Raw genomic sequence first — 43,432 nt, 5'->3', positions numbered from 1 at the left:
ATTGAATTGAATTGAATTGAAAAACCCAAGCGCTTGCTTGGGTTTTTGTATGTGTAAACCCTTAAACCTTTAGTTTTAAACAGTTTGTACGTACAAATTCTGATGGTAACTCGGTAATAACCGCTGCTCTTTGTTTATGGCAAAAGTAAGTATAAACCTCATGCTCAAAGTCATCATTTATAGCGCGTCCAATTTGGTACAGTGCTGAAGTAAAGTTACTGTCTACTCTAAAATGATCTTTAACTACGTAATCTTTACTTAAGTACCAGTAGAGCTCAATTCCCTCGTTTTTAGCATATTGATTAAGTACATCTTTAAGGGTTGTGCCATTTTCAAAGCGCCTAGGTTCAACCTCTCCAGTCCAAGTGGTCGGCATTGGATCTACTGTTCGCGCACGTTCAGCCAATACTCTATCCAAGGTTTGTTCTGGTGTTTTAAGTTTTAAAACAAATTGATCTCGTTCTTTATTACTTTTTACTTGGTTACGAATGGAGGAGTAAAAGCGTGATAATCCTTCGGCGGCTGCATTTTTAGATTTTTTAATATCAAATACAGAACCATCACCCACTAAGAAGTATACGGCGAGTGCTATTAGCACGGCTGCAAATGATAAATGTCTAATCCAAAACCACATGATTATTACCCACCTTATTTGTTCCTATTATTGTTATACCATTACTTTTTATAAAAAGAAGGGGTATTTTTATCCGGTCGAGTTTTAAAGCGACGGTGTAGCCACATGTATTGCTCTGGAGCGGCATTAACAGATTGTTCCATGCGTTGATTTACACGTGTTACATCAGCCTTATCATCACCACTTGGGAAGTTTTCAAGCTCAGGTACTACCTCTAAATGATACTTACCATTTTCGTCGCGACGCGAGATTAAGCTCATAGTTTCGCAGTTTTTACTGCCAGCAAACATAAGAGTACCTGTTGTCGTTGCAGTGTCAGGGACGGCGTAAAATGGCACAAATTCACAGCGGTTACGGCCGTAATCTTGGTCAGGTAAGTAATAGCATACTTTTTTGTTTTTTAATGATTTTAGTAAGCCTTTTACATCTTTTCGGCCAATTAGGTATTCGTTAGAACGAAGGCGGCCATTCGTTGTAAAGTATTCCATTAGAGCGTTGTTATGAGGGCGGTAAAAGCCTAAACCTTGGCATTTTAATCCCATTACACGACTCGCCATTTCAAGATGCAGAATATGAGGTACAAGTAATAAAACACCTTTACCAGATGCTTGAACGCGCTCAAAGTGCTCCAAACCTTTGATTGAGCCATATACACTTTTTACTCGCCACTGCGGCCACCACCAAGCCATGCCGGTTTCAACCATTGCAATGCCGGTGTTTTCCATATTTTTGAGCACAAGTTTTTTTTGATCTGCTTCGCTCATATCAGGAAAACACAGCTTAATATTTACTTCTGCAATATGGCGACGGCGCTTCATAAATTTATGGACTAAGCGGCCAAGTTGCTTACCCATTGCCAGCTGTAGCTTTTGTGGTAGCCAAGAAATTAAGTATAAAAATAAAACGCCAACCCACGTTAGCCAGTATCGAGGGCCTAAAAAAGATGCTTTAAAAGGAGATGAGGTGACCACAAAAATCTCTCTGAGAATAAAAACGATAGTTTAACGCTAAGCGCTATAAAATACAAAAAGCCAGCTACATGCTGGCTTTGAATAAATTTATATTATGTTTAGCTGTAAAGTTAAGCTGATTTTAAACCTTGGTTTATAGCAACTAAATCTTCACTTGTTAATGTACCCGCTGCTTGTTTTAAGCGAAGGGTAGATAACACATAACGGTAACGCACATCAGCAAGGTTACGTTTTGCATCGTATAAATTTTGCGTACTCACGAGTACGTCAACAATGGTACGAGTACCTACTTCAAAACCGGCTTCAGTTGCTTTAAGGGCACTTTGAGCTGAAACAACCGCTTGCTCTAGCGCTTTATAAGTCGCAATATCTGAAACAACTTGATTATAAGATGTAATTACTGTGCGAGTGACTGCGCGGTAATTTGTTTCATAATCTTGGCTCGCTGATACGTAAAACGCACGGGCTTGGTTTGTTGCAGCAACTGTTGCACCACCTGAATACAAAGGCACGCTAAAATTAAGCCCAACAGAGCTTGAGTCTGAACGTGGTTGATCATCAAAATTAGCGCCATTTATTTGAGTGTCTGTAAGAGAGTCACCATAATTTGCACTTAGAGTTAGTTTTGGATAATGACCTGCTTTTGCTAATTCAATTTGATCTTTTGCAATATCAACCGTTACTTTAGAAACTTGTAAGTTGATATTTTTATCTTCAGCTACTTTAACAAAGTCGCTTGAGCGCTTAGTTGGTTTAGTTGTTGAGAAAGTATCTGTATTTAAAAAATCTAATTTTTCGTGGTATTTACCGGTTATCTCACGAAGTTGCTCGCGTGCTGTTTCTACAGCATTACTGGCAATAATTTCTTGGGCTACTGAGTTATCAAACTGAGCTTGTGCTTCGTGTACGTCTGTAATAGCTGTTAAACCTACTGCATAACGTTGTTTTGTTTGCTCAAGTTGACGTGCTATGGCACGTTTTTCAGCTTCGACAAATTCAAGGTTATCACTGGCACTTAATACATTAAAATAACCTTCAGCAACGCGTACAATTAAGTTTTGTTTAGCTGCATCATATAGGCCGCTTGCTTGTAGAGCTTGCTTATCGGCAATATCTAAAGTGTTCCAAGCACCTAGATCAAATAATGTTTGGCTTAAACTTACACCACGAGAGAATTGGTCTGTGTCACTTTCAACTTTAACTTGGTTAGATAAGTCGCCAACGCTTTGGTACGACGTTGCATCGCTTTTCGTATAACCCATAGTTAAACCAATTTGAGGTAATAGTGCACTCATCGCCAAATCGCTTTGATAAGACTGCGCATCGGCTTGGGCTTTTGCTTTTAAAACAGTAGGATCGTTAGCTGTTGCTATTTCAAAAACTTGTAGTAAATCTTCAGCTTTCACTGCTGTTGCACCTAGTGCGCATGATAAACTAACTAGCGCCGCAAGAATGTTCTTTTTCATGTGGGGTTCGGTCCTTAGACAATTTTTGTACTAAAAGCATGTTAACCTGTTTTACTGCATAACAAAAAAAATAATTAGTAAAACAGTATGTTCAAGTGTAACAGAATATATTAACGCATTTTAAAGCTTTAGATAAGTAGGAGGTAGGTACGTGGTTGATAAAAAGCTCGTTCAATTTACACATAAAGATGTAAATTTAAAGCCAATAAAAAACCTTTATAAAGGTTTTTTTCAGGTTGATTTATACCAGTTTGAACATGCTCTTTTTGCGGGTGGAAAATCAGAGCTAATTAGCCGAGAAATATTAGAACGTGGCGATGCAATTGCAGTACTGCCTTACGACCCAATATCAGATACTGTTCTTTTGATTGAGCAAATACGTATTGGCGCTATTAAAAGTAAGCATTCGCCGTGGCTACTAGAATGTATAGCCGGAATGACAGACGGCAGTACGGATTACGAATCTGTTGTAAAAAAAGAAGCGTATGAAGAAGCAGGGCTTGAATTAACCGAGCTTGAATTTATGCTTTCATACCTATCAAGCCCAGGTGGAACAACTGAGCGCTTACACTTATATTTAGCACGTGCTGATTTAAGCCAAGTGAAATCAGGTGTATATGGTCTTGAAACTGAAGGCGAGGATATAAAAACTCATATTTTATCGGTTGATGATGCGCTAATGCGCCTCAATAACGGTGAAATGGATAATGCGGCAACGGTTATTTGTATGCAGTGGCTTGCGCTAAATCGCGAAAAAATGGCAAGCAAATGGGCATAAACTCTTACTAATATTATGGCGGAACTTTGACAGCACAATTAGCAACAAATCGATATATTCAAAACCTCCCAAAGTATTTAACACTTTGTGAGCATAACTATGTGCGACTATTAAAGTTGTTACCGAGCGAGCGCAATATAGGAAGCATTCGTGAAGTAAAACTTGGCAACAGTGAATTTGCTACAAAAATTGATGGCAGCGCAAAATACACTATGGATATTTCAATTAAGCAGCTAACAGGAATGGTTAAAGGGATAGCGCCGCTGTATTTAACGGCTCGCTTGTATCATGATGCGAAAGTAGCTGAAATTATTCATCATGATTATCATCAACGGATAAAGCCATCGTACGGATACCCCAATCCTAAAATGCATCAAAAAGATGAAAAGTATCAACTTAATGCTTTTTTATACGACTGGTTAGTGGCCTGTGTAGAGCACGGGCAAGCAACATTAAATTGGGATGTAAATAATGGCTTGGTTTGATGATACATATACATTTGATAAATCATCTTTGTGCATTGCGCATATTACCGACAGCCATTTATTTGCAGATAAAAATGGTGAATATTTTAATGTAAATACTGCAGCTCATTTTGAACAAGCTTTGGCACACATAGCTGAGCAGCCAGTAGATTGCGTAATTTTTGGTGGTGATTTAACACAAGACCATAGTTTCGAATCGTACTTATTATTTACTGAACTTATAAATGCCAGTGACATCACTTGCCCTGTATTTTGGGTACCAGGTAATCATGATGAACTAGTAATGCTTAATCGCATAAGTGGCGGAAAAATAAATTCGGCTAAACATATTATTGCTAACGGGGTTGAGCTGCTTCTTATTAATTCTAAAGGGCCCACGCCCGCAGGATGGGTTACTGGCACGCATTTAGATGAAATAACTGATACTTTAGTCAACTCGAATAATAGTAAAGTTATCTTTTGCCATCATAATCCGCTGCCAATAAATGGCTATCTTGATAAGCACTTATTAGAAAATGGTCCACAGCTTTTAAATATTTTAGTTAATAGTAATAATGTATCTGCGCTTTTTCATGGTCATGTACACAACGATTATGAACAAAACTTTAGAGGCTTGCCTATATATGCAAGTCCTGCCAGTTCAGTCCAGTTTGTAAAATACACTCCAAAGTGGGAGCAAAAAAATGCAGGGCCTGCTTACAGAATGCTAAATATAAAGAGTAAAAAAGATAAAGTCGAAGTAAAAACGGAAGTGGTATGGCTAAGCGCGTAATTTATATTCATGGCTTTAATAGTTCACAAAAATCATATAAAGCTGTGCGCTTTGGTGAGCTTATGGCAAACTATGACGTTGATTATTGTGTACCGAACTTAAACCACGAGCCCCTACAAGCTATAATTGAGCTTGAACAATTACTAACGCCAGATACCGTTTTATTAGGTAGCTCGTTAGGTGGTTTTTTTGCCACGTATTTATCGCAGCGTTATCAAATTCCTGCAGTGGTCATTAATCCCGCGGTCGCACCTTATAATTTATTACAGTCGTTACTTGGGCCTAATTATAATCCGTATCAAGATTATCATTACGATTTAAATAACAGTCATATTGAGGCGCTGAAATTACTCGCTGTAGATAAATTAGCACATCCTGAGTTACTGTATTTATTACAGCAAACAGGCGATGAAGTGTTGAACTTTCAACACGCAGTAAAATATTATTCGCAATGCAAGCAATTGATAGAGTTTGGTGGCGATCATAGCTACGTTGAATTTGAACGCACCTTTGCAAGTATTGTAGATTTTCTTAAAATCACGTAAAACTAGTTAGCCTGAACTGAGGTTAGTTACTATATTAACGCTTTAGCGCATATAACAATAAAACTAGTAAACGTATTAGAGCCTTAGCGGATATAAAGACAAAAACTATGAGTGATCAAAATTATAACGCCGAAGCCATTGAAGTACTTAATGGATTAGATCCGGTAAAACGACGCCCAGGGATGTACACCGATACCGTACGCCCAAACCATTTAGGTCAAGAGGTTATCGATAACAGTGTCGATGAAGCTATGGCGGGTCATGCTACTCGTATTGACGTAATACTCCACGAAGATAACTCGCTCGAAGTGAGCGATGACGGACGTGGTATGCCTATTGATATTCACCCTGAGGAAGGTATCCCAGGGGTTGAACTAATCTTCACTAAGTTACACGCCGGTGGTAAGTTTTCTAATAAAAACTACCAATTTTCGGGTGGTTTACACGGTGTAGGTATTTCTGTAGTAAATGCGTTATCTACCCGTGTAGAAGTAACCGTAAGGCGCGACGCTCAACAATACAGAATGGCATTTGAAAATGGCGATAAAGTAGAAGATTTGAGCGTAATTGGTACTGTTGGTAAGCGCAATACAGGTACCACCGTTCGTTTTTGGGCTGATGTTAGCTACTTTGATTCACCAAACTACTCAATTACCAAGCTTAATCATTTATTAAAAGCCAAAGCGGTCTTATGCCCAGGACTGCGTATTAAGTTTGTTAATAAGCAAACAAAAGAAACCAAAGAATGGTTTTACGAAACTGGCTTAAAAGATTACCTAATTGAAGCCGTTAAAGGGTTTGAAACATTACCGCAAGACCCATTTGTTGGTGAATTTAAAAGCTCAATTGAAGGCGCTGATTGGGCTGTTGTATGGCTACCTGAAGGTGGCGAATCAATAGCGGAAAGCTACGTAAATTTAATTCCTACCGCGCAAGGTGGTACACATGTAAATGGTCTGCGCCAAGGCTTACTTGAAGCAATGCGAGAGTTTTGTGAGTTTAGAAATTTACTACCTCGTGGCGTAAAGCTAGCACCGGATGATATTTGGGAGCGTTGTAGTTACGTATTGTCGGTTAAAATGCAAGATCCACAATTTGCAGGGCAAACCAAAGAAAAACTTTCATCACGTTCATGTGCCGCATTTGTATCGGGTGTTGTAAAAGATTCGTTTAGTTTATGGCTAAATGAACATACCGATACCGCAGAATTATTAGCTGAGTTATGTATTTCAAACGCGCAAAGCCGTTTGCGTGCAGCTAAAAAGGTCGTACGTAAACGAGTTACTGCAGGGCCTGCATTACCAGGTAAATTGACCGATTGTAGTGCTGCCGATAATGACCGGACCGAGCTGTTTTTAGTGGAAGGTGATTCTGCTGGTGGTTCTGCTAAACAAGCGCGAGACCGTGAATTTCAGGCAATTATGCCGCTACGTGGTAAAATTTTAAATACCTGGGAAGTAGAGTCGGGGCAAATACTAGCATCACAAGAAGTACATGATATTTCAGTGGCACTGGGTATTGACCCAGAATCAACAGATATGTCGGGACTGCGTTACAATAAGATTTGTATACTGGCCGATGCTGACTCGGATGGATTACACATTGCAACATTGTTATGTGCACTGTTTGTTCGTCATTTTCCAGAGTTAGTAAAAACAGGGCATGTGTATGTTGCAATGCCGCCATTATTTAGAATAGATATTGGCAAAGAAGTTTATTACGCCCTAGATGAAGAAGAGAAAACCGCTATTTTGGCGCGCATAGAAGCCGAGAAAAAACGCGGAAAAGTAAACGTACAACGATTCAAAGGTCTGGGTGAAATGAATCCGTTACAGCTTCGTGAAACCACTATGGATCCTAATACACGACGCTTAGTGCAGCTTACGCTTGATGAAGAAGTAGAAACCATGGAAATGATGGATATGCTACTTGCTAAAAAACGATCGCCTGATCGTCGTCAATGGTTAGAAGATCATGGCAATAAGGCGCTCGTTTAATTGCTTGTGCCTAACACTAGGAGAGACGAATGAAAAAGTTACTAGGAAGTTTGCTGTTACTTGGGCTGACTAGCGCTCCTGCAATGGCTAAAAATATACTTGATAAGCTCACCGTAGCACCGGGGTTTGAAATTAGTTTATTTGCAAATGATGTAGAAAATGCACGTCAAATAGCCGTTTCAAAAAAAGGTATTGTGTATGTTGGCTCTCGTAAAGCGGGCAACGTATATGCGCTTATTGATCACAATAGCGACGGCGTAGCAGATAAAAAAATTGTTGTGGCTAAAGGCTTAAACATGCCCTCTGGCATAGCAATTAAAGATGGCGATTTATATGTAGGCGAAGTGCATCGTATTATTCGCTTTAAAAATATTGATACCCAATTAAAAGATCCAAAGTTTGATGTGGTTTATAACAAACTACCGAGTGAGCGTCATCATGGCTGGAAATTTTTACGTTTTGCACCAACGGGAGAATTAATCATTCCAGTGGGTGTGCCGTGTAATATTTGTGCTGAGGATGAGCGTTTTGGTCGTATTTTTGCACTTAATGTAGAAACAAAACAAATAAAAACAATAGCTAAAGGCGTTAGAAACACAGTGGGTTTTGATTTTCATCCTGCTACTCAAGCTTTATGGTTTAGTGATAATGGTCGCGACATGATGGGCGATGATATTCCACCTGATGAGTTAAACCGTGCAACACAAGAAGGAGAGCATTTTGGTTTTCCGTATGTTCATGCCGGTGCAATTATTGACCCTGAGTTTGGTGAAGGTAAAAACATTGCCGATTACACATCGCCAGCACTTGCACTTCCAGCGCATGTAGCGCCATTAGGTATTCATTTTTATAACGGTAAGCAATTTCCAGCAAGTTATAAGCAACAATTATTTGTTGCTGAACATGGCTCATGGAACCGTTCTAAAAAGTCAGGTTATAAAGTAGGCCTAGCAACAATCGAAGTAGGTCGCGTAACTAAATATACGCCATTTATTACTGGCTTTATGAAAGACGAAACAACATTTGGACGCCCTGTTGCATTTGCAGAATTAGGTGACGGCAGTCTGTTAGTAAGCGATGATTACGCCAATGTAATCTACCGTGTAAGCTATAAGAAAAACTAGGTAAGCTTTAATGAGTGATACAGATACCTTGCTAATGCAAGGAATTGAGCAACAAACAATGGGGCGTTTTACCGAAGACGCCTATTTAAATTATTCCATGTACGTAATCATGGATCGTGCCCTACCGCATGTAGGTGATGGCTTAAAACCAGTACAGCGTCGTATTATTTATGCGATGAGCGAACTGGGTTTGTCAGCTAACGCTAAGTACAAAAAATCAGCCCGTACAGTGGGTGATGTACTCGGTAAGTACCATCCACACGGCGACAGTGCCTGTTACGAAGCTATGGTATTAATGGCGCAACCGTTTTCTTATCGCTACCCTTTGGTAGATGGACAAGGAAACTGGGGTGCAGCAGATGACCCTAAATCGTTTGCGGCAATGCGTTATACCGAAGCGCGTTTGTCTAAGTTTTCAGAAGTACTGCTTAAAGAGCTTGGCCAAGGCACCGTTGATTGGACGCCAAACTTTGATGGCACCATGGATGAACCTGTTGTACTGCCTTCTCGTTTACCACATATTTTACTCAATGGTATAACGGGTATCGCCGTAGGTATGGCAACAGATATTCCGCCACATAACGTACGTGAAGTGGCTAGCGCATGTTGTTTATTACTTGATAAACCAAAAACAGAGCTTGAAGAATTACTTGAGCTTGTACATGCACCAGATTACCCAACAGATGCTGAAATAATTACCCCAAAAGCCGATATTCATAAAATATATAAAACCGGTCGTGGGTCTATCAAAATGCGTGCGGTTTACACCGAAGAGCATGGCGATATTGTTATTACAGCGCTGCCGCATCAATGTTCAGGTGGTAAAGTACTTGAGCAAATTGCAGCGCAAATGAACGCTAAAAAATTACCTATGATTGCTGATTTACGTGACGAGTCAGATCACGAAAATCCAACGCGCATTGTAATTATTCCGCGCTCAAACCGCATTAAAGCTGAGCCATTAATGGCGCACTTATTTGCCACCACCGATCTTGAAAAAAATTACCGCGTAAACTTAAACATGCTAGGCCTAGATGGTCGCCCGCAAGTTAAAGATTTACGCTGTATTTTAAGTGAGTGGCTAACATTCAGACGCGAAACAGTGCGTCGTCGTTTGCAGTACCGTTTAGATAAAGTATTAGCGCGTTTGCATATTTTAGAAGGTTTATTAGCCGCCTTTTTAAATATTGATGAAGTGATTGAAATCATCCGCAGTGAAGACAAACCAAAGCCTGTATTAATGGAGCGCTTTGATTTAACTGATACGCAAGCAGAAGCTATATTAGAATTAAAACTTCGTCATTTAGCAAAACTTGAAGAGTTTAAAATTCGCGGTGAGCAAGATGAACTAGCCAAAGAGCGTGATAAATTAGCGCAAATTTTGGGCTCAGAACGTCGTATGTCGACACTGCTTAAAAAAGAAATTCAAGAAGCCGCTGAAATGTACGGTGACGATCGTCGCTCGCCAGTGATTGAGCGTTCAGAAGCGAAAGCACTTAACGAAAAAGATTTAATTCCATCAGAGTCAGTCACTGTTGTGCTATCAGATAAAGGCTGGGCACGCGTTGGTAAAGGCCATGATTTAGATGTACAAGGCTTAAATTACCGTTCAGGTGATGGCTTTAGGGCCTCGGCTCGGGGTAAGAGCAATCAACCTGCTGTATTTTTAGATTCAGCAGGGCGGGCATTTGCAACCGATGCGCACAGTCTGCCTTCGGCGCGTAGCCAAGGTGAACCAATGACAGGTCGTTTTAACTTAACACCAGGTGCTAATTTTGAGCACGTGGTAATGAGTGAAGACGAGCAAGTATTGCTTATGGCGTCAGATGCAGGTTACGGCTTTATTACCGACTTTAAAGACTTAGTGAGTAAAAATAAAAATGGTAAAGCGCTGGTAAGTGTCCCTAAGGGTGGAATATTACTTTCTCCTATTAGGGTGAACGATGTTGCTAGTGATTACTGTATGGCTATTTCTAACGAAGGTCGCATGCTTTTATTCCCGCTACGTGACTTACCAAAACTTAGCAAAGGTAAAGGGAATAAGATTATTTCTATTCCTGGAGCTAAAGTACAAGCCCGTGAAGAGTTTGTAAAAGTGCTTGCTGTTGTGCCACAAGGAAGCAGTGTTACGCTTCATGCTGGTAAGCGTAAACTAACGCTTAAACCATCTGATTTAGAGCATTATCATGGTGAGCGAGGGCGCAGGGGTAATAAACTACCGCGCGGCTTACAGCGTGTTGACGAAGCCGTTGTTGAGCTAACCCCACAAGATGATGAACCAATAGAAGCCATTAACGAAGAGTAACCAATTACTTTTTTGTATAAATAAAAACGGTCTGCATTTGCAGGCCGTTTTTGTTTTAAAGTAAAGAGCTTGCATACTTCAGCGTACACTTGTGCGCTATTGACTCGTCTGTGTCACAAATTAACGCTATAATAATCATAATTGATCTTTGGAGAAACTCATTTGCTAGCTGTTATACGCGTTTTTATTATGCTGATGTTTATATTATTCAGTTGTATTTTTGGTTTATTACTTTCGATTGTAAGACCATTTCATCCCAATAATGTACATATTATAGCGGGCTGGTTTGGCTCAATGGCTAAAATGATTGGCGTTAAATTAGTTTTAACACGTCATGAAGATGCAATTGATGCAGGCCCTGCAGTTTATGTTGCTAATCATCAAAATAGCTACGACTTATTTACAGTGCCTGCAATGGTGCCTAAAAACTGCGTAAGTTTGGGGAAAAAGAGCTTAAAGTGGATCCCATTTTTCGGTCAGCTTTATTGGTTGTCGGGTAATATATTAATAGACAGATCGAATCGCTCCAAAGCAGCGGGAACTATCTCCAAAGCAGCCGAAAAAATTAAAAATAATGGCTTATCTGTATGGATGTTTCCAGAAGGCACACGAAGCTATGGAAGAGGGTTGCTACCGTTCAAAACAGGTGCTTTTCACACCGCAATGAGCGCAGATGTACCCATAATTCCGGTATGTATGAATACAACACATAAAACCATTAAGCTAAATCGTTGGGATAATGGTACAATTTACATCGAAATGTTAGCGCCTATACCGCTTGATAAAGAAATTAGCGCGCGTGAGCATGCTAAAAGCGTGCATAGCATTATGGCTGCTAAAATAACTGAATTAGATGCTCAAGTGAGAGAAAAATAATGGAAAACTGGCGTGAAATAAGTGAAGACATCGTAAGTTCACTACTTGAAGATGGATCAGATCCTGAAATACTTTATGAAGTAGAACACCATTTTGTGTGTGAAGACTTCCCTAAACTAGAGCAAGCTGCATTGGCTGCTTTTAAGTTAGGCTACGATGTTGAAGAGCCAGCAGAGCTTGAGCTTGAAGATGGCAGTAAAATTTGGAGCTTTGACATTGTAGTTGAAGCTGAGCTAGACGTAGACGTTATTATGGAAGACGTTGATAAGCTAGCGCAACTAGCCGTTGAGTGCGATGTTGAATACGACGGTTGGGGCACTTACTTTCAAGAGTAATTAATTACCCAGCATTAGAAAAATAGTAAAGGCGAGCATTTAACAATGCTCGCCTTTTTTTAGTTTTACTCCCTGTTTAAGCTTTAAATACACTCATTAGCCTCTATATAAATCAAAATGTACATTACCAATTTAAATCTGGTTATTACCAATTTGAAATTAGTCTTTAATTTATCTCTATTTTTATTTTTTATTCATGCTAAATTAATATTGTCCATAATTATTGGTAAGCAGTGTTATTTATTTTTTAGTACTTATGTCTGAAATTAAAATTTATTTTTAAAAATTAATTCGTCACTTAATGAATTCTAATATACTGATTAAGTTGAAAATTAAATTTGTTTTTAAGTGGTAATAAAGATAAAAGTAATACTTATTTGCTGTACCACACTGTGCTGACATATTGGTAACAATAAATATAACCTTTACTCCGCCTTCGGGTATATTTTTTGGTAATGTTAATTGGTAAGTTTAATTTGCCATTTAAATTACCATTACTATTCATACACAATTAAAAACCTGTATAGCGGTAAGATCTAAGTGTTAGTGAATTTCACTAACCTAAGTAGTTAGGTTGTTTTTATGTTCAGGTTTAAAGGAATAAAGATAATGATTAACCACAAGAAATTGTTTATTTGCACTGCAATTACTGCAACCTCAGCGTTATCTCATGCTGCAACTATTAATAACCCTGGCTTTGAAAGCGGTTTTAGTAGTTGGAACGAAACTGAGCCAGCGGCTATTTCATCTGATGCATATAGCGGATCTAAATCGTTAAAAATTCAGGGAAGTCCTGCACGTGTTTATCAATTAGTAAATATTCAGCCAAACACTGAATATACTTTAAGTGCTTATGTACTTGGTAAAGGGCAGATTGGGGTTAACGACTTAAACGGTTTATTTAAAAACAAAACCTTTGATGTATCGTCTTGGACTAAGGTAACTAAAACGTTTACTTCAGCGAATACCAATTCACTGCAAGTATTTGCTAAGCATTACAATAGCTCAAGTGATGTACGCTTTGATAATTTTACATTAGTTGAGGGCAGTAATAATGGCGGTGGCACTGATGATGGAGCAGGATCTGGAGACGGTACAACGATTCCAAGCAGCATTACAAGTGGTAGTGTTTTTGATTTAGAAGGGGATAGCCCTAACCCGTTAGTGAACGATAGTACGTTAGTATTTGTACCTTTGGAGGCACAGCATATTACGCCTAACGGGAATGGCTGGCGTCATGAGTACAAGGTAAAAGAAAGCTTGCGTGTTGCCATGACACAGTCTTACGAAGTATTTGAAGCAACTGTAAAAGTTGAAATGTCTGATGGCGGTAAAACAATTATTTCACAGCACCACGCCAGCGATACTGGGACTATTTCTAAAGTGTATGTTTCAGATACTGATGAATCAGGTTTTAACGACAGCGTAGCGGGTAATGGCATTTTTGATGTGTATGTTCGTTTGCGTAATACCAGTGGCAATGAAGAAAAATTTGCGCTAGGTACTATCACAAGCGGTGAGTCATTTAACTTGCGAGTGGTAAATAATTACGGCGATGTAGATGTAAGTGCACTAGGTAATTCGTTTGGTATTCCTGTAGAAGATGATTCTGAATCTTACTTTAAGTTTGGTAACTACTTACAGTCTCAAGATCCAAATACTCTAGATAAATGCGGTGAAGCAGGTAACTCTAATTCATTCAAAAATTGCTTTGAAGATTTAGGCATTACCCAATCAAAAGTAACAATGACTAATGTTACTTATACCCGTCAAACAAACTAAGTAGCCACTTAATTATGGCCACTCAATTGAGTGGCCATATTAAATATGCGTTTTAATTTACAGCCATTTTTTATTTTTAAAATACACACCAATACCGCCAGTAAGCACAATTAAAAATATGACAAAAGCACTAAACGCATAAGGGCTCTCTGTACCAGGAATGCCTCCTACGTTTACACCTAAAAGCCCCGTTAAAAAGCCCAGTGGTAAAAAAAGTGCTGCCACTACAGACATAACATACATTCGCTGGTTTAACTGCTCAGAAACTTGGTTAGTGATTGTTTGCTGAATAATTTGCGCACGCTCAATCGAACTATCTAGCTCTTCAAGGTAACGAATTAATAGGTTGGTGGTTTCATTAAGTTTTGCTTTATCGTCATCTAATAACCATAGGTAGTGGTTATTTACCATTGAACTAAGGGCTTCTTTTTGCGGTTTTAAATAACGTTTTAAGGCAATAGTTTGGCGTCGCAACTGTGATAAACCTTGGTTGTCAAACTTTTTACTTGGTTCATCTATTTCTTCTTCAAACTCGTCGAGTGTTTCATCTAGTGAGTCAATAACGCTTTGCATACGTGAGGTTAATTTTTGTGTAATAGAGCACACTAATTCAGAAATATTGCATGGGCCTTTATTTTCATTTAAACAGGCGAGCGTATCTTGCACCGATAATAAACGGCGCTTACGGGTAGTAATAAGAATGTCTTCGCTAATAAATAAACGAATTGAAACCATGTCTTCGGGGCTTTGTGCTGGATTTAAATTTACACCACGTAAAAATAACATGTGCCCGTTAGTTGTAGCCGTAATACGTGGGCGTGTTTCGTCAGCAATTAAAGACTCTAGTTCGTAATCGTTTAAATGAGGCTGTGCCTTGAGCCATTCAACTGCCTCACTTTGGCTATAATCCATGTGCACCCAAAGTTTACCTTGGCTTGGTTGCCAGCTATTTAGCTCATTAGTGCTTCCAATAGGACGAGCGCCGCCTTGTCCATCAAGTACAAGTGCATGTAGTAAACCATTAATCATAATTAGTTCTCATAATAGTGTATTTTTAATACTGTTAACTATAGTGTATCTACTTAGTTGCTTACAGGCTTACCTTTACTTTTAATAAGTTAAGCTTAAATAGCAAAATATATGCAGAGCCTCTGTGTTGAGCAAAGTGGCATTAAAGTACGGCTTAGCAAGGCGTGCATTGTGTGACCAGTTGCTTAAAAAGATCAATTTAATTTACTAATCGACTAGATAAATTTATTTCGTTGGTGTTTTTTGGTCTGTAGCGTATAAGTCACTTTTTTATTAAGGGCACATTTATGACAGCAAAGATCACAGTTGGTTGGCGTGAGTGGTTAAGTTTACCTGAGCTTGGTATTAACGAGATAAAAGCAAAAATTGATACTGGCGCTCGCACTTCATGTATTCATGCAATTAACATTGAAGAATACGAAGTTGACTCAGAAAAATGGGTTAAATTTACGGCCCAACCACTGCAAGATGATGAACAAACGCAAGTCACTTGCAATGCAAAAGTTAAAAAAATGAAGTATGTAACCAGCTCAAGTGGGCAAAAAGAGCTACGCTACTTTATAGAAACTACATTACATGCAGGCGAGCATAGCTGGCCTATCGAGCTTACTTTAACAAGCCGTGCAACAATGAAGTTTAGAATGTTATTAGGGCGTACAGCCATGGAAAATCGTATAGTCGTTGACCCGGCTTTATCTCAACTATTAGGTCGTAAGGTTTAACTATGAAAATCGGTATTTTATCTCGTAACAGAAAGCTATATTCAACACGTCGCTTAATTGAGGCAGCAGAAGCACGCGGCCACGAAGTTAAAGTGATTGATGCATTGCGTTGTTATATGAATATCAACTCTGAGCAACCAGAAATTCACTATCGCGGTGAAAACTTAAAAGAATTTGACGCAATTGTCCCGCGTATTGGTGCATCGGTTACATTTTATGGCTGTTCGGTACTTCGTCAGTTTGAAATGATGGGTGTTTATCCTGTAAACGAATCAGTCGCTATTTCTCGTTCGCGCGATAAATTACGTTCACTTCAGTTACTTTCGCGCAAAGGCGTTGGTATGCCAGTAACAGGTTTTGCCAGCAAACCCGATGACGTAAAAGACTTACTAGAAATGGTAGGCGGTGCACCTGTTGTAATTAAATTACTTGAAGGCACACAAGGCATTGGTGTTGTACTTGCTGAAACACGCAAAGCAGCTGAAAGTGTTATTGAAGCGTTTATGGGCTTAAAAGCCAATATTATGGTTCAAGAATATATTAAAGAAGCGGGTGGTGCAGACATACGTTGTTTTGTACTAGGCGACAAAGTAATCGCAGCAATGAAGCGCCAAGCACAAGAAGGTGAGTTCCGCTCTAACCTTCACCGTGGTGGTAGCGCTACATTAGTTCGCATTACTCCAGAGGAACGTAAAACGGCAGTAGCAGCGGCTAAATCAATGGGCTTAAATGTAGCGGGAGTTGATTTACTTCGCTCATCTCGTGGGCCACTTGTGATGGAAGTTAACTCATCACCGGGTTTAGAGGGCATTGAAATAGCAACAGGCAAAGATATTGCAGGTATGGTAATTGATTTCATCGAAAAAAATGCCTCAAGTAAAGGAACAGCAACACGTGGCAAAGGTTAAAATTAACCGTCCTTTTTCCTTATTAGGAGAAAATGTAGGCGTAGGCGAGCGTAAAACGCTTGCCTTAGAAGCAGCTAAGCTTTACACCCATTCACCACTTAATATTCCTATTGAAGTGGTTAACGGTGTAATGGAAGGCCCTGTGCTTATGGTGTGTGCGGCTATTCATGGTGATGAGCTAAATGGCGTAGAAGTTGTGCGTCAGTTACTTGCTAAAATAGATCCAAGCCAACTGCGCGGAACAATAATCGCTGTGCCTATTGTGAATGTGTTTGGCTTTATTCACAAATCGCGTTATTTACCAGATAGACGCGATATGAATCGCAGCTTCCCAGGTTCTGAACGTGGTTCATTAGCTGGGCGTATGGCTTATATGTTTTTTAATCAAGTGGCAGTACATTGTACTCATATTATTGATTTGCATACTGGCGCTATTCATCGTACTAATTTACCGCAAATTCGCGCTAATCTAGAAGATGAAGCAACCGCTGAAATGGCTAAAGCATTTGGTACGCCGGCGGTTATAAATGCATCCCTTCGTAATGGTTCATTACGCAGTGAAGCCGCAAACTTAGGTATACCTGTTATTACTTATGAAGCAGGCGAAGCGCTACGCTTTGACCCTATCGCTATTGCGGCAGGTGTGCAGGGCGTTGATTATGTTATGCGCCATTTAAAAATGGTCCGTGGCAAGCGCCCTAAAAAGTTACCAGATCCTATTATTGCAGGTTCTACTAGTTGGATACGTGCAGAGGTTGATGGCATTGTGCGTGCACAAGTATCACTAGGGGAGCATGTAACTAAAGGGCAAGTGCTTGCATATATAAGTAGTCCTCTAGGGGATTCTGAGCTTGAGCTTTTAGCGCCTAAAGGCGGTATTGTTATTGGTCAGCAAACGATGCCATTGGTAAATGAAGGTGATGCGGTATTCCACCTTGCTTACTTTGCAAACGACAATAGTTTAGTAGAACAGCAACTAGAGAACTTTATTGATGAGATAAATGATTTAGATGACGAGCTTAAAACAGCTGAGCTAAATAACTAATAGCTAAACTAAATTCTGTTTAGCTAAGCATTAAAAAACCGCAGTAGGTATTTTGCCTACTGCGGTTTTTTATGAATATGATTTTTTAAACTATGTTTTTTTAGGACCAATAATACGCTTTATAACAGGGGTTTTCGTTGGCTTTGGTTCTTTATTTAAAACCATGACAGGACGGGTCACAAATAAATTGTTAGGGTAAATTACACGGTGCCCATCAACATGTTCAAGTACTACATTCATTAAGCCCATTTCAACAATGCGCCCTTCAACATGATTCGCACCATCAATAATTCGTACCCAATAACCAACGCGGCAATCGTTTTGAATAAACATCAGTAAAAATGCGGTGAGGTTACTCAATAATGACCAAGCGGCAAAAAGTGCTACCCCTAACATGGCAAATAAAGAAGAGCCTAAAACCAATAAACCACGCAGCTCTATACCCCAAAATACTAAAACCAAACACAGTACTACAAAGGCGAGTATAATTTTTAGTAAAAGCTCTGCACGGTATTTTCGGTGCAAATCTACTTTGCCTTTAATCGCTTTTTCGAGTAGTTTTTTGGTTATTTTTAATAGAAGAGGGAAAACCAAAATAGCGATTATAGTTACAACCAACTTATATTGTGATGCAAACAATTCTAAAACTTCTATTATTTCCACATTAGGTCCTGAACTTTCATAACAATTTAATGCAATTGGTATTAGTTTAACGTGTTTGTATTATTTAAAAAGTGTTTTTAACGCTTACTAGCCACTGGACTGAGTCTACATCGTCGTAGCTATCAACAGGGGCGGCAATATCAATGTGGATCATGGTTCCTGAGTTTGCGCGACTCGGTGCCAAACGCAGACCAACGCCTACATTTTTCAATACATGTGCATTTTCACCGTTATCTTCATCGTTAAACCATGCTCTGCCTACATCTACAAAAGCTGCGCCACCCACTTTAAATAGTTGTAGTAAATCGTACTCCCAGTAATAGCGCTTTTCTAGATTTACTAAAAAGCTGCGATCGCCATGTTGATAATCCATCGGGTAACCACGCAGGCCTGTTTCGCCACCTAAAGTAAGCTGTTGATCAGCAGTCAGGTTTTTGGCGTATTGCACGCGGGCTTTAACATACCAAGATTGGTCTTCACTGGTATTTAAATAATATTGTACTTGGCTGGTGGCCATAAAGTTTTCGAGTTTTTTCTGTTCTTTATTCCAATAGCCATCAATATCAGCACTAAAACGCCATAAGGTATTATCGTTAGTAAAGTGGGCTTTTTTAAAGTTAAAAGAATACACCGCGCGGCTGTCGTCATTACTTAAGGACTCATCTGAATAGCCAATTAAGCTTTTAATATTCCAACCTAAATTTAAATCCTCAGTGCGAGATATACTGTCAAAATTGCGTACTTTTATGTAGTTATCTTCAAACCAATGGCCGCTTATAAAGGGATAACTTAAGCTTCTGTCATCGGCAAGTGGTGCAAATGTAGTGTCTATAGCTTCAAAGGTATGTTGCTCATCGGTATAGCCTAACGTTAGTCGCTGGGTCCAATTATTATTAAGCGCTTTAGAGTGTCCTATAAATACACGGTTTAAATCGGTAGTTTGATCAAATTCGCTAAACTCTTCGCCGCGTTTATATAGTGACTCTTCGCTCTGCTCAGAATAGCTTAAAATACCGTAACTAAAGGGGGTGTCAATTGCGTAAAATGGATAGGTTAGCTCAAGCAAATGGCGCTTGCCGTCGCTGTTATCGGCGTATTCTAAACGGCCTCGGTAGCGAGTAGATAAAATATTCGGATCGTCGTAAACAAATAAGTAACCGCTGCGATCGCTGTCAGTGGTGCGCGAAAAAGAAAGGCGCTTACCCCACCCAAGCAGGTTAGATTCTCTAAAGCCTATACTCGATTTGTTTTCTCCACCGCTTCGACTAAAGTTCACTTCAGGTAAAAGTGTCCATAAATCACGGGTAACCACTTCTACATTAACGTCGCCGTCGCAGTTTTCGGTAGCACTAATTTGTGCATCATATAAGTAGCTTTCTTTACGAAGTAAACGCTCAGATTCTGCGAGCTTTTTAGCGTCGTACTTGTCACTTGGGGAGAATAATAAAAGGTTATTAATGACATCGGGCTCTGTTTGAATGTGAGCGCGATTAGCAAAACGGAATAAAGCATTATTTTCCTCTTCAAGCTCAGTATTAAATACATTAAGTTGCTTGAGCTTTATTGAGGCTATTTTAGCGTTACTATTACTGTGCGTGAGGGTTGTTTTGTCTTGAACTTCTCGGCGTAGGTTTTTATTTGTGCTTAAATCTGTCTGTTCTACAAGGCAGTTATCAGTTTTCATTGAAGATTGTTGTGCGAACGTTTTAGGCACATAAAAGCTTAAAACCGTTAAACTAATACAACATTGTGCTATCCATTTCTTGCTCACCATTAAACCTCTTACTGCTACGTAGCAAATGACTATCGTAATATCAGCTTACATCATTGTTATTATAATGTAAGTAAAAGGTATGGATTTTGAAATTAATTAATTGTTACCCATATTCACTTTTGTTAATAGCCAGCTGGTTTGCAGCGACCTATGCGCTAGGCATTAAAAGCTAGCTTAAATAAAATGCTAAAGCGGCGAGTAAGTGTTCAGCTTCATGACCTTCGGCATTAATCCAGATGCTTTGGCTGTAATGCTCATAGTTTAAATTAAAGGTTTGATGATTATAGGTAAAGCGAACTTGATGGCGATCAGCGCCTGCAGAATATTCGTTGAGTGTTACTTCGTCTGAGTGTAAAAATAATGTACTCCACAGCTCAAAGTCTTCATCGTTTGGTAGCTCAATGGGATTAATCAAAATACATTTGTGTGTATGGTCATATTCTATTTGGGTCATAATGCTCTTAATTAGTAGCTAGGTAATGTCGAATTGCCGTTAAAAATTCGCCGCCGTATTTATTTAACTTAGTAAAACCAACACCTGAGACCTTTAAAAACTCACTGTCGTTTGTTGGCATAAGCTGCGCCATTTCGGCTAACGTTTTATCATTAAATACTACGTAAGGTGGCACATCGTCGGCATCAGCAAGTTCTTTACGAAGTGCGCGCAGGCGAGCAAAGAGTTTTTTGTCGTAATTAAATTGCGCTAACTTATCTTGATAAACGTGTTTGGCTTGCAGGCGTGGCTCGGCTAATTGCAGTGCGTATTCACCTTTTAAAATTACACGCGCGGCTTCTGTTAATCTAAGTGACGCACCTTGTGTTATATCTTGGCTAAGTAAGCCTTGATGAATAAGTTGGCGTAAAATACTGAGCCAAAACTCACTGCTTTTATCTTTACCTATGCCGTAGGTACTTAACTCATGATGATTATTATCGCGGATGCGGCTCGTGTTTGCACCGCGAAGTAATTCAACAATATAACCAAGTCCAAAACGTTGTCCCGCTCTGTACACACACGAAAGTGCTTGCTGGGCGACTAACGTACCATCAAAGCTTTTTGGCGGATTTAAGCAAATATCGCAGTTGCCACAAGGTTCGCGTTGATATTCACTAAAGTAGTTAAGTAATATTTGACGACGACATGTTTGCGCTTCGGCAAAGCTTGCCATTGCGTTAAAGCGTTGTTCTTCTACGCGGCGGCGTTGCTCGTCGTCTATGTCTTCAAAAAAGCGCCTTACGCGACCAATATCTGCTGGGTCAAAATACATTATAGCTTCTGCGGCAAGTCCATCTCGCCCAGCTCGACCTGTTTCTTGATAGTACGACTCTATACTTTTTGGAATATCGTAATGCAGCACAAAACGCACATTAGGCTTGTTTATGCCCATGCCAAAAGCAACGGTTGCGACCACTATTTGTATATCGTCACGGGCAAACCCGGTTTGTACAAATTGACGTTGCTCGTTACTCATACCAGCATGATAAGCGGCAGCGTTTAGTCCTGCATCTGCAAGCTTTTCAGCAATGTCGTCTACGCGTTTACGGCTGGTGCAATAAATAATACCGCTTTGGCTTTTTTGCTCCTTTAGGTAGCGAAGCAATTGCACCATAGGTTTAAATTTTTCTTCTATGGTGTAACGAATATTGGGGCGATCAAAGCTGCCAGTATGAATATAAGGCTGTTGTAGTTTTAATTGCTCAACTATATCAAACCGTGTGGCTTTATCGGCGGTGGCGGTTAATGCCATCATTGGGACATGTGCAAAACGTTGCTTTAATTCGTTTAAGCGAAAGTAATGAGGTCTAAAGTCATGACCCCAATGCGACACACAGTGCGCTTCGTCAATGGCAAATAAACTCACATTTAAATGCGATAAACGCTCTAAAAATTCGTGTTGTAATACTTTTTCAGGCGCCACATATAAGAGCTTAATTTGCCCCTGATGAAGCTGTTGATACACCAATTGCTGTTCTTCTCGTGCTAAGCTGTTATTAACGTAAGCGGCTTTTACCCCAAGAGCTTGCAGTTGCGTTACCTGATCTTGCATTAGCGATATAAGCGGAGATATAACAATAGTTACGCCTTCGAGTACTAAAGCAGGGATTTGGTAGCACACCGATTTTCCGCCGCCAGTAGGAAGTAATACAAGCGAATCTTGGCCGTTAATAGCGGCATCAATAACTGCTTTTTGACCGTCGCGAAATTCACTGTAGCCAAACACTTGTTTGAGGACAGTTTCGGGTTTACGCACAAGGGTGCTAGAAGGTGGAGTTGATGTATTCATTGGCGGGTATTTTAGTGGTTTTTTAGTGAGATGTCTTTAGCTGAGTTACTTGATAAATTATTTAAGTGGAGTCTCGTAGTTTTACACTATGTATGTTTTACTCATCTTACCTGTTTTGACATAGAGAATAATAATGAATAAAGAAATGTTAATTGAACAAGTAGGTGCGTTATTTGTGAATGGCATGCCGTTTAACCAGTTTTTAAAAATATCGGTTGAGTCGTTAAGCCCTGAACAGGCCAAAATTACGTTCCCGTGGCAGGATGTACTCATTGGTAATCCTGCGCAAAAAATACTCCATGGTGGTGTTATTTCAGCCGTACTTGATAATGTAGGCGGTATGCTCGCTGCAGCAAGTGTAATTGATAAACTCACCGATTTAGATATTACAAGCGTGCAAACAAAATTAGCCACGCTTGGGACTATCGACTTACGTACTGATTATTTGCGCCCTGGTAAAGGAGAGAGCTTTACTGCCAGCGCAACACTTATTCGTTCAGGTAATAAAGTATGTGTATGCAGAATGGAATTACATAACGAACAGTCTGTTCAAATTGCTTTTGGAACCGGCACGTATTTAGTTGGATAAAACGCGTATGGCAAGTAAACTAGCGGCCTTTTAAATCACTAAGTGTGTATTATGTCGATTGATACTGAGCAGCGTAAAGGTGCTATTTTTGCTTGTCTTGCTTTTTTAATGTGGGGCCTTGCGCCAATATACTTTAAGTTGATTCAGCATGTTTCTGCTTTTGAAATTTTAATGCATCGGGTTATTTGGTCGGTTGTGTTTTTAGTATTGGTAGTAAGTGTTTTACGGTATTGGGGTAAAATTAAACGCATTATCGTTCAACCTAAGCTTTTGCTTATGCTTGTTATCACCTCTGCACTGCTTGGGTTTAATTGGGGTTTATTTATATGGGCTATAAATAATAACCACATGCTTGATGCAAGCTTGGGCTATTACATAAATCCTCTTTTAAATGTATTACTGGGTATGCTTTTTTTAGGCGAACGCCTGCGTAAGTTCCAAGGCGTAGCAGTAGCCCTTGCCTTTAGCGGTGTAGTGCTGCAGCTAATTAGTTTTGGCTCGTTTCCGGTAGTTGCCTTTTCACTGGCTATATCATTTGCACTTTATGGTTTATTACGTAAAAAGTTACCGGTTGAAGCCTTGCCTGGCATTTTACTCGAAGCACTTATATTACTGCCTGTCGCACTTATTTATTGGTGGTTAATGGTGCCTACAGCAACATCAAGCCTGCCAGCTAATGATTGGCATACTAATGTACTACTGATTAGTGCAGGTATTGTAACTACATTACCACTGCTGTGTTTTACCGGTGCAGCTAAGCGTTTGCAATATACTACACTTGGCTTTTTTCAATACATTGGGCCAAGCTTAATGTTTATACTAGCTGTGGTGTTTTATGGTGAAGTGTTTGATGCAGAGCGTGTAGTAACATTTGCATGTATTTGGAGTGCACTGGCTATTTTTAGTTGGGACTCTTACCATCAATCACGCAAACGTAAAAAAGCGGCTATTACAGCCGCAGAAGTATAATTAACTAATAAAATGGTTAACTAACTATTTTATTACGACCAGATTCTTTAGCGTCGTAAAGCTTTAAGTCGGCCTGTTTTAAAAGTTCATCAATTTGATAAACAGGCCCGTTTGCAAAGCCAATAGAAATGGTGAATTTTATTTTAGCTTTACTAAACTCTTGGCTATTCATTTCTATAAAATACCTAAAGCCTTCAAGGCGTTTAAGGGCTTCTTGTTTATCTGCATCTATAAAATAAACTGCAAACTCTTCACCACCTAAGCGCGCTACTAAGTGCTTTTTAAAGTATTTACTGAAGCAAATAGAGAGCCCTTTTAATACTTCGTCGCCAACATCGTGTCCGTATGTATCGTTAATTGATTTAAAGTGATCAATATCAAGCATAGCTAAAGCACCGTCACCTTTAGTATGTTTTATTTGCTTTAATGATTTTTCAGCTTCTTCAAAAAAGTAACGACGATTTGGTAAATTAGTTAAATAATCCGTGTTGGCTTGTCGTCTTATGGTGGCTATAAGGTCTAACATATCGACGTTTTGACTAAGCCTGCAGTAAAACTCTTCGCTATTAAAAGGTTTGTGCAAATAATCGTTTGCGCCATTTTTTAAAAATAAACTAGAAAGCCCTACAGAGTCAGAACCCGAGATACCAATAATAGCTTTTTCATCATTGCTATATAAGCGGCGAATCTCGCTACATAGTTCATCGCCATTCATATTGGGCATTTCATTATCAGTAATAATAACTGAAATATCAGGTGAAGCTTCAAGCAGGTTTAACGCTTCTTGTCCGTCTTGCGCTTCAATAATTTGATACTTATGGCGCACTAACAAACTACAAATGTATCGTCGGGTCGATTTAGAGTCGTCAACAACGAGTACTTTTACATTTTCGTTGCGAGGCAGGCGCTGTAACTGTTTTTCGAGGTACTGATAAGCTTGTTTATTTTCTTTAATGATGTAATCGATGATTGGGTATTTTTCTACAGTGTCGCGAGTTTTTTTATCAATATTGCCCGTCATTACAATAGTTGGAATGTCTGCATTAATAGTACAAGGTATTGCCTCACCTAATGGGGCATCAGGTAATATGAAGTCAACTACAGCGCAAAAATAGCTATTTTTACTTATAAGCTCTTTTGTTTGCGCTAATGACTCAGCTATATCAACTTCATAACCAGCCTTAAGCGCGATGTGCTTTTGCACTCGCGCCATGGCAGGTGTATCTTCAACTATTAGTATTTTTCGCGTCACGGAACAACCCTATATATATTTTGCAAAAATATTTGCTTATACAAGTTGTAACTGTTAAAACGCAAAAAAGCAAATAACTTAAATACTTACAGATTATCCGCTTCTGAATAATACTCTTGGCTAATCGGCGCCGGGCTCGACATTTTTGAACGGCCAAATAAAGTATGAAACTTAGTTTTGCAGGTCGTTAGTTTTAAGTATTTTACCCAAGCTCGTTCGATTGGGTTGGTAGGTTCTTGTGAGCCAGTTACGACTGCTACAAACTGTTCTTGGTGTTCGTTTTGCGGCTCAATTGTTTTACTGTATAAGCCTTTTAAAACAACTCCGTGTTGTTCAAGTATGCTGGCTTCTAATAAGGTGAAGTTTCCGCTGCGGCTAAAGCCTCGTGGAAAGTTTTGATCATCATAAAATTGACGTTGGCTAACAAATGCTTGGCGTAGTAATGAAATGTTATTGCTCATAGCTTTATCCTCATACCTTAGTAATTAGCTGAAGTATGATGCAAGTTTGGCAATTTATTAAACAAATTATTTTTATCGTGAGGATAAAAAATTGGATATCGATTTATTAAAAACATTCGTTGAGGTAGTGCGTACGCGTCACTTTGGTAAAGCGGCCGAAAACCTTTATATTACGCAGTCTGCAGTGAGCTTTAGAATTCGCCAATTAGAGCAAGGGCTTGGTGTTAATTTGTTTATTCGCCAGCGTAATAACATTCAACTTACAGCACCTGGCGAGCGCTTATTACCCCATGCACAAATGATTATTACGGGCATGCAACGCGCCAAAGTGGATGTTGCGCTTGCCGATAATATGCATAAGCAAATTAGCTTAGCAGGAACGCCTAATATTTGGGATGCTTTTTTACAGTTTGGTATAACAAATATTGTATCGGCGATGCCGGGCGTGTCATTAGTCGCAGAAGTTAAAGCTCAACAAGAAAGCACTCGGCTGTTATTAGAACGCACGCTTGATTTGGCAATATTGTTTGATCCACCAAAAGTAGACGAGCTAGTGGTAGAGCGAATCTGTGAGTTGCCAATCATTCCCGTAAGCGGATACGACACTGCAACGAACGAAAACTTTTTTGATAATCAGTATGTATATGTTGATTGGGGAACTACTTTCTCACTTTGGCATGCGCGTCAGTTTACCGGTAAAACACCGCCTTATTTTAGAACCAGCACAGGACGTATTGCACTTGATTTAATACTGCAATGTGGCGGCAGTGCATTTATACCTCAAGTATTGGTAGAAGGGCATTTAGAAAAAGGTGAACTGTTTCATGTTAAAGATGTAGAAAATACCTCGCGAGACGTGTTTATAGCGTATCACAGAGACAACGAGCAAAAAGAGTTAATAGAAACCTTAGTTAATTTACTATCGCAAATGACCCCAAGCTTGTCATTAAAGAAAAGTAAGTAAGTTCGGCCGTTTATTAGGCTTTCATGTTATTTTGATTTCAAATTTAATGCATTTTTATTAATAAAAAAAGACATTAATATTTCCGTTGTAATATTACTGTCATTTAGCGGTGACAAAATGCAGCAGTTTTAAAAATTAGTCTTTTGTGATTATCCAAGGAAATAACATGAAATTTGTAAAATCGAGCTTATGCTTAGCACTATTAAGTGGTTTATCTTTCAATGCACTTGCCGATGTAGACATTTACGGTAAAGCGAATGTAACAGTGCAATCATCTGATGACGGCGAAGGATCTTTTACTGAGATAAAAAGTAATGCATCTCGTCTTGGTGTTAAAGGTTCTGAAAAAATAAATGATAGTTTAGAAGCGGTATATAAGTTTGAGTTTCAAGTTGATGTGTCTGATGCTGATTCAAAAGGCGATAACGACGACAATATTTCTGCGCGTAACCAATACGTTGGTTTAAAAGGTGCGTTTGGCCAAGTGGTTATTGGTCGTAACGATACTGCGCTTAAACAATCTCAAGGTAAGTTAGACTTGTTTAACGACCTTGAAGGCGATATTAAAAATGTATTTAAAGGTGAAAACCGTTTAGGGAATACTGTTAGTTATTCATCAAACTCATACGAAGGTTTTAAAGTACTTGCTACTTTTGTAGCTGAAGATGATGTAGACGCTGATAACGGTTACTCAATGGCGGTTACTTACGGCGACGTGGCACTTAAAAAGAGCGCAGTATACGCCTCTATCGCAGCCGATAGTGAAGTAAATGGCTACGATGTAGTACGTGCATCAATCCAAGGTAAAGTTGAAAAATTTAAGTTAGGTGCAATGTACCAAACACAAGAAAAAGTTGACGGCAGCGCAGAAGCGGATGGTTACCTATTAAATGCAGCTTACAGCATGGGTAACAACACATTTAAAGTGCAATACCAAGACATGGATTTTGACGACAGCGACGATAAGTCAGCAATATCAGTTGGTCTTGATCACAAATTAAATAAAAACATTAAAGTATTTGGCTTTTACTCAAGCTTCGATATGGACAACAACGTTGACCAAGACTACGTAGGCTTAGGTATGGAATACAAGTTTTAACTATTCGCTAAATTAGTTTAAACACTCCCTTTTTAACCGCGCTCTTTTGAGTGCGGTTTTTTTGCTTTAAATTATTTACTTAGCCGCCCATAATAGAGCTTCATTTGGAATGAGGTGCGAGTCCTCAACTATTCCCGTAACTGTAATTAGTACAACGCTTTAAGTCAGATACAAATGAGCAATACCAATCAGCATAAATATTTGAACAATTTAACGAATTAAATTTATCGCTTAATAGGTTCTATATCTAAATAGATTGGTATAATTTTTTAACGAGCGGGTTTACTCATTTTTTATTAATACACTAGTTATTGTTAGCTGTATTGTTAGTGAGTTCACGCCTACCAAGGACTCACTGTTGCACACTAAATCAGCGCTAAACACGCCTTTACTTAACGTTAAAAATGTTTCGTGGGGGATTGCCAATAAAAGCATTTTAAATGATATTAATTTGCAAATATCGCCAGGTAAATTTGTTGGTTTAATTGGCCCAAATGGGGCGGGTAAGTCGAGTTTGCTGCGTTGTTTATACCGTTTTAACCGGCCAACATCAGGGCAAATTACTTTTAATAATCACGATATTTGGCAACTTAAAAGTGAAAATTATGCAAAGCAAGTCGCTGTGGTACTTCAAGAAACCCCGTCGCAATTTAACTTAAGCGTATTTGATGTTATTGCGCTTGGGCTAACGCCTCATAAATCGGTATTTAGCTCAATAACTAACATTGATAAACAAACAATTATTCAAGCTATCAATACCGTAGGGTTGGCAGATCATAGCGATCAAAGCTTTGAATCGCTCTCAGGCGGTGAAAAGCAACGTGCCTTGATAGCCCGCGCCATAGTCCAGCAACCTCAACTGTTAATAATGGACGAACCAACTAGCCATTTAGATGTTAAATACCAAATACAGGTAATGGAACTTGCTAAATCGTTGGGTGTAACGGTGTTTGCATCGTTTCATGATTTAAACCTAGCCTCTGCAATGTGCGATGAACTAGTGGTTATTAAAAAAGGTGAAATTACACATACAGGCACGCCAAGTGAGGTATTAACCGAAAACATGCTAGGCGACGTTTTTGGTGTTTGCGCCCAAGTAAATAACCACCCGCAAATATCGAAGTCGGGAAATAGCATCCCTCATATCACTTACTTTTATGGTTACGAATAATATGAGCGCAGTTAATACTCGCCAATCACTTGCGCTATTTATCAGTGCTGCAGCTGCTTTATTTAGCTTATTTGCAGCACTTAGTTTTGGCGCAGCAGAGACCTCACTTCAAGACGTACTTAATAGTTTTTTGCTCTCAAATGATGCGTCTTTTAATACGCGTATTATTTTTGAACTAAGAATGCCACGCACATTACTCGCCTTTTTAGCAGGCTCTGGCTTAGCAATTGCGGGGCTTATTTTACAAACGGTAACGCGTAACCCTTTAGCCGATCCTTACTTATTTGGTATATCGTCGGGTGCCTCATTTGGCGTGGTGTTACTTATGGCATTAGCAGGTATTAGCGCAGGTTTTATGTTATCGGCAGCAGCATTGCTGGGTAGCTTACTCGCCATGAGTTTATTAATACTTATTGCAGGTAGGCAGCAAAGTGCACAGGTAGAATCAATGTTATTAGCTGGTGTTGCTCTGTCGTTTTTATTTAGTGCATTTACCAGCTTGTTGCTTTATTGGAGCGACCCTCAGGCGGTAGCCGCTATTTTATTTTGGACACTGGGCAGCTTTTCGCGTGCGCAGTGGGCTACGCTTTGGTTGCCTTTATTGGTAATTACATTGTGTACGTTTGTAATGCTGAGCTTTAGAAGGCAGCTAAATGCTATGTTACTGGGCGATGAAAGCGCAATTACATTAGGTGTTAGAGTCCAGCGCTTTAGAATACTTATGCTGGTTTTAAGCTCATTAATTACCGCTGTGCTGGTGGCTATGTGTGGTGGTATTGGGTTTGTCGGATTAATGGTGCCGCATATTGTGCGCTTTTTTATATCCCAAGGCACCATCGCTGGCTTACTGGTAACCAGCTTGGTGGGCGGTACATTTATGGTGTGGGTTGATGTACTTTCGCGCTCATTGCTGAAAAACCAAGAACTGCCTGTAGGTGTTATTACTGCAGCTATTGGTAGCGTGTTCTTTCTAAGTTTATTGTTTTTTAGAAAGCGAAGGGTGTAATTCCATGAAAACCTTAATGGTGCAAGGCACTACATCAGATGCTGGTAAAAGCACTTTAGTTGCTGCCCTTTGCAGGGTGTTTGCTAAGCGAGGGGTAAAGGTTGCGCCTTTTAAACCACAAAATATGGCACTTAATAGCGCAGTAACAAAAGATGGCGGCGAAATTGGTCGTGCGCAAGCTTTGCAAGCAATAGCAGCTAAAGTAGAGCCCGAAATAGACTTTAATCCTATATTACTTAAGCCTAATAGCGACACGGGCGCACAAGTGATTATTCACGGAAAAGCCATTAGTAATATGGAAGCTGGCAAATATCATGACTATAAAAAAGTAGCGATGGATGCAGTAATTACCTCACATAACCGCTTAGCTAAACGCTTTGAATTACTCCTTGTTGAAGGAGCGGGGAGCCCTGCTGAAATAAACCTGCGTGAAAACGATATTGCCAATATGGGTTACGCCGAAGAGGTAGATTGCCCTGTCATTATTATTGCCGATATTGATAAAGGTGGTGTGTTTGCACATTTGGTAGGTACGCTTGCGTTGTTAAGCGAGTCAGAACAGGCGCGCGTAAAAGGCTTTGTTATAAACCGCTTTAGAGGCGATATAGGTTTGCTGCAAGGCGGGCTTGATTGGCTTGAAGAATACACAAACAAACCCGTACTTGGCGTATTACCTTATTTGCACGATCTTGCGCTTGATGCCGAAGACGCCGTCGCAATTGATAATAATGTAACCAACGCCACAATTAATATTGCAGTGCTACTTGTTCCCCACATTAGTAACCACACCGATTTTGATGCACTGCGTTTGCATCCAAACATTAATATAAATTATGTGCGCCATACGCAAACGATCCCAGACGTTGATCTGATAATTCTCCCAGGCAGTAAAAACGTGCTGGGCGATTTAACCTTTTTGAAAAATGAAGGCTGGGACACTCAAATTAAACGCCACTTACGCTATGGTGGTAAAGTACTTGGCATTTGTGGCGGCATGCAAATGCTGGGCAATACGCTCAACGATCCCGAGGGTATTGAGTCATCATTAAAGCAAGTAAATGGGCTTGCTCTGTGCGATTTTGAAACCACGCTAACAACACAAAAAGTATTAACTAAAATAACCGCTACACTGCTTTTAAATAACCAATCAACACCCTGTAGTGGTTACGAAATACATGCAGGGATTAGCCAAGGTGCAGCGCTTAATAAGCCATTTTTAACCTTTGATAAAAGCCACCCACATGGTTTTATGTTCGATGGCTTTATTAGCGATGATAACGCCATTGCGGGCACTTATTTACATGGCTTATTTGATGAAGCCGATGCTACATCGCAAATTTTAAAATGGGTAAAACCAAGCGCCTCAATTAACCCAATTAGTATTGCCACTCATCGCGAGCAGCAGTTAGAACGATTAGCAACCATGTGCGAAACGCATTTAAACATACAGCAAATTATCTCGATTTATGAAGGACACAATAATGACTGAACAAAACAACGATAAGCACAAGCAGCGCCAACAAAAAGTAAAAGCACAAGTGGATGCACGTGTTGCTGCAGCACAAGACGTAAAAGGTATTTTTCAGGTAATTACCGGCAATGGTAAAGGTAAATCAACCTCGGGTTTTGGCGTTGTAGCACGCTGCGTAGGGCATGGTAAAAAAGCAGCCGTTTGCCAATATATTAAAGGTACATGGGAATGTGGCGAGCGTAATTTATTACAAGGTGCAGGCGTTGAGTTTGTTGTAATGAACACCGGTTTTACCTGGGATACGCAAAATAAAGAAGCCGATACCGCAGCCGCCCAAGCAACATGGCAAGAGTCAAAACGTATGCTTGCAGATAGCAGTATTGATTTAGTATTACTAGATGAGCTTACGTATATGGTGACATACGGCTACGTTGATTTAGATGAAGTAGTAACAGCCCTTAATAACCGCCCACCAATGCAGTCAGTTATTATTACAGGGCGTGCAGCGCATCGTACTTTAACCGACCTTGCCGACACAGTAAGTGAAGTGCGTAATGTAAAACACGCATTCGACTCAGGCATAAAAGCGCTAGAAGGCTTTGATTACTAATGTTTAAAGCGTTTTTTATTGGGGTGCTGCTTTTTAGTGTATCGGGCAGTGCACTTGCAGAGCAGGCTAATGATTCTAAAAAACTGCGAATAATCGCGCTTGCACCACATATAGTCGAAAACCTATTTGCCATCGGGGCGGGCGATAATATTGTGGGCACGGTTGATTACGCCGACTACCCAAGTGAAGCCCAAAGTATTGAGCGCATAGGGGGTTATTACGGCATCTCGCTTGAAAAAGTATTGGCGCTTAAACCCGACTTAGTTATTGCGTGGAAAAGCGGAAACCAAAGCGAAGATTTAGCCCAAATAGAGCGTTTAGGTATAAAAGTGTATTTGAGTAATCCCACCACAATCGCTGGTGTAGCCGACGAGTTACTTACTTTTGGTGAATTTACAGGGAATATTGAGCAAAGCCAACAAGCGGCAAATGCATTTACACAAAAACTAAACGCGATTGTTAAAAGCCAGCAAGATAAAAAAAATATTACCGGATTTTATCAGTTATGGGCTGAGCCCATGATGACAGTAAGTAAAAATACGTGGATAAGCCAACTGATTGAAACATGCCATGTAAGTAATGTATTTGCACAGAGCGTTACAGATTACCCGCAAATTAGTATCGAAAATGTCATTGTTACTAAGCCACAAGTTATTATTATCCCTGATGAAAAATCAAAAACACCACAGCCGGTTGTTAATTGGCAAAAGTGGCCAGAAGTACCAGCAGTTAAAAATGATCAATTTATTAGCGTAAATGCCGATTTATTACATCGTTTTACCCCGCGCATGCTAGATGGACTCGCGGATATGTGTGATAAAATAGACGCATCACGTAAACAGATTAAGAGTACACAATGAGCAATTGGGCTACATTTTTAGAAAGTGAATTACAACAAACTTACATGCAGCAAACGTTAGAGTATGTGGCTAATCGTCGCAATGAAGGTGTTGCTGTTTACCCGCCTGAAGCTCAAGTTTTTAGTGCTTTTGATGCCACAGCACTTAATGACATCCGCGTTGTAATTTTAGGACAAGACCCATACCACGGAGAAGGACAAGCGCATGGCTTGTGTTTTTCGGTGTTGCCTGATGTAAAAAAGCTGCCGCCGTCGCTTAAAAATATGTACAAAGAGTTAGCTGTCGACATCAGCGGGTTTATTATTCCTGAGCATGGTTACCTGCAAAGCTGGGCAGATCAGGGCGTGTTTTTACTCAATACAGTATTGACCGTTGAGCAAGGGCAAGCGCATTCACATAAGCATTTAGGGTGGGAGCAATTTACCGATAATGTAATTGCCCATATTAATAAGCACTGCGAAGGTGTGGTATTTATTTTATGGGGTGCACATGCACAAAAAAAAGGTAAAGGCATAGATAGCGCTCGCCATCATGTTTTAAAGGGGCCGCACCCATCGCCACTTTCAGCGCATAGAGGCTTTTTTGGTTGTAAGCATTTCTCACAAACGAATGAGTTATTGCAAGCCCAAAAAGATAAGCCAATTAACTGGCAAATCTAATTTATTCCAAAGAACTCAAATTGTTTAAACCATTAAAAAAGGCTTCCATATATCGGAAGCCTTTTTGTTTAGTTGGGGCGTATTGAATTAAAAGTCGAGCTCTTCAATTGCAATACTGTCTGTAAAGTAGTCTAGTTCTTGTAGTTCTTTACGTAGGCGCTGTTTGTCTTTTATTGCTTCTATTTCACGCCATTTTCTTTTTTTATTTTTCTGAGAGGTTTTCCTTGTTGTATCTGGTCCTTCTAATATCTCTAATATATCGTTTAGGCTATCCATGAACTTCTCCTATTGATTTTATTGACCTCAAGAATACCTATACCACAGGCCTAGTTAAAATAGAATAAAAAAGTGACAGTTATGTTGCATAAGTGTGATTAATTGATGAAGGTTTATACGAGGATTATATGAAGTCGATATGAAGATTATATACAGAGGTAGCGTATTTTAGGTATAAAAAAACGCCGCTATTGCGACGTTTTTAAAACACGATTATAGCAAATTACATTGCTTTAAAGCGCGCCTCTAGTTGTTCTTGTGCATCAGCAAAAGAGCGAATGCCTTCAGCTAGTTTTTCAGTAGCCATAGCATCTTGGTTATGTAACCAACGGAACTGTGCTTCTGTAAGTGGCTCTGGTTTTGGCTCTTTAGGAATATCTGTTTCTAGCAAGTATTCCTGTGCGCCTTCAAGGTTACCTAAATCTTCTAAAAGATTAGGGCTAATTGTTAGCTTGTCGCAACCAGTAAGAGCAATAATTTCGCCTGTATTACGGAAACTTGCACCCATCACAACTGTTTTGTAGTCATGGCGTTTGTAAAATTCAAAAATGCTGCGTACAGACTGAACACCTGGATCTTGTAGCGGATCGGTTGGTTTTTCCATACCGTTAGCAACGTGCCAATCTAAAATACGCCCTACAAATGGCGAAATTAGAAATACGTTTGCATCGGCACATGCGCGAGCTTGGGCATCGCTAAATAATAAAGTAAGGTTACATTTAGTACCTTCTTTTTCTAGTTGCTCAGCGGCTTTAATACCTTCCCACGTAGACGCTACTTTGATTAAAATTTTATCTTTGCTTACACCTTCTTTTTCGTAAAGGCTAAGTAGAGTATGTGCTTTATCAATAGTCGCTTGCGTATTAAACGAAAGGCGTGCATCTACTTCAGTAGAAATATAACCAGGTACAATCTCACTAATTTCTTTACCAAGTAACACAGCAAAGTAATCACATGCTAGTTCAAGTTGTTTAGCTGGCTCTTGCTCGGTTTCTTTTGCATAGCTCCAAGCTTTATCTAGGTAAGGCTTATATGCTTCAATCTCGCTCGCTTTTAATAAAAGCGACGGGTTTGTAGTTGCATCTTCTGGTTGATGCTTTTTAATAGCTTCAATATCACCAGTGTCGGCTACGATAGATGAATGTTGTTTTAGCCTTTGTAGAGCTGAAGTCATTTGCTTTCCTCATTCCAAGCAAGTTAAAAGAAAAATCTAATCACTCTTAATATATACAATCCATACTGCAACAGTGTGACAATGCTTGATAGGTCTTATGTCCTTATCAATAGAAAAACGGCAATGCATGGGTCATTAAGAGAGGATTTATTTAAACAAAACGTGCTTTTCGTTTCATTTAATGTTGAAATTGACACTAAATAAATTACAAGTCAATAGCTAACTATGATCACTGTTATTTCACCTGCAAAAAATCTTGATTACGAAACGCCACCCGCAACAGACAAGTTCACTCAGCCTGAATTACTAGAGCACAGCGAAGAGCTCATGAAAGTATGCCGTGAACTAACACCAGCGCAAATTGGCAGTTTAATGAAAATTAGCGATAAGCTATCTGGGCTTAACGCAGCACGCTTTAGTGAGTGGGCACAGCCGTTTACACAAAGTAATGCTAAACAAGCAGTGCTTGCCTTTAATGGCGATGTATACGGCGGTTTAGATGCAAGCACGCTTAAAGCTAGCGAGCTTGATTACGCACAAAACCATTTACGTATCCTTTCTGGCTTATACGGCTTATTAAAACCACTTGATTTAATGCAAGCTTACCGTCTTGAAATGGGCACCAAGCTTGAAAACTCGCGTGGCAAAAACTTATACGAGTTTTGGGGCAGCGTAATAGCGAACAAACTAAACGAAGTATTAAAAGCACAAGACGCGCAATACTTAGTTAACCTTGCTTCAAACGAATACTTTAAAGCGGTAGATAAAAAAGCATTGAATGCACAAATTATTACCCCACACTTTAAAGACTGTAAAAACGGTCAATACAAGGTAATTAGCTTTTACGCTAAAAAAGCACGCGGCATGATGGCGCGCTACATTATCGAAAATAAAGTAACGCAATTAAGTCAGCTTAAAGAGTTTACTGTGGCGGGTTATTACTTTAGCCCTGAGGCAACAGTTAAAGAGCTTGAGCCGGTATTTATGCGTGACGAACAAAATTAGCTCATAAGCTTAAATAAACAATTGAAAAGCCATGCATTGCATGGCTTTTTTGATACTGGCGTTATATTTGCAACTATATCTAATATTAATGAGATTATTAATTAAATAGGTGCAAACAAAATGATCAGTATTCCGTCAGTTGGCGAAGCCGAAAAACTAATAGAGGAAAAGCTCGGAGGGTGGTTTGATGTTGTTATCAGCCATATCCCTAATTTTATAGTGGCAATTGTAATTGCCATAGTATTTTCAATATTGGCGCGCTTTGCTGGCAAGCTGATGAAAAACGTGTTGCGCCGCTCTCTCGATTCAACGCAAATTGCCGATTTAATGGCGTCAATATTTAAAGTTATTGTGTTGTGCATAGGTTTATTTATAGCGCTCGATTTTGTTGGCTTAAAAGGCACTGTTACTTCGTTACTTGCTGGTGCGGGTATTGTGGGTTTAGCCATTGGTTTTGCGTTTCAAGACATGACCGAAAACCTAATTGCAGGTATAGCAATGGGTGTACGTAAGCCATTTAAAACAGGTGACGTAATAGAAACCGATGATGTGTTTGGTTCAATACATTCTATAAACCTACGTAACACACTAATAGAGAGCTTTTACGGGCAATTAATACTGGTGCCAAACAAAGTCTTATTTAGAAATATACTCAAAAATTACACCACTTTAGGTGTTAGGCGCATAGAAGTGCCAGTGGGCATTTCGTACGGTGACGACATAGAAAAAGCAAAAGACGTTATAGTCGATAAAATTAACGAATTTGACTTTGTAATACGCAAAGACGAAACCGCCGTATACGCCGAAGGTTTTGGCGACAGCAGTATTAACTTACTGGTGTGGTTTTGGATTAAATACCCAGGCGAGCCTGACTTTATGACGGTACGCCACAAAGGTGTTGTTGCCGTTAAGCAAGCATTAGACGAAGCTGATATTAGTATTCCTTTCCCAATTCGTACGCTCGACTTTGGCATTAAAGGGGGTGAAAAACTTGATGCCATGATAAGCGATAAAATAAGCCAGCAGTCATCCAATAAAGACAGTAGCGACGGTGCTGACTCTAGCCAAAGTGAGTAATTTAGTTAAAACTCATTAGGCAAAAGCATTGGGAAATAGTTACTTACCAATAGCGCATTTTTACAGAGTAAAAATGCGCTTTTTTTATAAACGGATTATTAGCTAAAAGTTTAAATACCTAGTTTTGTGTTTATTGAATATCAATTCTGATTAGTTGCGTTTGGCCATGGGAGTATTAACAAGTAAAAGTAGTGTTTACCCAACGATTTTTTTACTGCCTTGCCGCACACTCTGAAATAACGCTCTCATCTATTTCAATAACTAAATAAATCATCTTTTTTAAGCCAGTTAGGTCGGCTAAAGAATGTGTGTAAGCTTTTTCAGTATCAATTGGGTTAACTTAAGGGTTAAAAGAGCAAAGACAAACACGCTAGCATCAATTCTAAATCTATCTTCTAAAGTATAAGTGTGAGCTATCGCTTTAGGGTGAGGAATAATCGTATTGCTTAGGCTTTATTTTATCTTTTTCACAGCTGTAAAACTTGCCTTAAAAAGAATATAAAAAAGCGCAGCTTGTGTTGGAGTAACAAGCCGCGCTTATGAATTAGTTATACAAATAGGTTTTGTGGTGCGTATTAAATAACGCTAATTTTGTTACGAATGATTTTAACCCCATCTATATTTTCTAAAAACTTTTGAGCTAGTGCGCGCTGAAAACCAGTTTGTGCTTCACCGTATAAATCTACTTCACCATTTTTTACCTGCACACGAATATCACTTAACGCCAGGTTAGGGTTAGTTCGTAGGGTATTGGTGATAGTTTGTTGTAGGTTAGGTTGAGTGGCTACACTGCTTACTACGGCCATGTTGGTTGCTGCACTTACCTTTGTAGCGCAAGCTAATAAAAATAAACAACAAAATGATACTAAAGCGATAGTTAACTTGAAGCGGTTCATAACTTAATCCTTACATTACGGTGAATAGTGCAGCCACAAAATGGAAATTCCATCGGCTAGGTTATCTTTGTAGTTACAATTTCGGTGCCAATATTAACGCTATGAAATATAAGGTAATTTTATTAAGTGGGAATTAAGGTGGGCAAAAATTACATTTAAATGAGTATGAGTTACATGCTTGGGTTACATATGTAACAGGTACAAACACCAGAGCCTGTAAGGCTTGCATTAAAAAAGCCGACAAAAGTCGGCTTAGAATAAAAATATGTTAGGTTACTTTTTCTTTTTAACCTTGGCCTTTTTCTTGGCTTTCATTTTTACTGGATCTTTACGCTTTTTAGCCGGAGGCTTAGCTTCTTTATGCTGTGGCTCAACACCTTTAATTACACGGCGTTTTAGTTTTTGTTCAACGTAGCGCTCTACTTTATACAAAATACCAATGTCGTGTGCTTCAACTAATGATATTGCAATCCCTTTTTTACCAGCACGGCCAGTACGACCAATACGGTGTACGTATACGTCGGCAGTGCGCGGCATATCAAAGTTAATAACGTGGCTAATGTCAGATACGTCAATACCACGTGCAGCTACGTCGGTAGCAATTAAGATACGTGTTTTGCCACTGTGGAAGTTTTCCATGGCTTTCATACGTTTGTCTTGTGGCATTTCGCCGCGTAACCAAGCTGCTTTAACGCCATTATTGGTTAGCTCGCCAATCAGTGTTTCTAAACGCTCACGGGTTTTAACAAACACAATTGCTTTAGTCACGTCTGGACCATTTAAGGTATTTACTAAAAGCTCTAGTTTGTGATGATAGTCATCGGCTAAATGTACCCACTGGTGAATTTTAGCTTTTTCTTTACGTGACGAATCAGCTTCAAGCAGTGCAGGGTCGTTTAATGTTTTTTCAGCAAACCTTTCTACGCTGTCACCTTCGAGTGTTGCTGAGAATAAAAAACATTGGCGACGATTTTTAGCTTCGTCACAAATACGGCTCATTTCTTTTTTGAAACCCATGTCTAACATGCGATCTGCTTCATCGATAATAAGCATTTCTACGTGTTCAGCATGAAAGTTTTCGGTTTCTAGGTATTCCATTAATCGACCTGGTGTGGCGATTAAAATATCGTTATTTTTTTCGAAAATTTCTTTATGCGTGCCGTAGTTAATACCGCCTGTTACTACACCAATTTTTAGGTGTGTGCGTTTAGCTAGCAGTTCACATTGTTCATGAATTTGATAAGCCAACTCACGAGTCGGGGTCATAACGAGGACGCGCGCAAAACCAGGATCACGACGTGGGAAATCCAGTAAGTACTGAATAGCCGGAATTAAAAATGCCGCTGTTTTACCTGTACCAGTAGGCGCAGATGCTAAAATATCGCGCCCCTGTAGTGCTTCAGGAATAGCTTGTTGTTGAATGCTGGTTGGCGTCTCGTAGCCCATTTTATTAATGGCATCGAGTAGCTTGTTATCAAGATCAAATTCAGAAAATTGCATAGAGTGTCTAAAATAAGGGACAATTACCCTGATTATACGCGCTATGCTGCGCTTGGTGAATGAAAAGGTGAAAAAATGTCTGGTTTTGTATTTAAACAATTTAAAGTTGAACACGACCACTGTGCAATGAAAGTTTCTACCGATGGCATTTTGCTTGGCGCATGGGCTAATTTAAGCGGTGCAAAGTCATTACTTGATATAGGCACAGGCACCGGCTTACTAGCATTAATGTGTAAGCAGCGCAGTAATGAGCTTGATATAACTGCGGTAGAAATTGACGAAAGCGCCTATACCCAAGCATTACAAAATGTAGCTAATAGTCCGTGGCCAACAATAAGTATTAAGCACCAAACTATTCAAAGCTTTAGTAGTGAAGTTAAATTTGATGTTGTTATCTCTAATCCACCGTATTTTAATCACAGTTTAAAAGGCGATAATGCTGCACGTAATACCGCACGCCATACCGACGGCTTAAGTTTTAAAGAGTTAATAAATGCCTTTAAACGCTTAAGCCATAGCCGCTCTCGCTTTAGCTTAATACTCCCAAGCGTTGAAGGCGCATTATTTATAGAGCTTGCTACTCAAAATGGGCTTTATTTAAATGCTCATTGCCAAGTAAAAGCCACGGCCAATAAAGAGATTAGCCGCAGTTTAATGACATTTAGCTACGTAAAAAGCGATTTAGAATCATCAACCCTGTGTATTAGAAACTTAGATAATACCTACACCGCTGATTATATAGCTCTGTGCAAAGCATTTTATTTGAAAATGTGAAGCAATTGTAAAATAGGAACGAATAACGCAAACTGACTAAAACCATTGTTGAGAACAGATATGGATAGTCAGTTACCAAAATCTTTTATAATTATACTTGCCGTATTACAGGCTATTGCTCTTACCCTTTTGTATAGCAGTATAGAAAATAATGTGTGGCCAGCAACAAGCCCTACATGGTTAGTCTCACTTATTACATTTTCTATGAGCTTTCCTTTATTAATGCTAATGACCGTTAATAAAAATAATATAAAAACGTCGTTGCTTTTAATCCTTCCTTTTTCCTTGTTGTTATCTTTATTGGGGGCGTATGTTGGCTTTCAGCAAGAGCCTCAAGAGTACGTAAGTAATAACACTTTAATGTCAGTTTTTATTTTTACTAGTTTAATAGCTGGCTTTAAAGGCCTTATGTACATACAACAATTTGGTAGCTCAGAAAATATTAGTTACAGTCGTTTATTTAAGCTCTCTTGGCGTAATTTTATAATATTTGGAGAATGTTGGCTGTTTGTACTTATTTTTTGGGGAATTCTAAATTTAGGTGCGGCTTTATTTGATATTTTAGATATAGAATTTTTCTCTGAGCTACTAAGAAATGAATGGTTTTGGATCCCAACCTTAACGCTCGCATTTGCCTTTGCGAGTGTCATATTTAGAAAGCTTTTGAACATTGAAGATAATATCGCTTTTTTACTACAAACTTTAATTAAGTTTTTATTGCCTGTTTTATCAGTTATTTCTCTCGGTTTTTTAGCAACACTTCCTTTTACCGGACTCAATAAATTATGGGAGACCGGAAGTGGCAGTTTATTAGTAATGTGGCTGCAGGTGCTCACGTTGTTTTTTGTTAACACTGTTTATAAAGATGACTCATCAGTTCGCCCTTATCACATGCTCTTGCACCGACTCGTTTTTATAAGCGTTGCGTTACTTCCAGTTTATAGTGTTATTTCTGCCTATGGAATTTACTTACGGGTAGAGCAGCATGGGCTAACAGTAGATCGTTGTTGGGGCATTTTAATTTGGTTTTTATTGGCGTGTTTTTCGTTTAGTTATCTTGTTGGAATTATAACAAAGCGAGACAATTGGCTAGAGCCGCTTAGCAAAATAAATATTGTGATGGGGTGGGTGGTGCTCGTTAGTATGCTTGCTGTTAACTCCCCTTTATTAAATTTTCAAAGCTTATCTACAAACAGCCAAATAGCGCGTTTAAATGCAAATAAAGTAACAATAGAAAAGTTTGACTATTACTATTTTGAGCACAGCTTAGGTCGCCAAGGTTATTTAGCTATGCAGTTATTAAAACAGAAAATTGAAACGAGTCACCCAGAGCAATACGCTATCATCGATAGGATGTATGTAAATAATGAGTTTGCTTTAACGCTTGAACACACAGTCGATGATTTTATTGAGCGCAGTGTATTTTGGCCATCACAAGCGCTAATACCTCAAGGTTTAATAGAGGCAGTATTTTCTGAACAACATTTTTACGATCGTAACTCTTTAAAAGAACATACTTACTATTTCATTGGCATGGATTTAAACAAAGATGATGAACTCGATTTTATAGTGATTGACGAAAGTAATGAAAATATATCCGCATATTTCTGGTTATTCGACATGGGTAAGTGGCGCTCAAGGTATATGAATGTCGAAAATCCTGAAGAGATTAGATACCTTAAAAGCATGATTGATAATAACGAATTATCTTTAGTTGAGCCTGAATATTCAAATCTAAAAATAGGGGATGTTGTTTTTAAAGTGAGGTAATACGTAACTTTTTTTATGCTACTGCCCCTTAAACCTAAACTAATGATTATTAGTTTAGGTTTTTTCTTTTAGTTTTTTATTTTATGTACAGCGCTTTAATAGTGTGTTTATAAATCACCTGATATGATTTAGCCATTGGCCACTTAATTTAAAAGGCAACACAATGAAAAAGTTAAATAAATTAGCATTACTTAGCACGTTAACAACCACCATTTTTGCAAGCCAAGGTGTGTTTGCTGCTATTACGCCTGTAGGCCTTTGGAAAACAATTGATGAGGATACAAACCAAGCTAAGTCGTATGTACGTATTAGCCAAACCAACGGTACTTTAAGCGGCAAAGTTGAAACCATTCTTAACCCTGCAAAACAAAACGATATATGCAGTAAGTGTGATGATGAGCTAAAAAATCAGCCTATTTTAGGAATGACTATAATCACTGATGTAAAAGCACAAGATGATGGCACCTGGGGAGACGGAGAAATACTCGATCCAACAAATGGTAAAACCTACACCTTACAATTAACCCCGCAAGATGAAGGTAAAAAGCTCGAAGTGCGCGGTTACATTGGCTTTTTTTACCGAAACCAATATTGGCTAAGAGTAGAGTAAGTTTTACTACTTACTTAATTACTAAACGTTAAATAATTAAGCATTAACTGAAATCATTTTTGCACTTTGCCTTTCTTACTCACTAAGCCTGCCATATTTAATTGGCATAAAATTTTGAGTAAATAAAAGGGTAAAATATGATTAAGTACATAGTTGCTTTAATAATGCTTAGCACACTGTTAATAAGCGGTGCGGCAAACGCAAAGGATGATGCTGTAAACACGGGTTGGTTTAATAACACGGCTATTAAAGGGTACGACAGTGTTGCTTATTTTACCCAAAATAAAGCCGTTAAAGGCAGCGACAAATATACGTTTAGTTACTTAGGTGCCGACTGGCACTTTTCGAGTGAAGAAAACAAAACGGCATTTGCAGAAAACCCAAAGCGTTATGCTCCGCAATACGGTGGCTGGTGCGCTTATGCAATGGCTGATGAGGGGAATGCTGTAGGGATAGACCCAGAAGCATTTTATATTCACGAAGGTAAGCTTTACTTAAATTACAGCCAAAGCGTACAACAAAAATGGTTAAGTAATTTATTGCCGTACATTGTGATGGCTGATGGATATTACCCACAAACGACCAATGTTATGACGTTTCAATAAATTACTCATATTATTAGGGTCTGTTGAACTTTGCGGATTAAAATTTGTTCAAACTAGGGGCTATTTAATCGCGGCGCGAGATTTGTAACCTAGTGGGCTAAGTAAAAACCGAGCAAAGCTTCCGCGTCCTGCTCACGC

At 39.2% G+C, this 43,432-nt stretch carries 43 protein-coding genes and 1 riboswitch; of the genes, 29 read left to right on the top strand and 14 right to left on the bottom strand.

Annotation, left to right across the window (positions count from 1 at the left end; genetic code table 11):
- Positions 1 to 61: 61 nt before the first annotated feature.
- The 3 genes from H5115_RS16360 to tolC all read right to left on the bottom strand — a co-directional run bounded on the left by H5115_RS16360 (position 62) and on the right by tolC (position 3,071).
- Positions 62 to 634 carry a toxin co-regulated pilus biosynthesis Q family protein gene (locus tag H5115_RS16360; protein WP_024596226.1) on the bottom strand — a complete coding sequence of 191 codons (573 nt, stop codon included), beginning with the start codon at positions 632 to 634 and terminating at the stop codon, positions 62 to 64.
- Positions 635 to 675: 41 nt separating this feature from the next.
- Positions 676 to 1,605, bottom strand: a complete 930-nt coding sequence (gene lpxL / locus H5115_RS16355; RefSeq protein WP_154903706.1) for an LpxL/LpxP family Kdo(2)-lipid IV(A) lauroyl/palmitoleoyl acyltransferase — start codon at positions 1,603 to 1,605, stop codon at positions 676 to 678.
- A 110-nt stretch (positions 1,606 to 1,715) separates the two neighbouring features.
- Positions 1,716 to 3,071, bottom strand: coding sequence for an outer membrane channel protein TolC (gene tolC / locus H5115_RS16350; RefSeq protein WP_182756333.1), 1,356 nt, complete (start codon positions 3,069 to 3,071; stop codon positions 1,716 to 1,718).
- Between the two features lie 151 nt (positions 3,072 to 3,222).
- Here tolC and H5115_RS16345 point away from each other — a divergent pair, with 151 nt between their 5' ends.
- The 10 genes from H5115_RS16345 to H5115_RS16300 all read left to right on the top strand — a co-directional run bounded on the left by H5115_RS16345 (position 3,223) and on the right by H5115_RS16300 (position 14,070).
- Positions 3,223 to 3,849 (top strand): NUDIX domain-containing protein, encoded by a 627-nt coding sequence (locus tag H5115_RS16345; protein WP_002961957.1) that lies wholly within the window; start codon positions 3,223 to 3,225, stop codon positions 3,847 to 3,849.
- 26 nt (positions 3,850 to 3,875) lie between these two features.
- Complete coding sequence (locus H5115_RS16340) at positions 3,876 to 4,334, top strand: DUF1249 domain-containing protein (protein ID WP_024596230.1); 459 nt, start codon at positions 3,876 to 3,878, stop codon at positions 4,332 to 4,334.
- A complete protein-coding gene (locus H5115_RS16335; protein WP_182756331.1) occupies positions 4,321 to 5,106 on the top strand; it encodes a metallophosphoesterase in 786 nt (261 codons plus the stop codon). The genes H5115_RS16340 and H5115_RS16335 overlap by 14 nt, the downstream gene beginning before the upstream one ends.
- Complete coding sequence (locus tag H5115_RS16330; protein ID WP_002961960.1) at positions 5,091 to 5,651, top strand: YqiA/YcfP family alpha/beta fold hydrolase; 561 nt, start codon at positions 5,091 to 5,093, stop codon at positions 5,649 to 5,651. The genes H5115_RS16335 and H5115_RS16330 overlap by 16 nt, the downstream gene beginning before the upstream one ends.
- A gap of 107 nt (positions 5,652 to 5,758) precedes the next feature.
- Positions 5,759 to 7,648, top strand: coding sequence for a DNA topoisomerase IV subunit B (parE, locus tag H5115_RS16325; RefSeq protein WP_182756329.1), 1,890 nt, complete (start codon positions 5,759 to 5,761; stop codon positions 7,646 to 7,648).
- 29 nt (positions 7,649 to 7,677) lie between these two features.
- Complete coding sequence (locus H5115_RS16320) at positions 7,678 to 8,772, top strand: sorbosone dehydrogenase family protein (protein ID WP_024605067.1); 1,095 nt, start codon at positions 7,678 to 7,680, stop codon at positions 8,770 to 8,772.
- Between the two features lie 10 nt (positions 8,773 to 8,782).
- On the top strand, positions 8,783 to 11,077 hold the full coding sequence (gene parC / locus H5115_RS16315; RefSeq protein WP_002961963.1) for a DNA topoisomerase IV subunit A: 2,295 nt from the start codon (positions 8,783 to 8,785) through the stop codon (positions 11,075 to 11,077).
- Positions 11,078 to 11,239: 162 nt separating this feature from the next.
- On the top strand, positions 11,240 to 11,953 hold the full coding sequence (locus H5115_RS16310) for a 1-acylglycerol-3-phosphate O-acyltransferase (protein WP_182671483.1): 714 nt from the start codon (positions 11,240 to 11,242) through the stop codon (positions 11,951 to 11,953).
- Entirely contained in the window at positions 11,953 to 12,288 is a 336-nt protein-coding gene (gene rraB, locus H5115_RS16305) for a ribonuclease E inhibitor RraB (RefSeq protein ID WP_002961968.1), read from the top strand. The genes H5115_RS16310 and rraB overlap by 1 nt, the downstream gene beginning before the upstream one ends.
- 609 nt (positions 12,289 to 12,897) lie before the next feature.
- Positions 12,898 to 14,070: a polysaccharide lyase family 7 protein gene (locus tag H5115_RS16300; RefSeq protein ID WP_024605063.1), complete on the top strand. Its 1,173-nt coding sequence runs from the start codon at positions 12,898 to 12,900 to the stop codon at positions 14,068 to 14,070.
- A 57-nt stretch (positions 14,071 to 14,127) separates the two neighbouring features.
- On the opposite strand, the gene H5115_RS16295 is transcribed toward H5115_RS16300, so the two are convergent.
- Positions 14,128 to 15,099 carry a zinc transporter ZntB gene (locus H5115_RS16295; RefSeq protein WP_024605062.1) on the bottom strand — a complete coding sequence of 324 codons (972 nt, stop codon included), beginning with the start codon at positions 15,097 to 15,099 and terminating at the stop codon, positions 14,128 to 14,130.
- 287 nt (positions 15,100 to 15,386) lie between these two features.
- Here H5115_RS16295 and H5115_RS16290 point away from each other — a divergent pair, with 287 nt between their 5' ends.
- Genes H5115_RS16290 through H5115_RS16280 form a run of 3 tightly spaced genes read left to right on the top strand, consistent with a single transcriptional unit; the run spans position 15,387 to position 17,774 of the window.
- Positions 15,387 to 15,821: an ATP-dependent zinc protease gene (locus H5115_RS16290; RefSeq protein WP_002961974.1), complete on the top strand. Its 435-nt coding sequence runs from the start codon at positions 15,387 to 15,389 to the stop codon at positions 15,819 to 15,821.
- Positions 15,822 to 15,823: 2 nt separating this feature from the next.
- The gene (gene rimK / locus H5115_RS16285; RefSeq protein WP_002961977.1) at positions 15,824 to 16,729 is read left to right on the top strand and encodes a 30S ribosomal protein S6--L-glutamate ligase; all 906 of its coding nucleotides are present in this window, start codon (positions 15,824 to 15,826) and stop codon (positions 16,727 to 16,729) included.
- Positions 16,716 to 17,774, top strand: coding sequence for a succinylglutamate desuccinylase/aspartoacylase family protein (locus H5115_RS16280; RefSeq protein ID WP_182674025.1), 1,059 nt, complete (start codon positions 16,716 to 16,718; stop codon positions 17,772 to 17,774). Before rimK ends, H5115_RS16280 begins: the two co-directional genes overlap by 14 nt.
- A gap of 90 nt (positions 17,775 to 17,864) precedes the next feature.
- Here H5115_RS16280 and H5115_RS16275 read toward each other — a convergent pair whose 3' ends face one another.
- The 4 genes from H5115_RS16275 to recQ all read right to left on the bottom strand — a co-directional run bounded on the left by H5115_RS16275 (position 17,865) and on the right by recQ (position 22,496).
- Positions 17,865 to 18,437, bottom strand: coding sequence for a mechanosensitive ion channel domain-containing protein (locus tag H5115_RS16275; RefSeq protein ID WP_182671484.1), 573 nt, complete (start codon positions 18,435 to 18,437; stop codon positions 17,865 to 17,867).
- A gap of 64 nt (positions 18,438 to 18,501) precedes the next feature.
- A complete protein-coding gene (locus tag H5115_RS16270) occupies positions 18,502 to 20,211 on the bottom strand; it encodes a BamA/TamA family outer membrane protein (protein ID WP_182756327.1) in 1,710 nt (569 codons plus the stop codon).
- A 169-nt stretch (positions 20,212 to 20,380) separates the two neighbouring features.
- A complete protein-coding gene (locus H5115_RS16265) occupies positions 20,381 to 20,665 on the bottom strand; it encodes a DUF3630 family protein (RefSeq protein WP_002961372.1) in 285 nt (94 codons plus the stop codon).
- A 7-nt stretch (positions 20,666 to 20,672) separates the two neighbouring features.
- Positions 20,673 to 22,496, bottom strand: a complete 1,824-nt coding sequence (gene recQ, locus H5115_RS16260) for a DNA helicase RecQ (protein ID WP_024605058.1) — start codon at positions 22,494 to 22,496, stop codon at positions 20,673 to 20,675.
- A gap of 133 nt (positions 22,497 to 22,629) precedes the next feature.
- On the opposite strand from recQ, the gene H5115_RS16255 reads away from it, so the two are divergent.
- Positions 22,630 to 23,085: a thioesterase family protein gene (locus H5115_RS16255; protein ID WP_002961375.1), complete on the top strand. Its 456-nt coding sequence runs from the start codon at positions 22,630 to 22,632 to the stop codon at positions 23,083 to 23,085.
- Positions 23,086 to 23,136: 51 nt separating this feature from the next.
- A complete protein-coding gene (gene rarD / locus H5115_RS16250) occupies positions 23,137 to 24,054 on the top strand; it encodes an EamA family transporter RarD (protein WP_039488332.1) in 918 nt (305 codons plus the stop codon).
- A gap of 16 nt (positions 24,055 to 24,070) precedes the next feature.
- Here the strand turns inward: rarD and H5115_RS16245 are convergent, their stop codons facing one another.
- On the bottom strand, positions 24,071 to 25,306 hold the full coding sequence (locus H5115_RS16245) for a response regulator (protein ID WP_154903702.1): 1,236 nt from the start codon (positions 25,304 to 25,306) through the stop codon (positions 24,071 to 24,073).
- A gap of 86 nt (positions 25,307 to 25,392) precedes the next feature.
- Positions 25,393 to 25,767 (bottom strand): DUF413 domain-containing protein, encoded by a 375-nt coding sequence (locus H5115_RS16240; RefSeq protein ID WP_024596244.1) that lies wholly within the window; start codon positions 25,765 to 25,767, stop codon positions 25,393 to 25,395.
- 91 nt (positions 25,768 to 25,858) lie between these two features.
- Between H5115_RS16240 and H5115_RS16235 the strand changes: the two genes are divergently transcribed.
- From H5115_RS16235 to ung, 8 genes are all read left to right on the top strand, one after another.
- Positions 25,859 to 26,731 carry a LysR family transcriptional regulator gene (locus H5115_RS16235; protein WP_024596245.1) on the top strand — a complete coding sequence of 291 codons (873 nt, stop codon included), beginning with the start codon at positions 25,859 to 25,861 and terminating at the stop codon, positions 26,729 to 26,731.
- A 166-nt stretch (positions 26,732 to 26,897) separates the two neighbouring features.
- Positions 26,898 to 27,830 (top strand): porin, encoded by a 933-nt coding sequence (locus tag H5115_RS16230; protein ID WP_182756325.1) that lies wholly within the window; start codon positions 26,898 to 26,900, stop codon positions 27,828 to 27,830.
- Positions 27,831 to 27,900: 70 nt separating this feature from the next.
- A riboswitch (cobalamin riboswitch) is annotated at positions 27,901 to 28,025 on the top strand.
- A gap of 163 nt (positions 28,026 to 28,188) precedes the next feature.
- Positions 28,189 to 29,001, top strand: a complete 813-nt coding sequence (locus H5115_RS16225; protein ID WP_182756323.1) for an ABC transporter ATP-binding protein — start codon at positions 28,189 to 28,191, stop codon at positions 28,999 to 29,001.
- Between the two features lies 1 nt (position 29,002).
- Positions 29,003 to 30,007 (top strand): iron ABC transporter permease, encoded by a 1,005-nt coding sequence (locus H5115_RS16220; protein WP_154903700.1) that lies wholly within the window; start codon positions 29,003 to 29,005, stop codon positions 30,005 to 30,007.
- 4 nt (positions 30,008 to 30,011) lie between these two features.
- Positions 30,012 to 31,496, top strand: coding sequence for a cobyric acid synthase (locus tag H5115_RS16215; protein WP_182756321.1), 1,485 nt, complete (start codon positions 30,012 to 30,014; stop codon positions 31,494 to 31,496).
- The gene (cobO, locus tag H5115_RS16210; protein WP_182756319.1) at positions 31,489 to 32,088 is read left to right on the top strand and encodes a cob(I)yrinic acid a,c-diamide adenosyltransferase; all 600 of its coding nucleotides are present in this window, start codon (positions 31,489 to 31,491) and stop codon (positions 32,086 to 32,088) included. Before H5115_RS16215 ends, cobO begins: the two co-directional genes overlap by 8 nt.
- On the top strand, positions 32,088 to 32,948 hold the full coding sequence (locus H5115_RS16205; protein WP_182756317.1) for a cobalamin-binding protein: 861 nt from the start codon (positions 32,088 to 32,090) through the stop codon (positions 32,946 to 32,948). Before cobO ends, H5115_RS16205 begins: the two co-directional genes overlap by 1 nt.
- Positions 32,945 to 33,607, top strand: a complete 663-nt coding sequence (gene ung / locus H5115_RS16200) for a uracil-DNA glycosylase (RefSeq protein WP_165743907.1) — start codon at positions 32,945 to 32,947, stop codon at positions 33,605 to 33,607. The genes H5115_RS16205 and ung overlap by 4 nt, the downstream gene beginning before the upstream one ends.
- Positions 33,608 to 33,694: 87 nt before the next feature.
- Here the strand turns inward: ung and H5115_RS16195 are convergent, their stop codons facing one another.
- On the bottom strand, positions 33,695 to 33,883 hold the full coding sequence (locus tag H5115_RS16195; RefSeq protein ID WP_007583746.1) for a DUF3545 family protein: 189 nt from the start codon (positions 33,881 to 33,883) through the stop codon (positions 33,695 to 33,697).
- Between the two features lie 223 nt (positions 33,884 to 34,106).
- Positions 34,107 to 35,057 carry a transaldolase gene (tal, locus tag H5115_RS16190; RefSeq protein ID WP_002961397.1) on the bottom strand — a complete coding sequence of 317 codons (951 nt, stop codon included), beginning with the start codon at positions 35,055 to 35,057 and terminating at the stop codon, positions 34,107 to 34,109.
- A 225-nt stretch (positions 35,058 to 35,282) separates the two neighbouring features.
- Between tal and yaaA the strand changes: the two genes are divergently transcribed.
- Together yaaA and H5115_RS16180 are read left to right on the top strand one after the other, a co-directional pair.
- Positions 35,283 to 36,062, top strand: coding sequence for a peroxide stress protein YaaA (gene yaaA, locus H5115_RS16185; RefSeq protein WP_039488339.1), 780 nt, complete (start codon positions 35,283 to 35,285; stop codon positions 36,060 to 36,062).
- Between the two features lie 120 nt (positions 36,063 to 36,182).
- Positions 36,183 to 37,139 (top strand): mechanosensitive ion channel family protein, encoded by a 957-nt coding sequence (locus H5115_RS16180; protein WP_154903696.1) that lies wholly within the window; start codon positions 36,183 to 36,185, stop codon positions 37,137 to 37,139.
- A 575-nt stretch (positions 37,140 to 37,714) separates the two neighbouring features.
- On the opposite strand, the gene H5115_RS16175 is transcribed toward H5115_RS16180, so the two are convergent.
- Complete coding sequence (locus H5115_RS16175; RefSeq protein WP_002961403.1) at positions 37,715 to 38,035, bottom strand: BON domain-containing protein; 321 nt, start codon at positions 38,033 to 38,035, stop codon at positions 37,715 to 37,717.
- A 273-nt stretch (positions 38,036 to 38,308) separates the two neighbouring features.
- On the bottom strand, positions 38,309 to 39,535 hold the full coding sequence (gene srmB, locus H5115_RS16170) for an ATP-dependent RNA helicase SrmB (RefSeq protein ID WP_182756315.1): 1,227 nt from the start codon (positions 39,533 to 39,535) through the stop codon (positions 38,309 to 38,311).
- A gap of 75 nt (positions 39,536 to 39,610) precedes the next feature.
- On the opposite strand from srmB, the gene H5115_RS16165 reads away from it, so the two are divergent.
- The 4 genes from H5115_RS16165 (at position 39,611) to H5115_RS16150 (ending at position 43,294) form a co-directional block, all read left to right on the top strand.
- Positions 39,611 to 40,309, top strand: coding sequence for a tRNA1(Val) (adenine(37)-N6)-methyltransferase (locus H5115_RS16165; protein ID WP_182756313.1), 699 nt, complete (start codon positions 39,611 to 39,613; stop codon positions 40,307 to 40,309).
- 60 nt (positions 40,310 to 40,369) lie between these two features.
- Positions 40,370 to 42,079, top strand: a complete 1,710-nt coding sequence (locus H5115_RS16160) for a DUF4153 domain-containing protein (protein WP_182756311.1) — start codon at positions 40,370 to 40,372, stop codon at positions 42,077 to 42,079.
- A 163-nt stretch (positions 42,080 to 42,242) separates the two neighbouring features.
- Complete coding sequence (locus tag H5115_RS16155) at positions 42,243 to 42,689, top strand: DUF2147 domain-containing protein (protein WP_182756310.1); 447 nt, start codon at positions 42,243 to 42,245, stop codon at positions 42,687 to 42,689.
- Between the two features lie 137 nt (positions 42,690 to 42,826).
- Positions 42,827 to 43,294: a YHS domain-containing (seleno)protein gene (locus H5115_RS16150; RefSeq protein ID WP_182671498.1), complete on the top strand. Its 468-nt coding sequence runs from the start codon at positions 42,827 to 42,829 to the stop codon at positions 43,292 to 43,294.
- The last annotated feature ends 138 nt before the right edge of the window (positions 43,295 to 43,432 follow it).

The organism is Pseudoalteromonas sp. SR44-2 (genome assembly GCF_014163745.1).
In the GTDB taxonomy this organism is placed as follows: Bacteria; Pseudomonadota; Gammaproteobacteria; order Enterobacterales; family Alteromonadaceae; genus Pseudoalteromonas; species Pseudoalteromonas distincta.
This window is presented reverse-complemented; position numbering and strand designations above follow the sequence as displayed.

Bases quoted from the DNA above. Each gene is read 5' to 3' on its own strand.
- H5115_RS16360 (WP_024596226.1), bottom strand. From the start codon at position 634: ATGTGGTTTTGGATTAGACATTTATCATTTGCAGCCGTGCTAATAGCA.
- tolC (WP_182756333.1), bottom strand. From the start codon at position 3,071: ATGAAAAAGAACATTCTTGCGGCGCTAGTTAGTTTATCATGCGCACTA.
- H5115_RS16335 (WP_182756331.1), top strand. From the start codon at position 4,321: ATGGCTTGGTTTGATGATACATATACATTTGATAAATCATCTTTGTGC.
- H5115_RS16330 (WP_002961960.1), top strand. From the start codon at position 5,091: ATGGCTAAGCGCGTAATTTATATTCATGGCTTTAATAGTTCACAAAAA.
- parE (WP_182756329.1), top strand. From the start codon at position 5,759: ATGAGTGATCAAAATTATAACGCCGAAGCCATTGAAGTACTTAATGGA.
- H5115_RS16320 (WP_024605067.1), top strand. From the start codon at position 7,678: ATGAAAAAGTTACTAGGAAGTTTGCTGTTACTTGGGCTGACTAGCGCT.
- parC (WP_002961963.1), top strand. From the start codon at position 8,783: ATGAGTGATACAGATACCTTGCTAATGCAAGGAATTGAGCAACAAACA.
- rraB (WP_002961968.1), top strand. From the start codon at position 11,953: ATGGAAAACTGGCGTGAAATAAGTGAAGACATCGTAAGTTCACTACTT.
- H5115_RS16300 (WP_024605063.1), top strand. From the start codon at position 12,898: ATGATTAACCACAAGAAATTGTTTATTTGCACTGCAATTACTGCAACC.
- H5115_RS16295 (WP_024605062.1), bottom strand. From the start codon at position 15,099: ATGATTAATGGTTTACTACATGCACTTGTACTTGATGGACAAGGCGGC.
- H5115_RS16290 (WP_002961974.1), top strand. From the start codon at position 15,387: ATGACAGCAAAGATCACAGTTGGTTGGCGTGAGTGGTTAAGTTTACCT.
- rimK (WP_002961977.1), top strand. From the start codon at position 15,824: ATGAAAATCGGTATTTTATCTCGTAACAGAAAGCTATATTCAACACGT.
- H5115_RS16270 (WP_182756327.1), bottom strand. From the start codon at position 20,211: ATGGTGAGCAAGAAATGGATAGCACAATGTTGTATTAGTTTAACGGTT.
- H5115_RS16265 (WP_002961372.1), bottom strand. From the start codon at position 20,665: ATGACCCAAATAGAATATGACCATACACACAAATGTATTTTGATTAAT.
- recQ (WP_024605058.1), bottom strand. From the start codon at position 22,496: ATGAATACATCAACTCCACCTTCTAGCACCCTTGTGCGTAAACCCGAA.
- H5115_RS16255 (WP_002961375.1), top strand. From the start codon at position 22,630: ATGAATAAAGAAATGTTAATTGAACAAGTAGGTGCGTTATTTGTGAAT.
- rarD (WP_039488332.1), top strand. From the start codon at position 23,137: ATGTCGATTGATACTGAGCAGCGTAAAGGTGCTATTTTTGCTTGTCTT.
- H5115_RS16240 (WP_024596244.1), bottom strand. From the start codon at position 25,767: ATGAGCAATAACATTTCATTACTACGCCAAGCATTTGTTAGCCAACGT.
- H5115_RS16230 (WP_182756325.1), top strand. From the start codon at position 26,898: ATGAAATTTGTAAAATCGAGCTTATGCTTAGCACTATTAAGTGGTTTA.
- H5115_RS16220 (WP_154903700.1), top strand. From the start codon at position 29,003: ATGAGCGCAGTTAATACTCGCCAATCACTTGCGCTATTTATCAGTGCT.
- H5115_RS16215 (WP_182756321.1), top strand. From the start codon at position 30,012: ATGAAAACCTTAATGGTGCAAGGCACTACATCAGATGCTGGTAAAAGC.
- cobO (WP_182756319.1), top strand. From the start codon at position 31,489: ATGACTGAACAAAACAACGATAAGCACAAGCAGCGCCAACAAAAAGTA.
- H5115_RS16205 (WP_182756317.1), top strand. From the start codon at position 32,088: ATGTTTAAAGCGTTTTTTATTGGGGTGCTGCTTTTTAGTGTATCGGGC.
- ung (WP_165743907.1), top strand. From the start codon at position 32,945: ATGAGCAATTGGGCTACATTTTTAGAAAGTGAATTACAACAAACTTAC.
- H5115_RS16195 (WP_007583746.1), bottom strand. From the start codon at position 33,883: ATGGATAGCCTAAACGATATATTAGAGATATTAGAAGGACCAGATACA.
- tal (WP_002961397.1), bottom strand. From the start codon at position 35,057: ATGACTTCAGCTCTACAAAGGCTAAAACAACATTCATCTATCGTAGCC.
- yaaA (WP_039488339.1), top strand. From the start codon at position 35,283: ATGATCACTGTTATTTCACCTGCAAAAAATCTTGATTACGAAACGCCA.
- H5115_RS16180 (WP_154903696.1), top strand. From the start codon at position 36,183: ATGATCAGTATTCCGTCAGTTGGCGAAGCCGAAAAACTAATAGAGGAA.
- H5115_RS16175 (WP_002961403.1), bottom strand. From the start codon at position 38,035: ATGAACCGCTTCAAGTTAACTATCGCTTTAGTATCATTTTGTTGTTTA.
- srmB (WP_182756315.1), bottom strand. From the start codon at position 39,535: ATGCAATTTTCTGAATTTGATCTTGATAACAAGCTACTCGATGCCATT.
- H5115_RS16165 (WP_182756313.1), top strand. From the start codon at position 39,611: ATGTCTGGTTTTGTATTTAAACAATTTAAAGTTGAACACGACCACTGT.
- H5115_RS16160 (WP_182756311.1), top strand. From the start codon at position 40,370: ATGGATAGTCAGTTACCAAAATCTTTTATAATTATACTTGCCGTATTA.
- H5115_RS16155 (WP_182756310.1), top strand. From the start codon at position 42,243: ATGAAAAAGTTAAATAAATTAGCATTACTTAGCACGTTAACAACCACC.
- H5115_RS16150 (WP_182671498.1), top strand. From the start codon at position 42,827: ATGATTAAGTACATAGTTGCTTTAATAATGCTTAGCACACTGTTAATA.